This is a genomic window from Plantactinospora sp. B24E8, assembly GCF_039871735.1.
Taxonomy (GTDB): domain Bacteria; phylum Actinomycetota; class Actinomycetes; order Mycobacteriales; family Micromonosporaceae; genus Plantactinospora.
Genome location: NZ_JBDPMH010000045.1, coordinates 1 through 52,275 on the forward strand (window position 1 = coordinate 1; position 52,275 = coordinate 52,275).

At 71.7% G+C, this 52,275-nt stretch carries 46 protein-coding genes; 18 read left to right on the plus strand and 28 right to left on the minus strand.

Annotated features, from left to right (window positions below; translation table 11 throughout):
- Positions 1–648 (plus strand): Uma2 family endonuclease (locus ABGB21_RS33940; RefSeq protein ID WP_347681285.1); only part of this gene is annotated, 648 nt, incomplete at its 5' end.
- 140 nt (positions 649–788) lie between these two features.
- Here the strand turns inward: ABGB21_RS33940 and ABGB21_RS33945 are convergent.
- The 5 genes from ABGB21_RS33945 to ABGB21_RS33965 form a co-directional block, all read right to left on the minus strand.
- Positions 789–1,211, minus strand: a complete 423-nt coding sequence (locus ABGB21_RS33945) for a DUF5130 family protein (RefSeq protein ID WP_347658310.1) — start codon at positions 1,209–1,211, stop codon at positions 789–791.
- 4 nt (positions 1,212–1,215) lie between these two features.
- Positions 1,216–1,497 carry a hypothetical protein gene (locus tag ABGB21_RS33950; RefSeq protein WP_347658309.1) on the minus strand — a complete coding sequence of 94 codons (282 nt, stop codon included), beginning with the start codon at positions 1,495–1,497 and terminating at the stop codon, positions 1,216–1,218.
- A gap of 490 nt (positions 1,498–1,987) precedes the next feature.
- Positions 1,988–5,419 carry a S8 family serine peptidase gene (locus ABGB21_RS33955; RefSeq protein ID WP_347657905.1) on the minus strand — a complete coding sequence of 1,144 codons (3,432 nt, stop codon included), beginning with the start codon at positions 5,417–5,419 and terminating at the stop codon, positions 1,988–1,990.
- A 144-nt stretch (positions 5,420–5,563) separates the two neighbouring features.
- Positions 5,564–6,841 (minus strand): kynureninase, encoded by a 1,278-nt coding sequence (gene kynU, locus ABGB21_RS33960; protein WP_347657906.1) that lies wholly within the window; start codon positions 6,839–6,841, stop codon positions 5,564–5,566.
- Positions 6,842–6,958: 117 nt separating this feature from the next.
- Entirely contained in the window at positions 6,959–7,861 is a 903-nt protein-coding gene (locus ABGB21_RS33965) for a tryptophan 2,3-dioxygenase family protein (RefSeq protein ID WP_347657907.1), read from the minus strand.
- Positions 7,862–8,067: 206 nt separating this feature from the next.
- Here ABGB21_RS33965 and ABGB21_RS33970 point away from each other — a divergent pair, with 206 nt between their 5' ends.
- The 3 genes from ABGB21_RS33970 to ABGB21_RS33980 all read left to right on the plus strand — a co-directional run bounded on the left by ABGB21_RS33970 (position 8,068) and on the right by ABGB21_RS33980 (position 10,376).
- Positions 8,068–8,577, plus strand: a complete 510-nt coding sequence (locus tag ABGB21_RS33970) for an Lrp/AsnC family transcriptional regulator (protein ID WP_347657943.1) — start codon at positions 8,068–8,070, stop codon at positions 8,575–8,577.
- Positions 8,578–8,904: 327 nt separating this feature from the next.
- Positions 8,905–9,426, plus strand: a complete 522-nt coding sequence (locus ABGB21_RS33975; protein WP_347657908.1) for a hypothetical protein — start codon at positions 8,905–8,907, stop codon at positions 9,424–9,426.
- 107 nt (positions 9,427–9,533) lie between these two features.
- Positions 9,534–10,376, plus strand: a complete 843-nt coding sequence (locus ABGB21_RS33980; RefSeq protein ID WP_347681287.1) for a class F sortase — start codon at positions 9,534–9,536, stop codon at positions 10,374–10,376.
- Between the two features lie 44 nt (positions 10,377–10,420).
- On the opposite strand, the gene ABGB21_RS33985 is transcribed toward ABGB21_RS33980, so the two are convergent.
- Positions 10,421–10,954 carry an HNH endonuclease gene (locus ABGB21_RS33985; protein WP_347657910.1) on the minus strand — a complete coding sequence of 178 codons (534 nt, stop codon included), beginning with the start codon at positions 10,952–10,954 and terminating at the stop codon, positions 10,421–10,423.
- 399 nt (positions 10,955–11,353) lie between these two features.
- On the opposite strand from ABGB21_RS33985, the gene ABGB21_RS33990 reads away from it, so the two are divergent.
- The 3 genes from ABGB21_RS33990 to ABGB21_RS34000 all read left to right on the plus strand — a co-directional run bounded on the left by ABGB21_RS33990 (position 11,354) and on the right by ABGB21_RS34000 (position 14,712).
- Entirely contained in the window at positions 11,354–12,397 is a 1,044-nt protein-coding gene (locus tag ABGB21_RS33990) for a mechanosensitive ion channel domain-containing protein (protein ID WP_347657944.1), read from the plus strand.
- 370 nt (positions 12,398–12,767) lie between these two features.
- Positions 12,768–14,138, plus strand: coding sequence for an MFS transporter (locus tag ABGB21_RS33995; RefSeq protein WP_347681289.1), 1,371 nt, complete (start codon positions 12,768–12,770; stop codon positions 14,136–14,138).
- Between the two features lie 142 nt (positions 14,139–14,280).
- Positions 14,281–14,712: a globin gene (locus ABGB21_RS34000; RefSeq protein ID WP_347657912.1), complete on the plus strand. Its 432-nt coding sequence runs from the start codon at positions 14,281–14,283 to the stop codon at positions 14,710–14,712.
- 1 nt (position 14,713) lies between these two features.
- On the opposite strand, the gene ABGB21_RS34005 is transcribed toward ABGB21_RS34000, so the two are convergent.
- From ABGB21_RS34005 to ettA, 4 genes are all read right to left on the minus strand, one after another.
- Positions 14,714–15,298 carry a YbjN domain-containing protein gene (locus tag ABGB21_RS34005; RefSeq protein ID WP_347657913.1) on the minus strand — a complete coding sequence of 195 codons (585 nt, stop codon included), beginning with the start codon at positions 15,296–15,298 and terminating at the stop codon, positions 14,714–14,716.
- Between the two features lie 149 nt (positions 15,299–15,447).
- Positions 15,448–16,248, minus strand: coding sequence for a hypothetical protein (locus ABGB21_RS34010; RefSeq protein WP_347681291.1), 801 nt, complete (start codon positions 16,246–16,248; stop codon positions 15,448–15,450).
- Positions 16,245–16,748, minus strand: a complete 504-nt coding sequence (locus ABGB21_RS34015) for a thioesterase family protein (protein ID WP_347657915.1) — start codon at positions 16,746–16,748, stop codon at positions 16,245–16,247. The genes ABGB21_RS34010 and ABGB21_RS34015 overlap by 4 nt, the downstream gene beginning before the upstream one ends.
- Entirely contained in the window at positions 16,741–18,417 is a 1,677-nt protein-coding gene (gene ettA / locus ABGB21_RS34020) for an energy-dependent translational throttle protein EttA (protein ID WP_347657916.1), read from the minus strand. Before ettA ends, ABGB21_RS34015 begins: the two co-directional genes overlap by 8 nt.
- Before the next feature lie 399 nt (positions 18,418–18,816).
- Between ettA and ABGB21_RS34025 the strand changes: the two genes are divergently transcribed.
- Entirely contained in the window at positions 18,817–20,217 is a 1,401-nt protein-coding gene (locus ABGB21_RS34025; protein WP_347657917.1) for a trehalose-6-phosphate synthase, read from the plus strand.
- Between the two features lie 14 nt (positions 20,218–20,231).
- Positions 20,232–22,826: a trehalose-phosphatase gene (gene otsB, locus ABGB21_RS34030; protein WP_347681319.1), complete on the plus strand. Its 2,595-nt coding sequence runs from the start codon at positions 20,232–20,234 to the stop codon at positions 22,824–22,826.
- A gap of 55 nt (positions 22,827–22,881) precedes the next feature.
- Here the strand turns inward: otsB and ABGB21_RS34035 are convergent, their stop codons facing one another.
- From ABGB21_RS34035 to cobC, 4 genes are read right to left on the minus strand one after another with little or no spacing between them, the layout of a single operon-like run.
- Positions 22,882–24,153: a hypothetical protein gene (locus ABGB21_RS34035; protein ID WP_347657918.1), complete on the minus strand. Its 1,272-nt coding sequence runs from the start codon at positions 24,151–24,153 to the stop codon at positions 22,882–22,884.
- Between the two features lie 57 nt (positions 24,154–24,210).
- Complete coding sequence (gene cobA / locus ABGB21_RS34040) at positions 24,211–25,515, minus strand: uroporphyrinogen-III C-methyltransferase (RefSeq protein WP_347657919.1); 1,305 nt, start codon at positions 25,513–25,515, stop codon at positions 24,211–24,213.
- Positions 25,512–26,651 (minus strand): nicotinate-nucleotide--dimethylbenzimidazole phosphoribosyltransferase, encoded by a 1,140-nt coding sequence (locus ABGB21_RS34045; RefSeq protein WP_347657920.1) that lies wholly within the window; start codon positions 26,649–26,651, stop codon positions 25,512–25,514. Before ABGB21_RS34045 ends, cobA begins: the two co-directional genes overlap by 4 nt.
- Positions 26,651–27,796 carry an Rv2231c family pyridoxal phosphate-dependent protein CobC gene (gene cobC, locus ABGB21_RS34050; protein WP_347681293.1) on the minus strand — a complete coding sequence of 382 codons (1,146 nt, stop codon included), beginning with the start codon at positions 27,794–27,796 and terminating at the stop codon, positions 26,651–26,653. The genes ABGB21_RS34045 and cobC overlap by 1 nt, the downstream gene beginning before the upstream one ends.
- A gap of 144 nt (positions 27,797–27,940) precedes the next feature.
- Between cobC and ABGB21_RS34055 the strand changes: the two genes are divergently transcribed.
- Positions 27,941–30,103, plus strand: a complete 2,163-nt coding sequence (locus tag ABGB21_RS34055) for a transglycosylase domain-containing protein (protein ID WP_347657922.1) — start codon at positions 27,941–27,943, stop codon at positions 30,101–30,103.
- Between the two features lie 39 nt (positions 30,104–30,142).
- Here ABGB21_RS34055 and ABGB21_RS34060 read toward each other — a convergent pair whose 3' ends face one another.
- Both ABGB21_RS34060 and ABGB21_RS34065 read right to left on the minus strand, forming a co-directional pair.
- The gene (locus ABGB21_RS34060; RefSeq protein ID WP_347657923.1) at positions 30,143–30,715 is read right to left on the minus strand and encodes a GNAT family protein; all 573 of its coding nucleotides are present in this window, start codon (positions 30,713–30,715) and stop codon (positions 30,143–30,145) included.
- Positions 30,712–32,700, minus strand: coding sequence for a cobyrinate a,c-diamide synthase (locus tag ABGB21_RS34065; protein WP_347681295.1), 1,989 nt, complete (start codon positions 32,698–32,700; stop codon positions 30,712–30,714). Before ABGB21_RS34065 ends, ABGB21_RS34060 begins: the two co-directional genes overlap by 4 nt.
- Positions 32,701–32,980: 280 nt before the next feature.
- On the opposite strand from ABGB21_RS34065, the gene ABGB21_RS34070 reads away from it, so the two are divergent.
- The 3 genes from ABGB21_RS34070 to ABGB21_RS34080 all read left to right on the plus strand — a co-directional run bounded on the left by ABGB21_RS34070 (position 32,981) and on the right by ABGB21_RS34080 (position 34,976).
- Positions 32,981–33,850, plus strand: a complete 870-nt coding sequence (locus ABGB21_RS34070) for an SURF1 family protein (RefSeq protein WP_347657925.1) — start codon at positions 32,981–32,983, stop codon at positions 33,848–33,850.
- 107 nt (positions 33,851–33,957) lie between these two features.
- On the plus strand, positions 33,958–34,593 hold the full coding sequence (locus tag ABGB21_RS34075) for a hypothetical protein (protein WP_347657926.1): 636 nt from the start codon (positions 33,958–33,960) through the stop codon (positions 34,591–34,593).
- Between the two features lie 257 nt (positions 34,594–34,850).
- Entirely contained in the window at positions 34,851–34,976 is a 126-nt protein-coding gene (locus tag ABGB21_RS34080) for a hypothetical protein (protein WP_347657927.1), read from the plus strand.
- Between the two features lie 22 nt (positions 34,977–34,998).
- Here the strand turns inward: ABGB21_RS34080 and ABGB21_RS34085 are convergent, their stop codons facing one another.
- Positions 34,999–35,730 carry an SDR family NAD(P)-dependent oxidoreductase gene (locus tag ABGB21_RS34085; protein ID WP_347657928.1) on the minus strand — a complete coding sequence of 244 codons (732 nt, stop codon included), beginning with the start codon at positions 35,728–35,730 and terminating at the stop codon, positions 34,999–35,001.
- On the opposite strand from ABGB21_RS34085, the gene ABGB21_RS34090 reads away from it, so the two are divergent.
- Positions 35,615–35,893, plus strand: coding sequence for a CGNR zinc finger domain-containing protein (locus ABGB21_RS34090; RefSeq protein ID WP_347657929.1), 279 nt, complete (start codon positions 35,615–35,617; stop codon positions 35,891–35,893). The genes ABGB21_RS34085 and ABGB21_RS34090 overlap by 116 nt on opposite strands.
- A gap of 161 nt (positions 35,894–36,054) precedes the next feature.
- Here ABGB21_RS34090 and ABGB21_RS34095 read toward each other — a convergent pair whose 3' ends face one another.
- From ABGB21_RS34095 to ABGB21_RS34120, 6 genes are all read right to left on the minus strand, one after another.
- On the minus strand, positions 36,055–36,594 hold the full coding sequence (locus tag ABGB21_RS34095) for a CHAT domain-containing protein (protein ID WP_347657930.1): 540 nt from the start codon (positions 36,592–36,594) through the stop codon (positions 36,055–36,057).
- A gap of 33 nt (positions 36,595–36,627) precedes the next feature.
- Complete coding sequence (locus ABGB21_RS34100; RefSeq protein ID WP_347681297.1) at positions 36,628–39,624, minus strand: tetratricopeptide repeat protein; 2,997 nt, start codon at positions 39,622–39,624, stop codon at positions 36,628–36,630.
- A 123-nt stretch (positions 39,625–39,747) separates the two neighbouring features.
- Positions 39,748–40,341 carry a class I SAM-dependent methyltransferase gene (locus ABGB21_RS34105; protein WP_347681299.1) on the minus strand — a complete coding sequence of 198 codons (594 nt, stop codon included), beginning with the start codon at positions 40,339–40,341 and terminating at the stop codon, positions 39,748–39,750.
- A 101-nt stretch (positions 40,342–40,442) separates the two neighbouring features.
- Positions 40,443–41,648, minus strand: a complete 1,206-nt coding sequence (locus ABGB21_RS34110) for a DUF418 domain-containing protein (protein ID WP_347681301.1) — start codon at positions 41,646–41,648, stop codon at positions 40,443–40,445.
- A gap of 194 nt (positions 41,649–41,842) precedes the next feature.
- On the minus strand, positions 41,843–42,508 hold the full coding sequence (locus ABGB21_RS34115) for a uridylate kinase (RefSeq protein ID WP_347681303.1): 666 nt from the start codon (positions 42,506–42,508) through the stop codon (positions 41,843–41,845).
- A gap of 76 nt (positions 42,509–42,584) precedes the next feature.
- Complete coding sequence (locus tag ABGB21_RS34120) at positions 42,585–43,577, minus strand: aldo/keto reductase (RefSeq protein WP_347681305.1); 993 nt, start codon at positions 43,575–43,577, stop codon at positions 42,585–42,587.
- Between the two features lie 58 nt (positions 43,578–43,635).
- Between ABGB21_RS34120 and ABGB21_RS34125 the strand changes: the two genes are divergently transcribed.
- Entirely contained in the window at positions 43,636–43,998 is a 363-nt protein-coding gene (locus tag ABGB21_RS34125; RefSeq protein WP_347681307.1) for a MerR family transcriptional regulator, read from the plus strand.
- Positions 43,999–44,025: 27 nt separating this feature from the next.
- Here ABGB21_RS34125 and ABGB21_RS34130 read toward each other — a convergent pair whose 3' ends face one another.
- From ABGB21_RS34130 to ABGB21_RS34140, 3 genes are all read right to left on the minus strand, one after another.
- On the minus strand, positions 44,026–44,649 hold the full coding sequence (locus ABGB21_RS34130; RefSeq protein WP_347657937.1) for a DUF998 domain-containing protein: 624 nt from the start codon (positions 44,647–44,649) through the stop codon (positions 44,026–44,028).
- A gap of 111 nt (positions 44,650–44,760) precedes the next feature.
- Positions 44,761–45,126: a GntR family transcriptional regulator gene (locus ABGB21_RS34135; RefSeq protein WP_347681309.1), complete on the minus strand. Its 366-nt coding sequence runs from the start codon at positions 45,124–45,126 to the stop codon at positions 44,761–44,763.
- Entirely contained in the window at positions 45,123–45,917 is a 795-nt protein-coding gene (locus tag ABGB21_RS34140) for a hypothetical protein (protein WP_347681311.1), read from the minus strand. Before ABGB21_RS34140 ends, ABGB21_RS34135 begins: the two co-directional genes overlap by 4 nt.
- Positions 45,918–46,012: 95 nt before the next feature.
- Between ABGB21_RS34140 and ABGB21_RS34145 the strand changes: the two genes are divergently transcribed.
- On the plus strand, positions 46,013–47,164 hold the full coding sequence (locus ABGB21_RS34145; RefSeq protein ID WP_347681313.1) for a helix-turn-helix transcriptional regulator: 1,152 nt from the start codon (positions 46,013–46,015) through the stop codon (positions 47,162–47,164).
- On the opposite strand, the gene ABGB21_RS34150 is transcribed toward ABGB21_RS34145, so the two are convergent.
- Positions 47,158–48,027 (minus strand): glycoside hydrolase family protein, encoded by an 870-nt coding sequence (locus ABGB21_RS34150; protein WP_347681315.1) that lies wholly within the window; start codon positions 48,025–48,027, stop codon positions 47,158–47,160. The genes ABGB21_RS34145 and ABGB21_RS34150 overlap by 7 nt on opposite strands.
- Before the next feature lie 154 nt (positions 48,028–48,181).
- Here ABGB21_RS34150 and ABGB21_RS34155 point away from each other — a divergent pair, with 154 nt between their 5' ends.
- Both ABGB21_RS34155 and ABGB21_RS34160 read left to right on the plus strand, forming a co-directional pair.
- A complete protein-coding gene (locus ABGB21_RS34155; RefSeq protein WP_347657942.1) occupies positions 48,182–49,636 on the plus strand; it encodes a hypothetical protein in 1,455 nt (484 codons plus the stop codon).
- 556 nt (positions 49,637–50,192) lie between these two features.
- On the plus strand, positions 50,193–51,308 hold the full coding sequence (locus ABGB21_RS34160) for a type I restriction endonuclease (protein WP_347681317.1): 1,116 nt from the start codon (positions 50,193–50,195) through the stop codon (positions 51,306–51,308).
- A gap of 568 nt (positions 51,309–51,876) precedes the next feature.
- On the opposite strand, the gene ABGB21_RS34165 is transcribed toward ABGB21_RS34160, so the two are convergent.
- Entirely contained in the window at positions 51,877–52,113 is a 237-nt protein-coding gene (locus ABGB21_RS34165) for a GntR family transcriptional regulator (RefSeq protein ID WP_347655712.1), read from the minus strand.
- Between the last annotated feature and the right edge of the window lie 162 nt (positions 52,114–52,275).

Genomic DNA, 52,275 nt, shown 5'->3' on the forward strand with positions numbered 1-52,275 from the left:
CCGCCCGCCCGCCCCCGACTCGTGTTGGCACCGGACGGCACCGGCGCCGTCCGACGGCTAGGCTTCTCGACGGAGGTGGATCCGTTGGTTCAGCCGCACTACGAGTGGCGTCCGCCCGAGCAGGGCTGGACCGAGAAGGACCTGCTCAGCCTCCCCGCGGACGGCCACCGCTACGAAATCATCGACGGGAGCCTGCACGCGGCGCCACCGGCCGACTTCACGCATCACGAGTTGGCCGACGAGATCCGGGCCGCGCTCCGGTCGCAGCTGCCCGCCAGTTGGCGGGTGATCCGGGAGATCGGGGTCCGGATCCCGGCCGGCAACGCCATCCCGGACCTCACCGTGCTCCGGCCGACCGCGCCGAGCGACGCGATGTGGGCCGAGCCGGCCGACGTGCTGCTGGTGGTCGAGGTCGAGTCGCCGAGCAGCCGCCGGCACGACCGGTTCACCAAACTCGGCCTGTACGCCGAGGCGGAGATCGACTGGTACTGGCGGATCGAGCGGGCCAAGTCCGGCCCGGTCGCCCACCTCTACCAGCTCGCCGAGGCCGGGCACTACGAACTCCGTCACTCGGTTCCGGCCGGGGCGGTCGAGACGGCGCAGCTGCCCTTCCCGGTCCGGGTCGCGCCCGCCGACTGGTCCGCCTGACCGGTTCGACGGCGGCCGACAGACCCCCCGGAGGCACCGACACCGCCCAGGATTCACCCGACCCTGATCGGAACGCGCACCGGAGCACCAGATGCGAAACAGCCGGGCGACGTCCGTCGCCCGGCTGTTTCAGCAGTCGGTCAGGCGGCTCGGCCGGCCCGGGTGGCGAGCTGGTCGAGACCGGTGATGATGCCGCCGGCCAGGTCGCCGCCACCGAAGGCGGCCACCATGGAGAGCGCGGCGAGCCGGGCGTCCCGGTCCGGGATCCGCTTGCGCGCCTCCGAGCCGGTGACCACCTCCAGCACCCGCTGGTTCGGCGACAACGCGATCAGTACGGCCCGGGCCGGGTCGACCAGCCCGGCGTGCAGCCGCTGGGCGTGCTCGCGGATCGGCTCGTCCAGCGGACCGACGTACACCGTGAAGATCAGGCCGGTGGACTGGTCGGCGACCCGCAGCGCGTCGTCGATGCGCAGCAGCTGGCGGGTGGTGAACGGACCGTTGAGTACGTCCGGACGGCCCGCCGGATGCGCGGTCCGCGACTCCGGCAGGTCGGTCGTCGCCACACTCTTACCAGCGGTCACTTGCGCCCCCTGTCACGCCAGCGCGCGCCGGCGCGCTGATGGTCTCGATCTCGCCACTGGTCAGCTCCCGGGCGTCCGCACCCTCCGGCAGCGCCGTCCGGGCGGACTCGGTCAGGTGCTCGGGCGAGGAGAGGAACCAGACCGGGGTGAAATCGAACGGTCGTCCCGGGCGGTACCGCTTGGAGCCGGTGCCGCCGCTCCGACCGATCCGCGACAGTGCCGTGATGACCAGTACGGCGGCGAGCGGAATGGCGACGAAGATCAGCAACGTCTCGGAAACAGACAACCTGAACGCCCCCAGGCGACAATGGGATCATCGTGCCGGCCGGCGGAGCTGACGACCATGTCAACCGCCCGGTCCGGTCGTCGTTCACGGTATCGGAAAGCGAGGCCCGCCAGATCTCGGGGGGCCGGATCGGCGGTTTTGGGGTGCGCGCGGAGTTGCGGACCGGAACGCCGGTCCTCGCCCGCGACGCGGTGTCGCGTCCACCCGGCGGGGGCCGGGTCGGGGGCCGGACCGCCCGCGACGGGATCAAGCCTGACCGCCCGGAGCGGGTGGTCCGGCCCCCGACCCCCACCGCAACACGGCCCCCGGCCCCAGCACAACACGGCCCCCGAGCCGCACCACAAACACGCCCCCCGACCACCACCCTGACCGGCCGACCCAGCGGACCGGCCGGCCGGAGACGTCGCCCCGGAGCAGCCCCCGGTGGGACCGACACGCGCCGGCCCCACCGGTCCCACGGATGGGCTGCCCGTCAGCGGGTGATCGCGTACGCCCGGATCACCGTCTGCCGCACGGTGTTGCCCGCCCGGTCGGTGGCGTCCGCCCGGAGCGAGACAAAACCGGCCCGGTCCGGGTGTTGGACCAGAACCACCCCGCTGCCGCCGAACGCCAGCACGGTGGCCTTGCGCCAGGTACGACCATCGTCGTACGAGACGTCCACCTTGAGAGACCGGACACCGGCGGCTCCGGAGTCCGGCTGCCGCTCGACGGAGACCGGGATGCCGAACCACCGGCCGGTCGGGGCGGCGTTCGCCTGGTTCAGCGGTGGGCTGAACCGCACACTGGACAGCGGCAGTCGGGCCGGTTCCTCTCCGGTGACGTGCCCGGACCGGAAGGTCCACGTCCCCTCGACCCGAGTGGAGTGGGTGAACGGGGCGCCCCGCTCCGCCTTCACCTCGACCCGGTAGCCGGCCTCGGCGGCCGGGACCTCGAAGATGCCACCGGTCTCGGGGGACTCGCCGATCTTCACGTCGTCGCGGTACACCGTCACCGACGCCGAGTCGATACGGGAACCGCCGGGACGGCCGGCGCCGTCACCGAACATCGGCGGTGCCACCAGGATCTCGTCCCCGAGCCGGCTGACCCAGGCTTCCGGCCACCGTGGCTGGGCCAGGGACGGCCCGAAGACGCCCTGGTTCCACTGGGCGCGGGTGACCGTGCCGGGCCGGTAGCGCAGCCCGCTCTCCTCGTAGAAGGAGAAGGTCTCCTCCCAGCCGTCCTCGCCGCGGACCCACTCCTCGAACATCCGATCCCACTGGACGCCGCCGTCGGTGTTGAAGTAGTCGGTCCGTTCGAACGGGGTGGTGAACGGCATCAGTGCCGTCCAGCCGCTCTCGATGACACCCGGCAGGATCGCCGTGTCGCCGGTCCAGGCGCCGCTGTCGGGTGCGGTGACGTGCCGGGCGTACCGCGACCTGACGGTGGCGAGGTCCGCAGGACGGATCGTCCGGGTCAGGCCGGTGAACAGTCCGCCGTCGCGGAACCAGCCCAGTTGGTAGAGGTACGGGCTGCCGGCGGGCGAACCCTCCTCGTCGACCTCGGCCCAGACGCCGGAGACCCGGCTGGCGAACCCGTCCACCGGGGCGCTGTCGCCGAGTTGGCCGGCGTACAGGGTGTCGCCGACGAAGCCGAGCAGGCTGAAGCCGGCGATCGCCTCAGGTCGTTGCAGCTCGGCGCTGACCTCGGCGAAGTACCGCTCGGCGTCGGCCCGGGGCACGGTCACCGCGATCTCGCCGGCCTTGGCCGCGTCCACCGTCACCGTCGTCGCCCCGGCCACCTCCAGGGTGGGCTGGGCCAGCAGACTGGTCTGGTGGACGGGATGCTCCGGGTCCTGCTCCGCCGGCTCGTCCTCGCCGACGAAACTGAGCAGCGTGTAACGACCCTTCGGCAGCCGCACGGTCGCCGTACCGGTGTCGGAGAAGGCGTCGTACGCCCGGAGGCCGACGCCGTCGTCGGCGAAGAGCGCGGTCCGGTAGTTGGTGGTCTCGGCGCCGGCCCGGTTGCGGTGTGTCACCGTGACGTCGTAGCTCTCCACCTCACGGTCGATCGCCAACGGGGTCTGCACGGCCGGGGTCCCGCCGGCGCTGGCCACCAGCCGTCCGGTGTAGTGGCCGTCCGGACCGGTGATCCGGGTGTCGGCGGTGACGGTCACCTCGACGGTCCCACCGGCCGGCACGGTCACCGTCGACGTGCTCAGGGTGAACATTCCGGCCGGGGCCGGTGCGCCCTGCGGTCCGGTCGCCGTGACCGCGAGGTCGAGCGTCGTCGGGCTGGTCCCGCTGTTGGTGTAGGTGACGGTCTCGGTTGCCGGGCTGTCGTCGTCGTGCGGCCAGAGTTGCCGGTCGAAGCCGATGCTCGGCGGGTCGGTGACCAGGGTCTGGTTGACCGCCCGGGCCACGTCCACCCGTCCGGCGCCCTGCGCGTAGACGCTCAGGTCGGGGTGGGGCACCGCGGCGGCCATCAGGGTCGCCTTCAACGCCGGGCCCCGCAGCTGCGGGTACCGCTGCGCGACGATCGCCGCCGCGCCCGCGACGTGCGGCGCGGACATCGAGGTGCCGGAGGCGGCGACGTACGGCTCCGGGGTCTCGCCGGGGAAGGCGTCGGAGCTGCGGGCGGCGACGATCTCCACACCCGGGGCGGTGATCTCTGGTTTGAGGCCGCCGTCGCCGACCCGGGGTCCCCGGCTGGAGAAGTCGGCGAGGTTGTCGTCGCGGTCGACCGCGCCGACCGCGAGCGCCGCGTCCGCGCTGGCCGGCGAGCCGACGGTGCCCTCGGCTCCGGCGTTGCCGGCGCTGATCACGAAGAGCGTGCCGTGTTCGGCGGTGAGGGTGTTGACGGCCTCCTCGACCGGGTCGACCTCGGGGCCGTCCATGCCGCCCAGGCTGAGGTTGACCACCGTGGCGCCCTGCTCGGCGGCCCACTGCATGCCGGCGAGGATCCACGACTCGGCGCAGCCGAACTCGGCGCAGACCTTGCCGTCGAGCAGCTTCGCGCCGGGCGCGACGCCCCGGTTCCGTCCCTCGGAGGCGGCGCCGGTGCCGGCGATGGTCGAGGCGACGTGGGTGCCGTGTCCGTACCGGTCGAGGTCGTCCTCCTCGCCCTCGGTGAAGTTCGCCTGCCCGACCACCTGCCCGGCGAGGTCCGGGTGGTCGGCGTCGATTCCGCTGTCGAGTACCGCGACGGTGACGCCGGCGCCGTCCAGTCCGGCCTGCCAGGCGGCGGGTGCGCCGATCTGCGGCACGCTGTGTTCCAGGGTGGGTTTGCGCAGCCCGTCGAGCCAGACGGTGGAGAGTCCACGGCGCGCACCGGCGTCCCCCGCCCCGCCGGCGATGTCCCGCCAGAGGTCGGCCAGCCGTGGCTTGGCCGCCCGGACCGCGGCGCCGTCGACCGCCGACAGTTCCCGTACCACCTCGGCGCCGTGCCGCCGGGCCACCGCCGCACTCCGCGCCGCACCGCCTGCGCTGGCGACTCCAGAGGCTCCGGAGGCTCCAGAGGCTCCGGAGGTGAGGATCAGCGGCAGGTCGGTACGGCGGTCGTCGTAGCCGAACTCCAGCAGGGTGGTGACGTCGAAGAGCCGGGCGTCGACCTGGCCGGCCCGGACCAGGGGTACGGCGTCCGCCGGCACCACGTGCAGCCGCCCGTCGCGCCGGTACGCCTGGATCGGGATGCCGGTCCGACCGGGGCCGGGCCGGACCGACGGGTTGCCGTGCCGGTTCACGGTGATCCGGTCGCCGGTGAGCAGGGTGACCGTGCGGGCCGGCTGGACCGCCTGGTGAGTCGGTGTGCCCCGGGTCGGCTCGTCTGCGCCGGGTGCGGCGCCGGCCGGGCCGGCCAGCCCGCCGATCGATACGACAAGGGCGGCGGTCAGCAGACCGCCGCCCCACCTTGTCGATCTTGCTGTCATCTGTCCTCCTGTGCCGGGTTGTGACGTTTTCCGGAACATATAGAGGACAGTCTGTAGCCAGGGAAGGTTGCGTCGGATGTACGTCGATTCCTTCGGCGCGTCACTTCCCAGACCAGAGCCGAGATCGGCTCACCTTGGGACGGGTTACCCCTCCTCGACGAGGTGCGCCAGCGCGTCGGCCGCACGCCAGCAGTCGTGGTACGTCGAGTACAGCGGCACCGGCGCCAACCGGATGATGTCCGGCTCCCGGTCGTCGACGAGTACGCCGTACTCGTGGGAGAGCCGCTTGGTCAGCTCGGCCGCGCCACCCCGGCCGACCCGGACGGAGAGCTGGCAGCCGCGCCGCTCCGGGTTCCGGGGGGTGATCACCTCGATCGGCCGGGTCGGGGTGATCCGGTCGAGCAGGTCTTCGAGATAGCCGGTCAGCCGGAGGCTGCGGGCCCGCAGCGTGGTCATCCCGACCTCGTCGAAGATCGCCAACGAGGTACGCATCGGGGCCATCGCCAGCACCGGAGGGTTGGAGATCACCCAGGCGTCGGCGGTGGCCGGCGGGCGGGAGACCGGAGCCATCTCGAACCGGGTCGCCTCGTCCGTGCCCCACCAGCCCTCGAACCGGTTGACCGCCGGGTCGCCGAGGTGTCGTTCGTGGACGAACGCCCCGGCCAGCGAACCCGGCCCCGAGTTGAGGTACTTGTACGTGCACCAGGCGGCGAAGTCGACGTCCCAGTCGTGCAGGGCGAGCGGCACGTTCCCGACCGCGTGTGCGAGATCCCAGCCGATCAGCGCACCGGCCCGGTGGCCGGCGTCGGTGATCACCGGGATGTCCAGCACCTCTCCGGTGAGGTAGTTGACCCCGCCGAGCAGGACCAACGCCACCCGGTGCCCCTCCCGGTCGAGGTACCCGACCACGTCCTCGGTCCGCAGCGTCTCCTCGCCCGGGCGGGGACGCAGCCGTACCACCACCTCGTCCGGGTCGAGGCCGTGGTGCCGGGCCTGGCTGCGTACGGCGTAGCTGTCCGACGGGAAGGCGCCGTCCTCGATCAGGATCCGGTCCCGGCCCGGGGTCGGGCGGTAGAACGACACCATCAGCAGGTGCAGGTTGACGGTGAGCGAGTTCATCACCACGGTCTCGGCGGGCCGTGCCCCGACCAGCTTCGCGCTCGGCGCGGTGAGCAGCCTGTAGTACGGCACCCACGGCCGGGGGCCGGTGAAGTGGCCGGTCACCGCCCGGGTGGCCCAGGCGTCCAGCTCGGCCAGCAGGTCGGCCCGGGCTCCCTTGGGCTGCAACCCGAGGGAGTTGCCGACCAGGTACGCCGCCTCGGCGTACCGGCCCCCCTCGGCCGGCGGTACGTGGAACAGGTCCCGGTGGCCGCGGTCGTCCTCGTCGAGCCGACGCGCGGTCTCCTCACCCGGAATGGTCATGCTGTCTCGCTCCCGTTCTGTCCTCGCCCGGTCACCGCCGGTCGCCTCACCCTGCCACCCGCCGGTCACCGCCGGCGCCTCGCCCGGCCGCCCACCCTGCCGCCGGCGGTCGACCGGTCACATCTCGGTGCGCGCCGCCCACAGCTCCGGGAAGACCTCCCGGTCCATGCTGCGCCGCAGCCAGGCGGCACCGGCCGAGCCGCCCGTGCCGACCTTGGCGCCCATTGTCCGGCGTACCGCCCTGAGGTGGTGGTGACGCCAGTCGTCGAACTGGTCGGCGATCTCGGTCAACGCCTCGCCCAGCAGGCGGAGGTGGTTCTCCGGCCCGGTGTCGGCGTAGATCTCCACCCAGGCCGCGACCACCTCGGGGCTCGGCGCCACCTCGGCGGCGAAGTCCCGGTCCAGCAGGTCGGCCGGGATGTCCCGACCCTGCCGGGCCAGCAGCGCGGTCACCTCGTCCCAGACGCTGGGCGTGCGCAGCGCCTCGACCAGCTCGGCGTGGACCTTCGGCTGCCGGCGGAACGGCCGGACCAGCGACTCGGTCTTGAGGCCGAGCAGGAACTCCAGGTGGCGGTACATCGCGGACTGGAACCCCGAGCCCTCGCCGAGCAGGTTCCGGAACCGGTTGAAGTCGGCCGGGGTCATCCAGCGCAGTCCCCGCCAGGCCGCGTTCAGCCCCTCCAGGTGCAGCCCGGCCCGGCGCAGCGGCGCCAGGGCGCCCCAGACGTCGTCGGCACGTAGCCGCTCCCGCGCCTCCCGCAGCTCGAAGCAGGTCAGCCCGAAGTACAGCTCCATGATCTGACTGATCATCAGGAACGACATCTCGCCGGGGTCCCGGCTCAGCGTCTGCTGCAGGCTGTGCAGCGTGGTGGCGTGCACGTACGCGTCGTACGGCAGCGGTTCGGTGAACTCGAGGGTCGGCTCGCCGTGGTTGGCCACCGCCCGGGCGAGCCGTTGTTCGGCACTCGCCGGCCGGACCCGTGGCCGCTCGGCAAGCCGCTGTCGCGGGGTTGTTCTCATCGCCTCGCCTCTCTCGTACCCCGGGAGCTGGGGTGACCCGGCCCGGACAAGGTGATGATCTCTCCGTCGGGCCACGGAACGGAATGCCGGACCAACGGCGATTGACGCGCCAGGGTTACGGGTCGTTCGGTGATTCGGGCTGATCGCTTAACGTTCGTAAGGTGGTCAACGGATTGTTGGCCCACGGTACGGAGGGTGGTCGGATCGTGGACGAGATGGACTGGTCCCTGCTCAGGGAGTTGCAGGCCGATGCCCGGCTCTCCTACAGCGAGCTCTCCCGTCGGGTCCACCTCTCCCCGCCCGCGGTCGCCGAGCGGGTACGCCGACTCGAGGAGTCCGGGGTGATCACCGGATACCACGCGCACGTGGACCTGGCCCGGGCCGGGCGGAACGTGGTGGCGATGATCAGGATGTCCTGTTACGGACCGCGCTGCATCCTCCGCGACCCCGCCGTGCCCGGCTGGCCGGAGATCCTGGAGGTGCACCGGATCACCGGTGACGCGTGCAGTCTGCTGAAGGTCGCGACCGGCTCGATCGAGGCGTTCGAGCGGGTGATCGACCGACTCGCCCCGTACGGGCAGCCGTCCAGCACGATGGTGCTCTCCAGCCCGCTCGCCTGGGATCCGGTGGAGCCGATCCGCCCCGACCCACCGGCCCCGCCGGGCACAGCGGTCACCACCGACGCCCCGGCCGGCGCCGACACCTCGCCCGGCTGAGCCGCCGGCCACCGCCCCGCCCCACGCTCCGGACCCGCCGTGCCGCGCTGAACCGACCGGCTACCGCTCCGGACCCGCCGTGCCGCGCTGAACCGACCGGCTACCGCTCCGGACCCGCCGTGCCGCGCTGAACCGACCGGCTACCGCTCCGGACCCGCCGTGCCGCGCTGCGCCGCCGGTTGCCGCTCCTCGGCGGGCCCGGCGGCGTGTGTCCGCCGCACCGGTGGGAACACCGGTCAGGACGGACGGCCGCCGCCGACCTGCCGCAGACGGCGTGCGGCGGGCACCGGCGGCACGCCCGCCGGGAGGGCCGGAAGGGGAGGAGCCATGAACGCTGCCAGGATCGTCGGCCGCACGATCGCCGCCGGCGTGTTCGTCGCCGCCGCGCTGCCGGGGCCGTTCGGCGGTCACGCCGCACCGGCCTGGGCCGGACCGAACACCTTCGTGGAGGTCACCCCGAACACCGCCCAGGTGGGCACCCGGGTCAACCTCCGGGCGAGTTGCGACAACGCCAACAACCAGCAGGCGAACGTCCAGTCGGACGCGTTCGGCCGGGTCGTCGTCCGGCCCGACAACGGCTTCCTCACCGGTTCGGTGACGATTCCGGGCAACAAGGCTCCCGGCCCGTACGCGGTGAACCTGCACTGCCCGAACAACGACCGGGCCACCACCACGCTCACCGTGGTCAACATGAGCCAGGGCAGTCAGGGTCCGGCCACCGGTGGCGGCGGCACGGCCGGCGGTATGGCCGGTCCGCTGATCGTGGTCGGCGGGCTCGGCATCGTCGCGCTCGGGGTCGGCTTCGGGCTGTTCGGCCGGCAGCGTCGGCGTAGCGAACTGGGCGGCTGACCGGCGCCCGGCGATCCGCCCCTGGAATCCGGGTCGACCGGGAGCCGGACGATCGCGGTCCGGTGACCCGGTGTCGACCCGGAGCAGCTGACTGACTCGGAGCGAAGATGACCCGCTCTTCCACGGCCGACGGCACGTGGCGGGGCCGGGCCGCACGCTGGCGGAGCCGGGCCGACCGGTGGCGGCGGCGCGCCGGCCGGGTCGTGGCCCGTACCGCCCGCCAGGCCACCGCGGCGAGCGTCACCAGCCCGGATCCGCAGGACCGTACCCCGCCCGGCACGCTGGACGTCGTACCGGCGGTCCGGCCCGACCGGGGCGGATCGGTGCGGCGGCGGACGCGCCGGCCCGGCCCGGTGCCGATCGTCACGCTGTTGATCGGCCTGCTCGTCACCGCCTTCGGCGTCCAGCACGTCACCGGCATCACCCTGTTGCCGAGCGGCTTGATCTTCAGCGCCCAGGCGCCGCCCCGGAAGTTCCCGGTACTCGAGTCGAGTCCACCGGTGGAGATCGACATCCGGGCGCTGGGCCTGGCCGCACCGGTCCACCCGGTCGGAGTGGCGGCCGACGGCACCATCGAGGTGCCCGCGTCGGACCGCCGCGACGAGGCCGGCTGGTACGACCAGAGCCCGACCCCGGGCCAGTACGGGCCCTCGGTGATCGTCGGCCACGTCGACACGACGACCGGACCGGCCGTCTTCCACGGCCTCAGCGGACTACGCCCGGGTACGAAGATCGAGGTCGCCCGGGAGGACGGGTCCGTCGCGATCTTCGCGGTCAACTCGGTCAAGCGGTTCAACAAGTCGCAACTGCCGGTGGACCGGGTCTACGGCGACTTCAGTCGACCGGCGCTGCGTCTGATCACCTGCGGTGGGCGGTGGGTGGGCGGGTCCACCGGGTACGCCGACAACGTTGTCGTCTTCGCCTCCCTGGTCTCCGCCCGCCGACCGTGAACTGGTCTCCGCCCGTCGAACCGTCCGCCGGTCTCCCACGGCTCTCAGGCGGCCTCGGCCTCGCGCAGGTCCAGCCAGTCGGCCCAGCGCGGGTCCGGGGCACGGTGCCCGAGCACCCGCCAGGCCATCCCCTTCGGGGCGGTCGGCAGGGTGTGCAGCCGCCAACCCAGTTCGGCGGGGGTCTTGTCGCCCTTGGTGTGGTTGCACCTGGCGCAGGCCGCGACGACGTTCTCCCAGGCATGCCGGCCGCCCCGGCTGCGCGGGAAGACGTGGTCGATGGTCTCGGCCGGCCCGCGGCAGTAGACGCAGCGCCAGTTGTCGCGGGCGAAGACGGCCCGCCGGGAGAGCCCGACGTGGGTCCGGTAGGGTACCCGGACGAAGCGGGTCAGTCGTACCACCGACGGCACCGGGAGCGCGTTGCGGGCACTGTGCAGCACGCCCTCCCCGTCGGCCACACAGACCGCTTTCGCGGAGAGGACCAGGATCGCGGCTCGACGCACCGAAACGACACACAGCGGCTCGTAAGTGGCATTGAGCACCAAAGCTCCAGAGCCCACCGTGGGTCGTATGTCAGGCATCGTGCTCACCCTCTCGGCTGTGGTCTCGTCCGCTCCCTGTCGCCCGGCGATGCCGGCCGCGCTCCGGGTGCCCGTTTCCGGCCAGCATCGACCGACAGGCCACCGGAATCGCGGCCGACGCCGGCCGATCACCGGCGTCCGTGCGCCAATAGTCCCCGATAGGTGCCGCGAATGCACGTACTAATCGGGGGTCCCTGCGGAAAGCTCTCACGTCGCGTGGCAGGATGACCGGTTCCGTCCGATCAGCCGGGCCCGGATCCGGCCGGCGCGGGTGGGAGCCCGACCCCTTCGCCACCCGGCCGGCCCCCGGGATGAGCGGGACCTCCGCCACCGGTTGGCGGGTCGGGCGACAGCACCCGGCGGCCGTACGGTACTAAGGCATTCGTGAACCCCGCGACGATGACCGCCGCCGTCCTCGGCATGCCGGCTGCCGAGACGACGCCCGATCCCGAGCCGAGCTGCCTGGACGACTTCGCGTGCAAGCAGATCTGGAACTGGACGAAGTCCGAGTGGTTCGCCGAGGGCAGCAACTATCTGATCGTCAAGCCGCTCACCATCCTGCTCATCCTGCTGCTCGCGTTCCTGCTCCGGTACCTGCTGCACCGCACCATCAACCGGCTGGTACGGAGCACCTCCGAGAGCAAGATCCCGGCGGTGCTCAAGCCGCTGCGGGAGCGCATCCCCACCGCCGCGCCCGACCCGGAGGCGATCTATCCGGAACGACGCCGGCAGCGGGCCGAGGCGATCGGTTCGGTGCTGCGCAGCATGACCACCGCGGTGGTCTTCGCCATCGCCGTCCTGCAGGTCCTCAGCGAACTCAGCTTCAACCTCGCACCGCTGCTGGCCAGTGCCGGCATCGCCGGCGTGGCCCTCGGCTTCGGCGCCCAGACGCTGGTCAAGGATCTGATCGCCGGCCTGTTCATGCTGCTCGAGGACCAGTACGGCGTCGGTGACGTCGTCGACCTCGGGGAGGCGACCGGGGTGGTCGAGTCGGTGGGTCTGCGGATCACCACGGTCCGGGACGCGCGGGGTGTGGTCTGGTACATCCGCAACGGGGAGATCATCCGGGTCGGCAACAAGAGCCAGGGCTGGGCGATGGTCATCGTCGACATGCCGATCGGCTTCGCCCGGACCGAGGAGGCGACCGCGGTGCTGAAGACCGCCGCCGCGTCGGTCGCGGTGGACCCGGAACTCGCGCCCGAACTCGTCGAGCCGCCCGAGGTGGTCGGGGTCGAACAGATCACCGTGGACGGAGCGGTGATCCGTACGGTCGCCAAGACCACGGCCGAGGGTCAGCTTCCGGTCTCCCGGGAACTGCGCCGCCGGCTTGCCGAGGCGCTGGAGAACTCCGGCATCACCGCCGGCATCGCGGCCACCCGGATGTTCCCGCGTCCCGCCACGCCCCCGGAGGACGGCGGCACCGGACAGGGCGGCGCGACCTGAGCGGAAGCTCCGCACGCAGCAGGGCGGCACACCTGGCCGGACCCTGCCCGCACCGCCGCCTCCCGGCGCACCCTCCGTGCGTCGCCGGAACCGGCGCGCCCGTGGCAACGAGGTTCCGGCACCGAACGGCGCCGGGCATCCGCCGGTCGCACAGGGGTCGCGTACCTTGTCGATGGTCGGGTATCGTCCGTTCGACCAGTCGGAGATGCGACGATCTACCCGTTCGCCCTAGCCAGTTGTCATACGATCGGGCAGAATCCAGGACAAGCTCCCAGTCGGAGTGTAACGAAGACCTCGCTGATCCGAACGTTTGACGTTCCCGGCAGCCCCATCACATTGGTCAGCGGTCGAGAACGATGGAGGCCCATCGGTGTCCGAGGAGACACAGGTTCCTGAGCGGCCAGCTACCTTCCGCGAGGTGTTCACCGAGGGTGAGTTCCGCTCGGTCTACCTGGCCGTGGTGCTGACCTGGGCCGGTGACTACATCGCCAAGGCGGCGATCACCATGCTGGTCTTCCAGCAGACCAACTCGGTCGCCCTCTCCGCCGCCGCGTTCGCGACGAGTTACTTCCCCTGGCTGCTCGGTGGCCCACTGCTCACCACGCTCGCCGACCGGTACCCGTACCGGACGGTCATGGTGGTCTGTGACCTCGCCCGGATGCCGCTCTTCCTCGTCCTCGCGCTCGTCGACCTGCCGGTCGGCGTACTGCTCGGACTGCTCTTCGTGTCCACCCTGGCGGCCGCGCCGAGCCAGGCCTCCCGGTCGGCGATGGTGCCCCTGATCCTCCGGGGCGACCGGCTGGTGGTCGGGCTGTCGCTGTTCAGCAGCAGCAGCCAGGCGTCCCAGATCGGCGGGTACGTCGCCGGCTCGTCCATCGCGTTGTACAGCCCGAGGCTCGCCCTGCTGATCAACGCCGTCATGTTCGGGCTCTCCGCGTTGATCATCTGGACCGGGGTACGACACCGGCCGCCGGCTCCCCGGGAGACTCCGAACCACCTGCTCCGGGACACCGCGGCCGGGTTCCGCCTGGTGTTCGGGACCCCGACACTCCGGGCGATCGCGATCCTGATCTTCTCCTCGATGCTGTTCGCCATCGTTCCCGAGGGTCTCGCCGCCGCCTGGGCCAGCGATCTGGCCGAAAAGCAGGGCGACCATCCGGAGCTCATCCAGGCGCTGATCATGGCCTCCGTGCCGACCGGTTCCGTCATGGGCGCCCTGCTGGTCGGCCGGGTCATCCGACCGGCCCGGCGTCAGGCACTGATCCGTCCGTTCGCGGTCCTCGCCCCGCTGGCTCTGGTCCCGGCCCTGTTGAGCCCTTCGCCGGTGATCGTGGCACTGCTGGCGGCGGTCGCCGGGTTCGCGGTGACCGGCCTGATCCCGGTGACCAACGCCCTCTTCGTCCAGGCTCTCCCGGACGGTTACCGGGCCCGGGCATTCGGCGTGATGAACACCGGCATGCAGGCCATCCAGGGGACCGCTGTCCTGATCACCGGTGTGCTCGCGGAGCGGTTCCCGCTCCACCGGGTGGTCGGTCTCTGGAGTGTCGCCGGGGTGCTGCTCATGCTGCTGCTGGCCGCCCGGTGGCCACAACCGGACCGGTTCACCGCCGCGATCGCGCGGGCCCGGGAGGCACGACCCACCGGTACGGAGACGTCGGCGACGCCGACCGGGAAACACCCGTTGACCGGCCCCCCCGGACCCCGGCCGCCCTCCTCCGAGGCCGGGATCGGAGCGGTCTGACCAGCCGGGCCGTCGCACGGCCGGGGTAAGGTCCGTCGGGCCGTCGCACGGCCACGGCAAGGCAGCCCGGTGTGAGGCAGCCCGCACCCGGCGCGGGGTTCCGACACCACGGGATCGTCGGCTCGGGTGGCAGGATGGACCCGTGAACCCCGCAGGCGAGCGTGAACAGGTCGACCCGGCCCCCAGCTTCTACGAGGCGGTCGGCGGCGAGCCGACCTTCCGCCGTCTGGTCGACGAGTTCTACGCCGGCGTGGCGACCGATCCGGTGCTCCGGCCGATGTACCCGGAGGCCGACCTGGGTCCGGCCGCGGAGCGGCTGACCCTCTTCCTGGCCCAGTACTGGGGTGGCCCCAACACCTACTCGGCCCAGCGCGGCCACCCCCGGCTGCGGATGCGTCATGCCCCGTTCCGGGTCGGACCGGTGGAGCGGGACGCCTGGCTGCACCACATGCGTCGGGCCGTGGACAGTCTCGACCTCCCGGCCGAGCAGGCCGAGACCCTGTGGCAGTACCTGGAGCGGGCCGCCTACTTCATGGTCAACACGATGGACGAAACCCCGGGACCGGTGGGCTGACCTACAGCAGGGCACCCTCGTCGTGCAGCCAGTCGACGAAGGTCGTCGCCACCGCGGCACCGCAGTCCAGCATCTCCACCAGTAACGCGTCGTGGGCGCCGGCGCTGAGCGGCACCTGCAGCTCCGCGTAGATCGGCAACTGTCCCCGCTCGGTGGGGTCGCCGACGTACGCCTTGCAGAACCGCCGGGTGTGGTTCCACTCGTTGACCACCCGGAAGGCCCGGTCGGCCCAGTCCGGCGGAACCGTCGAGTGTGGACGGGCCCGCATCACCAGGATCTCGTCGTCCGGCCCCTCGATGGCGAAGAGCACCGCGTGCCGCTCCCACATCGCCAACAGGCTGCCGTCGCCGTCCGCGAGATAACGGATGTCGAGCAGGTCGAGTGCCTCCGCCACCCGGCGCAGCGTTACCGGTGCGATGACCGCGGGCCCCTCCGTCAACGTGGCCCGGTCCCTGGGCCGGGAATCATGCTCCGGCTCCCGTGGGGCCGGCGGGCCGACCCGGACGGCACCCTCCGACGGAATCCTGCTTCGCGTTTCCGGCTCAGCGCCACCGGCGTGGCCGGGACGCCATGACCACCACGGCATCGCTTGCGCACCTCGCTCCCCAGCGGATCCACGCGCCTACGTTGCGTGGGATCCGAGGCCCGACGGTACCCGGACAGCCGGCTTGAAGCATCCCCCCAACGACACGCCCAGGCTGAATGGACCATCGCCCCTCGGCTGTTCGGAGGACCTTACGCTGGCCGGATCGCGAACTGGCTGGCGTTCCGTGACCAAGCGACTCCGAATGGTGCCGCCAGTCCCACCCATCGGCCCACGGTTCGCACCTGTACGGCGTCCAAATCGGACGAACCGGGGGAACCGAGAAAACCCATCCGGACGATTCCCTGGACGAGTCGTTGCGACACCTCGATCCGCCCGGTGTCGGCGGTCGGCGCCGACCCGGCGGAACCGGCCGAACCGATCGGCGCAGACCCGGCCGAGGCCGATCCGGCCGCCGCAGACCCGGCCGAGGCCGGCCCGGTCACCACCACCGCGACGTGGTCGAGCAGCGCGTCCCGCAGCGCCCGCTGACCCACCGCCCGGCCGGCGACCCCCTCGGTCGCCGCCGTCCGCAGGGTCCCGGCCGCCGCCTCGGCGATCCGCCGCAACTCGGTTCCGGCGATCCGTTCCACCACCACACCCGGGCTCGGGGGCAGCGGCCAGCGCCAGTCGGTGTCCCGACGGCGCGGCAGCGTGGCGTCGTCGCGGCCCAGTACGGCGAGCAGTTCGGCCGCCGAGACCGTGGCGTCACCCGGTCCCGGCCCGGCCACCACCCGGCCGACCAGCACACCCCAGGGCAGCCACGCCCAGAGCTGGGTACGTTCGGCGGGGCCGGCCGCACCGGCACCGGCACCGGCACCGGTCGAGCGCAGCCGGACCAGGGCGGCCGGATCGAACCGGGCCACCCGGGCCAGGAACGCCCCGGCGTCGGCACGTCCGGAGAGCCGGTGCCGGTCGCTCACCGCCCCGACCCGCTCGTCACGGTCACTCACCGCGCCGCCCGGGCCCGCTCACCACCGCTTCCCTCCGGCTCGACCAGGTACGGCCGCAGGAACTCCTGCTCCGCCTCGGTCAACCGTCGGGGTCGCTGCTCCCGCAGGTCGAACGGTACGAGCACGGACTTCGCCCGGCTGGCCAGCACGTCGCCGTCGTACAGCTCGTAGCCGATGGTGAACCGGGACTGCCGCAGGTCCTCGACCCACATCTCGATCCGTACCGTCGGTGCCCGGTCCACACCGGCCCGTCGCAGGGCGTACCCGACCGGACGCAGGTAGTCGATCTCGTGTCGGGCGATCACCACACCCTCGGAGAACGACCCCACCCCGGCCGCCTGCCCGCCGGCGAAGACCAGTGCCACCCGCGCCTCCTCGTAGAGGGTGAGGAAGCGCGCGTTGTTGATGTGCCCGTACGCGTCCAGATCGGACCAGCGCAGCGTGCACTCGTAGGCGTACCGGGCCACCGACGGGCGTTCGGCCTCGACCTGACTAGTCACGGGTGAGCTTGCGGTAGGTGACCCGGTGTGGCCGGGCCGCGTCCGCGCCGAGCCGGTCGACCTTGTTCTTCTCGTACGCCTCGAAGTTGCCCTCGAACCAGAACCACTTCGCCGGGTTCTCGTCGTCGCCCTCCCAGGCCAGGATGTGGGTGGCGACCCGGTCCAGGAACATCCGGTCGTGCGAGATGACCACGGCGCAGCCGGGGAACTCCAGCAGCGCGTTCTCCAGCGAGCCGAGGGTTTCGACGTCCAGGTCGTTGGTCGGCTCGTCGAGCAGGATGACGTTCCCGCCGATCTTCAGGGTCAGCGCCAGGTTGAGCCGGTTCCGCTCGCCGCCGGAGAGGACCTTGGTCGGCTTCTGCTGGTCGGGGCCCTTGAAGCCGAAGGCGGCGACGTACGCCCGGGACGGCATCTCGACCTTGCCGACCATCAGGTGGTCGAGTCCGTCCGAGACGGTCTCCCAGAGCGTCTTGTCCGTGGCCAGGCCGGAACGGTTCTGGTCGACGTACGACAGGGAAACCGTCTCACCGATCTTGACGGTGCCGGCGGTCGGCTGCTCCAGCCCGACGATGGTCTTGAACAGGGTGGTCTTGCCGACGCCGTTCGGTCCGATGATGCCGACGATGCCGTTGCGGGGCAGCGAGAAGCTGAGGTTGTCGATCAGCACCCGGTCGCCGAACGCCTTGCGCAGGCCGTTCACCTCGATGACGGTGTTGCCCAGTCGCGGGCCCGGCGGGATCTGGATCTCCTCGAAGTCCAACTTGCGGGTCTTCTCCGCCTCGTTGGCCATCTCGTCGTAGCGGTCGAGCCGGGCCTTGGACTTGGTCTGCCGCGCCTTGGCGTTGGACCGGACCCACTCCAGTTCCTCGCTGAGCCGCTTCTTCAGCTTGGCGTCGCGGCGTCCCTCGATGGCCAGCCGGGCGGCCTTCTTCTCGAGGTAGGTGGAGTAGTTGCCCTCGTAGCCGACGGCCCGGCCACGGTCGAGTTCGAGGATCCAGCCGGCCACGTTGTCCAGGAAGTACCGGTCGTGGGTGATCGCCATGACCGTGCCGGCGTACTTGGCGAGGTGCTGCTCCAACCACTGCACGCTCTCCGCGTCCAGGTGGTTGGTGGGCTCGTCGAGCAGCAGCAGGTCGGGGGCCTCCAGCAACAGCTTGCATAGCGCCACCCGGCGCCGCTCACCACCGGAGAGCTGCGTGACGTCGGCGTCCGGCGGCGGGCAACGCAGCGCGTCCATCGCGAGTTCGAGCTTGGAGTCGATGTCCCAGGCGTCGGCGTGGTCGAGTTCCTCCTGGAGCCGGCCCATCTCCTCCATCAGCTCGTCGGAGTAGTCGGTCGCCATCTGCTCGGCGATCTTGTTGAACCGCTCCAGCTTCGCCTTCGTCTCGGCGACCGCCTCCTCGATGTTGCCGAGCACGGTCTTGGCGTCGTTCAGCGGCGGTTCCTGGGCGAGCAGCCCGACGGTGTAGCCGGGCATCAGCCGGGCCTCGCCGTTGCTCGGCCGGTCCAGCCCCGCCATGATCTTGAGCAGGCTGGACTTACCGGCGCCGTTCGGCCCGACCACACCGATCTTGGCACCGGGCAGGAAGCTCAGCGTCACGTTGTCCAGCACGACCTTGTCGCCGTGCGCCTTGCGCGCCTTCTCCAGGACGTAGATGTACTGGGCCACGGTGCGGCCTACCTCCCACGGATGTTGGATCCCTGATGACGTGTTTCGACCCGACCACAGCGTCGGGATTCCCCGCCGACCACGGTGCCGGTTCCGCCGACCACGGTGCCGGCCCCACCGCCGACCCCGCTGCCGGCTTCCGCCTACCGCGGGACGAGGCTGGGCGAAACGCCACCGTCAATCCTGACAGGTCCGCCGGGCTGCGCCCACATCACCCCGGGTACCGCGCCGCCCGTGCCGCGCGCGGGTCGGCCCGGGGCGCCCGTCGTGTTCAAGATCACCCGGGGGTTTCCCCGGGTCGTCCCGCAGGGCAGTAGTAGTGACCCGGGGACCATGGCGCCGCAGCTACGCTCAGTACGCTCAGCGGTGGGACCCGTCATCACCGGAGGTGCACTGATTGTGACCGTACGCAGCTCGTTCGTGGTCGTCGCCAATCGTCTACCGGTGGATGAGGTGACCACGCCCGAGGGGAAACAGTGGCGCCGGAGCCCAGGCGGCCTGGTCACCGCCCTGCACCCGGTACTCGCCCAGCACCAGGGCACCTGGGTCGGCTGGGCCGGCGGGGTGGGCGCCGCTCCGGAACCGTTCGACCTGGAGGGGATCCGGCTGCACCCGGTGCCGCTGAGCGCCGAGGAACTCGAACGCTACTACGAGGGCCAGTCCAACGCGACGATCTGGCCGCTCTACCACGACGCGGTGGAGACCCCCGCTTACAAGCGTCGCTGGCGCGAGGCGTACCGGCTGGTCAACGCCCGGTTCGCGGAGGCCGCGGCGGAGGTCGCGGCCGAGGGCGCCACGGTCTGGGTGCAGGACTACCAGCTGCAGCTGGTGCCGGCGATGCTCCGGGAGCTCCGACCCGACCTGCGGATCGGCTTCTTCCTGCACATCCCGTTCCCGCCGATCGAACTGTTCATGCAGATGCCGCTGCGCGCCGAGGTGCTGCGCGGGCTGCTCGGCGCCGACCTGGTCGGCTTCCAGCAGCGGCTGGCGGCGCAGAACTTCGTCCGGCTGGCCCGGCACCTGCTCGGGCTGCGCTACGAGGGCCAGATGATCCAGGTCGACGGCCGGCAGGTGAAGGCCGGCGCCTTCCCGATCTCGATCGACGTCGCCGAGATGGAACGGATGGCGCTCGACCCGAACGTGCAGGCCCGGGCCAAGCAGATCCGCACCGAGCTGGGCGACCCGAAGACCGTGATCCTCGGCGTCGACCGGCTCGACTACACCAAGGGCATCGAACTTCGGCTCAAGGCGTTCCGCGAGTTGCTGGCTGACGGAAAGTTGACAGTTCCCGAGGCGGTTATGGTGCAGGTTGCCACGCCAAGTCGGGAACGCGTAGAGCACTACCAGGCACTCCGGGTCAAGGTCGAACGCGAAGTTGGTCGGATTAACGGGGAATTCGGCCGAGTCGGTGTGCCGGCCGTCCATTACCTCCATCAGTCGTACAGTCGCAGTGAACTTGCCGCGCTCTACTGCGCGGCCGACGTCATGATGGTGACCCCGCTGCGAGACGGAATGAACTTGGTGGCCAAGGAGTACGTAGCAACGCGCGCCGACACGGGCGGCGCCCTCGTGCTCAGTGAGTTTGCCGGTGCGGCCACAGAGCTGCGCCAGGCATTCCTCTGTAACCCGCACGACCCGGACGGTGTCAAGGACGCGCTGCTGCGCGCGGTCCACGTCGACAAGGGCGAGGCCCGGCGCCGCATGCGCATCATGCAGCGCCACCTGCGCACCCACGACGTGGGCCACTGGGCCCGCTCCTTCCTCAACGAGTTGGGTGTCCCGGAAGCGGAGGACGAGTGAAGACATCCGCTCCCCTGGCCGACGGGGGTCCGCGCACCCTCGACGCGATCGACCCGCAGCTCCGGGCCGCGATCGGGCGGATCGCCCGGGTCCCGCAACTGCTGGTCGCCTGCGACTACGACGGCACCCTGGCACCGATCGTGGAGGACCCGACCCGGGCGGTCCCGCTGCCCGAGTCGGTCGCCGCGGTCCGGGCGCTGGCCGCGCTGCCGCAGACCACGGTCGCGGTCGTCTCCGGCCGCGCCCTGCGGGACCTGGCCACGCTGTCCCGGCTGCCCAGCGAGGTGCACCTGGTCGGCAGCCACGGTTCCGAGTTCGACGTCGGCTTCGTCGAACGGCTCTCCCCCGAACTGATCGAGGTCCGCACCCGGCTCCGCAACGAGCTGCGCCGGATCGTCGCCGGCAAGGACCGGGTACGGCTGGAGAGCAAGCCGGCGAGCGTCGCCGTACACACCCGGGGCGCGGACCCCGAGGTGGCCGCCGAGATCGTGGCAGCGGTCGAGGCCGGCCCGGCGAGCTGGGCCGACGTGACGGTGACCCGGGGCAAGGAGGTCATCGAGATCTCGGTGATCCCCACCAACAAGGGCACCGCGCTGGAGCAGCTGCGTACCCAACTGTCGGCGAGTGCCGCGCTCTTCATCGGCGACGACGTCACCGACGAGAACGCCTTCGCCAAGCTGCACGGGCCGGACGTCGGCATCAAGATCGGCCCCGGTGAGACCCGGGCGAACTTCCGGATCGCCGAGCCGGTCGACGCCGCCCGGGTCCTCGGGCTGCTGCTCGAGGTACGCCGTACCTGGCTCTTCGGCGAGCGCGCGGTGCCGATCGAACGGCACTCGATGCTGGCGAACGGGCGTACCGTCGCCCTGGTCACCCCGGAGGCCAGCATCACCTGGCTCTGCCACCCCAAGCCCGACTCGCCGGCGATCTTCGCCGACCTGGTCGGCGGCAACCCGGCCGGGCACTTCAGCATCTCCCCCGAACGGGGCGGCCTGCCGCTCGGCCAGCGCTACCGCACCGGCACGATGACCGTGGAGACCCGCTGGTCCGGGCTCACCGTCACCGACTGGCTGGACCGGCCGTCCAGTGTCGGCGTACCCAGCGGCCCCGCCGTGATCAGCGGCGACTCGACGCTGATCCGGGTGATCAGCGGCGCCGGCCGGGCCCGGCTGACCTTCGCCCCCCGGCCCGAGTTCGGCCAGGTCGCGGTGCAGCTGCAACCGCTCGGCGACGGGCTGCTGGTGCTCGGCTCCAACGAGCCGATCGCGCTCTACTCCCCCGGCATCGAATGGGAGATCGTCGACGACGGCGGCTACGAGACCGCCAAGGCGGTCGTCGACCTGACCGCCGCCGGCGGCTCGGTCACCTGTGAGCTGCGGTTCGGCTCGCACAGCCTGGCCCACCACCGGGTGCCGGTGCACGAGCGGCAGACCCGGGCCGAGCAGCCGTGGCGGGACTGGCTGACCGGGCTGCGGCTGCCGCACACCGCCCGCGACCTCGTCGCACGCAGCGCACTCACGCTGCGCGGGCTGGTCCACGAGGCGAGCGGTTCCATCCTCGCCGCCGCGACCACCTCGCTGCCGGAGGAACTCGGCGGGGTCCGCAACTGGGACTACCGGTACTGCTGGCTGCGTGACGCCGCGCTGACCGCGCGAGCGCTTGTCGACCTCGGCTCGCTGACCGAGGCCGAGGGCTTCCTGCGCTGGGTCGACGGCTGCGTCGAACGCACCGGTGGGCACCCGGAGCGGCTGCACCCGCTCTACACCGTGGACGGCTACGAACTCGGTGCCGAGGCGGTCATCGACACCCTGCCCGGGTACGCCGGCTCCCGGCCGGTCCGGGTCGGCAACCTCGCCAACCACCAGCTCCAACTCGACGTCTTCGGCCCGATCGCGGACCTGCTGGCGGCCGTCGCCGACCTGCGCGGCTCGGTACGCGACACCGAGTGGCGGGTGCTGGAGAACATGGTCGAGGCGGTGGCCCGACGCTGGCACGAGCCCGACCACGGGCTCTGGGAGGCCCGGCTGCCACCCCGGCACCACGTGTACTCCAAGGTCATGTGCTGGATGACCGTCGACCGGGCGCTGCACGTGGTCCGCCGGCACGGCGACGGGGACCGGCCGGAGTGGGTCGAACTGCGGGACCGGATCGGGCACAACGTGCTCGAGTACGGCTGGCACGACGGCGCCGGCGCGTACAGCGTCGCGTACGGGGACGAGGAGATGGACGCCTCGTCGCTCTGGGTCGGCCTCTCCGGGCTGCTGCCCAACGACGACCCCCGGTTCCTGGCCACCGTGCTGAAGATCGAGGCCGATCTGCGCAGCGGTCCGGTCGTCTACCGCTACCTGTGGGACGACGGCCTGCCGGGCCGGGAGGGCGGCTTCCACATCTGCACCTCTTGGCTGATCGAGGCGTACCTGCGGACCGGTCGACGGGCCGACGCCGAGGAGCTGTTCAACCAGATGGTGGACACCGCCGGCCCGACCGGCCTGCTCCCCGAGCAGTACGACCCGATCTCCGAGCGCGGGCTGGGCAACCACCCGCAGGCGTACTCGCACCTCGGGCTGATCCGTTGCGCCCTGCTGTTGGACGACATGCTCAAGGCGTGAGCTGCCCGGACGGGGCCCCTTCTCATCGCTTCGTGAGAGGGGGCCCATCCGGACGTCAGAGTCTGCGGACGACCAGACGACCGCAGTCGCCGCCCGCGGCCAGCAGTCGGCCGTCGGCGGAGTGGACCAGCCGGTGGATCCGTTGCCGGTCCGCACCCTGCGGTGCCACGTCCGCCGGTTCGCGGGTGGCGGCGGAGTAGAGACCGAGCCCCCGCGTCCGGTCGCCGCCGACCGCCAGCGTCTTGCCGTCCGGGGAGTAGGCCCAGCCGTAGCAGGTGGCCCAGCGGTCGGTCCGGCCGCCGGGATTCGTGAACGCCCACACCAGTTCGCCGGTCTCGATCGAGACAGCGCACGGCCCCTCGGCGTACCGGACCGCCGCGACGACCTGCTCCTCGGTCGGGTCGAAGCCGAGCGCCCGGGGCACGATCTCGTGCGGGAACGGGATGCTCCGGACCAGTTTCCGCTGGTCGACGTCCCAGACCTCCACGAGGTTGCTGGTGTCGTGGATCGCGTCGGCGTGCCGGTAGGTCACGCCCCGGCTGGGGCGGTACAGGGCCAGCAGACGCCCGGATCGCGAGAGCGCGCCGGCCCGGCACTGGGTCGTCGGCGAGGCCATGGAGAGTTCGAACAGCGTCCCACCGGCCGCGTCCAGCACCCGGGCCGTGTGGTCGGCGTCGAACAGCAGCAGGCGCCGCCGGGCGGCGTCCCAGGCCGGGTGTACGCAGAACGGGTTCATGGTCTCGTCGGCCGGGTGCCGGCGGGTGTAGTCCGCGAGCAGCCGCCTCTCCCCGGTGGCCAGGTCCAGCCGCCAGGTCTGCTCGTTGCGCGCGTACACCAGGTTTGTGCCGTCGGCGTCGAAGAGCACCGCGTGCAGGAAGGTCTGGCGTTTGCCGGGCGGCTCGCGGTGGACCAGCCGGGCCCGGCCGGTGGCGAGGTCGACGAGCCGGATCTCGGCGCCGTACGCCTGGTCCAGCATGGTGCCGACCGCCAGCGTGCCGCCGTCCGGATGCAGGTCGAAGGCGTCGCTGGTGGACGGGTACGGGCTCAGCCACTCCAGGACCACCTCACCGGGGGCGGCGGCGGACGGATCCCGGACGAGCACGAAGCCTTCCCGGAGCCGCCGGTCCTTCTCCTTCCGGAAGGCGTTCCAGGTCTGCCGCTCGTCACCGCCCTCGATGGTGGTGACCCGCGGCTTGCGCTGCCCGGTCCAGGTTTCCCGGACAACCCGGCCGTCGGCGACCCGTATCCGGCGGTACCTGCGGTTCGCGGGGTCGGACTCCGGGTCGACCAGGGTGATGTCGACCCGGGTGATGTCGTCGTGCGGCATCCGGCGATGGTATGCGGGCCGTACGACCGGCTCAGCCGTGGCGGGAGGCGACGGCGGTCAGTCGGTGCCGACCGGCTGCCCGGCCAGGATGCCGACCACCGGGCCGAAGACCACCACCGCCGGGGGCCGGACGCCGGCGGCGACGACGTCCGCCGCGACCGCGTCCAGCGTCGAGCGGAGCACCCGCTGGGCGCCGGTCGTCCCCTCCTGCACCACCGCCGCCGGAGTCCGCGGGTCCCGGCCGTACGCCCGCAGCGCGGCGGCGATCGCGGCGAGGTTGTTCAGCCCCATCAGCACCACCAGGGTGCCGCGCAGCCGGGCCAGCGCCGACCAGTCGACCAGCGAGTTCGGGTGGTCCGGCGGCAGGTGCCCGGAGACGACGGTGAACTCGTGCGCCACCCCCCGGTGGGTGACCGGGATGCCGGCCGCGGCCGGGGCGGCGATCGAACTCGTCACCCCCGGCACCACGGTGACCGGGATCCCCGCCGCCGTACAGGCCAGCAGTTCCTCGCCGCCCCGGCCGAAGACGTACGGGTCGCCGCCCTTGAGGCGTACCACGTCGGCGCCGGCCAGGGCCCGGTCGACCAGCACCCGGTTGATCTCCTCCTGGGTGGCGGCCGGCCCGTGCGGGATCTTGGTGGCGTCGACCAGTTCGACGTCGGGTCGCAACTCGTCGAGCAGCAGCCCGGGTACCAGTCGGTCCGCGACCACCACGTCCGCCTCGGCGAGCAGCCGCCGGCCGCGTACCGTGATCAGCTCCGGGTCGCCCGGCCCCGCCCCCACCAGCGCGACCCGGCCGACCGGTCGGGTCGGCGTGGCGTCCTCCACCTCGGCCGGCTTCGCCCCGGTCGCCTCCCCCACCGCGTCGGCCGGGGTGGCACCGTTCGCCGACGGTGCCGGGCCGCCGGGGAGCGTGCCGTCGACCAGGGCGGTCCGGATCGCGTCCCGGACCGCCATCGCCCGACGCGGGTCACCGCCGCCGAGCACCGCGACGGTGAGCGGACCGTACCGGGCCACCGCCGGGGTCCAGGCGGTCGCGGCGTCGCGGTCGTCGGCGCGTACGCAGAAGACGCGGCGCTCGAGCGCGGCGGCGCTGACCGCGTCGGCGGCGGCCGGATCGTCGACCGCGACGTGCACCAGCCAGGCGCCGTCGACGTCGGACGGCTCGAACCGGCGGGCGATCCAGGACAGGCGGCCGGCGTCGGCCCGGTCCCGCAACGCCGGGGTGAGTTCCGGTGACACCACGACCACCTCGGCGCCCGCGTCCAGCAGGGCGGGGACCCGGCGGGTCGCCACCGCGCCGCCCCCGACCACGAGCACCCGCCGGTCGGCGAGTCGAAGTGCCAACGGATACAGCGTCATTTCTCCGAGACTCCCGCCGAATCGAAGGTCGCCACCTCGTGCAGCACCCGGACGGCGCCAGCGACGACCGGGAAGGCGAGCAGGGCGCCGGTGCCCTCGCCGAGCCGTAGGCCCAGATCAAGTATCGGCGTCAGGCCCAGCCGCTCCAACCCCGTGGTCGCCCCGGGCTCGGCCGACCGGTGGCCGGCGACCAGCGCGTGCCCCGCGGCCGGCGCGAACGCCACCGCGGCCAGCGCCGCCGCGACCGCGCTCACCCCGTCGAGCAGGACCGGGGTACGACGTGCGGCGCCGCCGAGGACGAGGCCGGCGAGCGCGGCGTGCTCCAGGCCACCGACGGCGGCCAGTACGCCGAGCGGGTCGCCGGGATCCGGCCGGTGCCGGTCCAGCGCCGTGCGGATCACCTCGATCTTCCGGGCGTACGTCGGATCGTCGACCCCGGTGCCGCGACCGGTGACCGTGGCCGGGTCGGCGCCGGTGAAGGCGGCGATCAGCGCGGCGGCCGGGGTGGTGTTGCCGATCCCCATGTCCCCGGTGAGCAGGATGCCGGCGCCGGCGTCGAGCAGTTCGTCGGCGATCCGGATGCCGACCTCGACGGCGTCCCGGGCCTCCTGCCGGGTCAGCGCCGGCCCGATCGTCATGTCCCGGCTGCCGGGCCGGACGTTCGCCCGGACCAGCCTCGGCGCGCCGACGGATGCCGGCGCCGTGCCGGCGGACCCGGCCGCCGCTCCGGCGGCGGGGGTGTCGGGACGGGCCTCTTCCGCCGCGAAGTGCGACAGCAGGGGGCCGTTTCGTACCCCCACGTCGACGACGGTGACCGTGGCGCCGGTCTGGCGGGCGAAGGCGTTGACGACGGCGCCGCCGGTCAGGAAGTTCGCCACCATCTGGGCGGTCACCTCCTGCGGCCACGGGGTGACCCCCTGGGCGTGCACGCCGTGGTCGGCGGCGAAGATCGCGACGGCGGCGGGGGCGGGAACCGGCGGCGGACAGGCTCCGGCGAGGCCGGCCAGGCGGATGGAGAGTTCCTCCAGGGCGCCGAGGGAGCCGGCGGGTTTGGTCAGCCGGGCGTGCAGGGCACGGGCCGCCGCCATCGCCACCTCGTCGAGTGGGCGGATGGCGGCGACGGTCTGCTCCAACATCAGGCCTCCAGGGTCTCGGCGAGTGCGGTCACGAACAGGTTGGTCGTGGCAGTGTCCCGTACCGCGACGCGCAGCCAGTCGGGGCCCAGGCCGGGGAAGGTGTCGCCCCGCCGTACCGCGAATCCGCGCTCGCGCAGCGCGAGTCGTACCCGGTCGGCGCCGGGCAGGTGCAGCAGGACAAAGGCGCTGGCCGGGGTGCCGGCGACGCGTACCCGGGGAAGTTCGCCGAGCCGGCGGAGCAGGTGGGCGCGGTCGGCGGCGAGGCGTACCGCGATCTCGCGCTCGGCCGCGACGGCGGTCGGGGTGGCGCAGGCGGCCGCTGCGGCGAGCGCCGGGGTGGAGACGGCCCAGAGCGGCTGTACGGCCGCCAGGCGTGCGATCAGTTCGGCCGGGCCGAGCAGGTAGCCGATCCGGAGTCCGGCCAGTCCCCAGGTTTTGGTGAGGCTGCGGACGACGACCAGTCCGGGCAGGTCGCGTCGGCTGGCGAGGGATTCCGGTTCGGTACCGCCGGCGGCGGGCGTGGCGGCGGCTCCGGGCGCGGGGCCGAACGTGGCAGCGGGGCCGAGCGTGGTGTCGGCGAACGCCTCGTCGACGACCAGGGTCCGGCCGGGGCGGGCCAGCGCGGCCAGGGTGTCGGCGGGGTGCAGGACGGAGGTCGGGTTGGTGGGGTTGCCGACGAAGACGAGGTCGGCGTCGGCGGGTACCCGCGCCGGGTCCAGTCGGAAGTTGTCGTCCGGCGACAGGATGACCCGCTCGACCCGGTGCCCGGCCGCGCGCAGCGCCGCCTCGGGCTCGGTGAACTGGGGGTGCACGACCACCGGGCGGTGTGCCCCGCGCAGCGCCTGGGCCAGCAGGACAAAACCTTCGGCCGCGCCGGCGGTCAGCAGCACCTCCGGCGCGGGCCGGTGGTGCCGGGCGGCGACGGCGGCCCGGGCCGGTCCGGGGTCGGGGTAGGCCGCCAGGTTGTCCAGGGCAGCCATGATCGGCTCCCGCAGCCAGGTCGGCATCGGCTGGCGTTGGACGTTGACCGCCAGGTCGACGAGGCCGGGCGCCACCTCGGCGTCACCGTGGTGGCCGAGGTCGGGCGGGGTGACCGGCCCGTCCGGCGGCGGCGGGGTGGCGGCGTGGGATCCCGGTACGCGCATGGGCGTGATCCTGCCGAAGTCGCGCCGGCGGCAGCCAACGGAGGTATCGACGGGGGTGGCGGGTACCCGGATCCGCCGGAATCCGGACCGGCAGATTCGCGAATCTTTATCATGTTTTGCCGTGCAATATCATAACTTGAGGTCGTGACCAATCCCACCCGCTCTGCCCCTGGTCGTGCCGTACCCCTGCTCCGGGCCGGACTCATCGCCGGCGTTGTCGTGGCCGCCGCCCTGTTCCCGTTCGCCGCCGTCGGCGGGCTGGCCGCCAAGGCCGGCGCCGAACTGGTCGACAAGACCCCCGCCGACCTGCTCGCCTCCGCGCCCGCCCAGACCAGCTACGTCTACGCCGCCGACGGGACCACCCTGCTCACCACCTTCTACGAGGAACACCGGCGGTACGTGCCGCTCTCGGAGATCTCGCCGTACATGCAGCAGGCGATCGTGGCGGCGGAGGACACCCGGTTCTTCGAGCACGGCGGGGTCGACCCGAAGGGCATCATCCGCGCCTTCGTCGCCAACCAGCAGTCCGGCGGCGTCTCCCAGGGCGCCTCCACCCTGACCATGCAGTACGTCCGGATGGCCCTGCGGGACAGCGCGAAGAACGCGATCGAGGTACGGCAGGCGACCGAGCAGACCAGCCTGCGGAAACTACGGGAGATGCGGCTCGCCATCGATCTGGAGAAGGAGACGAGCAAGGAGCAGATCCTGGAGCGCTACCTCAACTCGGCCTACTTCGGCCACCGCGCGTACGGGATCTACTCGGCGTCGGAGATCTTCTTCTCGAAGCGGCCCGCCGACCTCACCCCGGTGGAGGCGGCCACCCTCGCCGGGCTGGTCAAGGCGCCGACGTCGTACGACCCGGCGAGCTCGGACCAGAAGGCGGCGACGGACCGGCGCAACTACGTACTGGACCGGATGCGCGAGATGGGCTTCCTCTCCCCGCAGGACACCGCGGCGGCCCAGGCCGAGCCGATCCGGCTGCGGCTGAGCAGCCCGCCCAACGACTGCATGTCGGTGCCGGAGGACCACAACGGGTGGGGTTTCTTCTGCGACTACCTGAAGGCCTGGTGGGCGGCGCAGCCCGCGTTCGGCGCCAATTCGCTGCAGCGCCTGGACAAGCTACGACGCGGCGGCTACACGATCATCACCACGTTGGATCCGAAGCTGCAGGAGATGGCCGAGCAGCAGGTGGTGGCCGACGAGTCCGCCGGCAGCCCGTTCGCGCACGGTCTGGTCGCGGTCGAACCGGGCACCGGACACGTCAAGTCGATGGCGGTCAACCGGGTCTACTCGCTCGACCAGAGCGAGAACGGCCCGCACTCCAACCCCAGCCTGCGCAGCCGGCTCAAGGGCAACTACCCGAACACGGTGGTGCCGCTGCTCGGCGGCGGCGATCTCCCCGGCTACCAGGCGGGTTCGACGTTCAAGATGTTCACCATGCTCGCCGCGCTCGATGCCGGGATGCCGCTGTCCACCGCGTTCAACTCCCCGCACCGGTTCGTCTCGAAGTACCCGGACGGCAGCGGCGGCCCGACCGACTGTGGCGGCTTCTACTGCCCGTCGAACGCCAGCGGCGCGATGAGCGGCCTGCAGACCATGTGGTCCGGCTTCGGCAAGTCGGTCAACACGTACTTCATCTGGTTGCAGCAGACGGTCGGCGCGGAGAACGTGGTCCGGCTCGCCGAACGGCTCGGCCTGCAGTGGCGTACCGACATCGACCGGCGGCAGGCCTCCCCCGACCACGCCAACCGCTGGGGCTCGTTCACCCTCGGCGTCTCCGACGTGACACCGCTGGAGATGGCGAACGCGTACGCCGCGATCGCCGCCGACGGCCGGTTCTGCGAGGCGATTCCGGTGATGTCGATCGCCGCCCCGGACGGGACGCCGGCGACGTACCGGTCCGGATCGGGCATGGATCTGGAGATCGCCCAGCCCCGGTGCAGTCAGGAGGTGAACCCGGACGCGGCCCGGGCCGCCACCGACGCCGCGCGCTGCCCGACCGGGGACACCCCGGCCCGGGGATCCTGTGGCGGCTGGTCGACCGCCGACCGGGTACGCGGCATGGTCGGCCGGCCGGTCGCCGGCAAGACCGGTACGACCGACAGCGACCGGGCGGCCTGGTTCGTCGGCTACACCCCGGAGCTGGCGGTGGCGAGTTTCCTCTCCGACCCGGACAGCCCGATGAACGCCGTCGGTGAGGGCCAGTCGAACAAACCGATCGACGCGGTCGGTGGTTTCCTCCGGGACGCGCTGAAGGACCAACCGGTCCGCCAGTTCACCCCACCGTCGGACGAGATGGTCGGGTGAGTTGACGGCACACCCGGCTGGCTGGCGCGACAGGTCGGATCAGTGGTGCAGGTCGGCCGCGACCAGGGACCAGACCTCCAGGTCGACCCGGCCGCTGTGCACGTACCCGGCGTTGCGCAGCAGCCCCTCGTAGGTGAAGCCGGCCTTCTCGGCGACCCGGCGGGACGCGATGTTGCCCGGTGCGACCCGGAGTTCGAGGCGCTGGAAGCCGTGTTCCAGGATCAACGCCACGGCGAGCGCGTCGACCGCCTCGGCGGCCATGCCGAATCCCCGCGCCTCCGGCGCGATCGCGTACGCCACCTCGGTGACCCGGCCGCCCCAGTCGGTCCGTTTCGTCCAGAGGCAGCCCACCAGCCGGTCGTCCTCCCGCCGGATCACGCCGTAGTGGTCACCGTTGCCGCTGTCCCGCCGTTCCTGCGCCATCTCGGTGCACCAGGCCAGTCCGTCGATCTGCCCGAGTTCCCGCTGGAACGGCAGCCACCGCTGGGTCTGCTTGTCCGCGAAGATCGCGGCGACCCCGCTGGCGTCGGCGGCGTGCAGTGGCCGTACGTGCATCCGGGGCGTCGACACGGTCAGACTCGGAAAGCGGCGTACCGCCACCTCTCCGCTCATTCCGCCGGCTCACCGTCCACTGGTGGGGCCGGTCGCCGGGGAGGCTGCGGCGACTGTCCGGCGGGTGGCACCGCCGCCGGTGGCTGGTCGGCCGGCGACACCGCAGCCGGTCGGGTGGCCGGTGGTACCGCGGACGGCACCCCGGGCGTTGCCGGTCCGGGCGGCACCGGGCCGGCCGACTGGTGGGGCACCGGGACGCCGGGCCGACCCGCTGACGGGCCGGACGACGGCCGGTCAGCGCGGTTCGGAGCGGCCGGCGGACCGGACGACGGCCGACCTCCTTGGGTCGGCGGGGCCGGCGGACCGGACGACGGACGGTCAGCGCGGCCCGGCGTGGCCGGCGACACCGGCGCCGCGCCGATCGGCGACGCCGGCACGACGGTCGCGACCGGCACGGTCCGGTCCGGCCCGGCCGGGGAGATCGGCACGACGCCGTCGGGACCGGCGGGCGAGATCGGCGCGGGACGATCCTGCCCGGGCCGATCCTGCCCGGGCCGGGTGGGGCCGGGCGGAGCAGCGGGAGCACCCGGAGCCGCAGCACCCGCCGGAGCGACAGGAGCGCCCGAAGAGCCGGGAGCGCCGGCCGGGGCGGCGGGACGGGCCGGCGGCACCGACAGCGCCGCCGCCACCAGACGCCGGGCGATTCCGGGGCTGCTGGCCCAGTGCACCATCAACTGTGAGGCGTGCACCCGACGCCAGACGAAACCCTCCGGAGGCCCGCCACCCCAACTCCAGGCCGGCGTCTGCCCGGCCCGCGGCGTCAACACGCCCCGGTGCTGCTTGTAGCCGACCACCCGGGCACCGGCCCGGGCGACCGGCGTGTCCGTCCGGGCAGTCGCCTCGCGGTAGCCGACCACGGCCCGCTCCAGGCTCGTACCGGCCGCGTCCAGCACCCCGCACATCGGGCGGCCGTCGAACTCGCGGGCCAGCCAGAGCAGGCCGGCTCCCTCGGCGATCACCGGACGGCCGGTACGGGCCAGTTCCGCGACCGCGATGCAGAGCCGTCGGTTCGCCGACAACTCCTCGGCGTACGTCTCGGGCAGCGCGCCGCCGATCACGAGCGCGTCGGTCCCCTTCGGCAGCGCCTCGTCCCGGAGCGGGTCGACGGTCACCACCTCGGCCCCGGCAGCCGCCAGGAGTTCCGCCGTCTCGGCGTACGAATATGACAGGGCCGGACCACCGGCGAGGGCGATCAACGGACGACGGCCCCGGGTCTCGGCGGCCGGCGCGGGCTGGGCCGGGTCGCCGACCGCCTCCGGCGCCGACCAGACGTCGACCGGCACCCGGGGGGCGGACCGGGCCAGTGCGAGCAGCCGGTCAAGGTCGACACCGCCGGTGACCGCCTCGCCGAGTCGGCGGATCCCCCGGTACGCCTCGACGCCGCGCTGCATCACCGGCACCACCCCGTGCTGCCGGGACGGCAGTACGGCGGGCAGGTCCCGCCGCCGCAGCGCCCCGAGGACCGGTACGCCGATGTCGTCGAGGGCGTCGCGAAGCAGTTGCTCGTGCCGGTCGGAGGCGACCCGGTTCAGGATCACGCCGCCGAGCCAGAGCATCTCGTCGTACGCCCGGAAGCCGTGCGCCAGCGCGGCGACCGACTGTCCCATCGCGCCGACGTCGACGATCAGTACGACCGGCGCGCGGAGCGAGGTGGCGATCGCCGCTGTCGACTCGGTTTCGGCCCGGCCGGCGAGACTGTCGAAGAGGCCCATGGTGCCCTCGACGACCGCGACGTCGGCGTCGGCGGTGCCGTGTGCGAAGAGCGGCGCGATCCGCTGTGCCCCGACGAGCCGGGGATCGAGGTTGCGGCCGAGTCGTCCGGCGGCCATCCCGAGGTAGGCGGCGTCGGTGTGGTCGGGGCCGACCTTGAAGCCGGTGGCCTTCAGGCCTCGGGCGGCGAACGCGGCGAGCAGGCCGACCGCGATCGCGGTCTTGCCATGGCCGGACGACGGTGCGCTCACCACTACGCGCGGCACGGCGATCATGGTCGGCTCCTCGGGGCGCGGACACCGGTCCCGGTCTCCGGGGTGGTGCGGACGGCGGCGGTACGGGGACGACGCGGGCGGACCCGTCGATCGGACCGACCGGCGTGAGGATACCCGGCGGGCGCCCACCCGCCGGCCCGCCGAGCCGACCCGCCGACAACCTGCTCCCGGACCGCCGAGCCGACCTGCCGGCAACCCGTCCCGCCCGGCCGAGCCTGAGCCGGGACCGGTGTGCCGCCCACCTGGCCGGTGGTCCGGGGCCGCCGGGTAGCCTCGGGTCGTGTACCGGTTCCTGCTCACGCCCCGCTGGCTGGGCATTCTCGCGCTGACCCTGGCCGCCGCCGCGGTGATGGTCCTGCTCGGCAACTGGCAGTTGCACCGGTACCAGGAGCGGGCGGCGACCAACGACCGGATCGACTCCACCGCGACGATACCGCCGGTGCCGCTGCACCAGGTCGTGCCGGCGCCGACCGGCCCGGCCGGGTCGGTGGGCCAGGCCCCGCCGGCCGACGCGGCCTGGACCCGGATCACCGTCACCGGCCGGTACGACAGCACGAAGCCGATCCTGATCCGGAACCGGACCGTGGAGAGCCGGGTCGGTTTTGAAGTCCTCACCCCGCTGGTGCTCGCCGACGGCAGCGCGGTCCTGGTCGACCGGGGCTGGCTCGCCCCGCCGCCGAGCAGCAACGCCCTGTCCCGGCCGACGGTGCCGGCGGCGCCGTCGGGCGAGGTGACGGTGGTCGGCCGGCTGCACCTGTCGGAGAGCAAGCCGGACACGATCGTCCGGCAGGACGGTCGGCTGGAGACCCGGCGGATTGCCGTACCGGAGCTGGCCAGGGAGTTGTCGTACCCGGTCTACCACGGTTACCTGCTGCTGGACGAGCAGACCCCGGCCGCCGATCCGGCCTTCCAGGCGGTGCCGATCGGTCACGAGAACGACTGGCAGAACGCCGGGTACGTCGTCCAGTGGTGGCTGTTCGCGCTGCTCACCCTGGTCGGGTTCGGCTGGGCGGCCCGCCGCGAGGCCCGGGGTGAGACCGGGGACGACAACAACGTCGACGGCGGCTCGCCGGATCTGGCGGCGTTGCCCGGTGAGCCGACCAAGCCGGCGAAGCCGCGCAAGCCGCTGGACCGCGCCGCCGAGGTCTGAGGACGGGGCACCTTCCGACTTCCGGGACGATACCTGACTCCCGGGACGACATCGGTTCCGGTTAGGGTCTGCGGGATCACACTTGGCCGTGTTGGGGAGGAGCCGGCATGAGCGTGGACCCGACCGGTGCGGGGGCGGATTCCGGTTCCCCGCCGAGCGACCCGTGGCAGCAGACCGGTTCGTCGTCGGACTGGTCGACGCCGCCACCGCCCGAGCCGCCGACGTACCCGTCCACACCGCCGCACCAGCCGGCGCCACCACGGCCGCCGTCGATCGGGTCGCCGGGGCCGGCGTACCCGCCGATGCAGGCGTACCCGGGTGGGATTCCGCCGGTGAGCGCACCGCCGACCAGCGTCGTTCCGGCCGGTGGCTGGCAGCCGCCGCCGGCACACGAGCCGGTGCTCGCCCAGATCGGCGAGATCGCGGTCACCCCGAGCACGGTACGGACACCGAGCGGCGACATCCCGCTGGCCGGCTCGCAGTGGCACGTCGCGGACTACTGGCAGAGCGAACAGAAGATCCCGACCTGGGCGATTGTCTGCGCGGTGGTCGGCTTCTGCTTCCTGACCGTGTTCAGCCTGCTCTTCCTGCTGGCGAAGGAGACCGTCCACCGGGGTGTGGTGCAGGTGACGGTGACCAACGGGGCCCGGCAGTACGTGGCCCGGGTGCCGGTGGTGAGCCCGGCCCAGGTGCAGGCGATCCACCAGCAGGTCAACTACGTGCGGTCGCTCGCCGCATCCTGAGGTCCGGGCCGGTGTGCCGTTCGGCCGTGCCGGCAGCTCCGGATGCGGCGACATGCCGGAGAGTCATGTTTATGACTCTCCGGCATGTCGAGCCGGCGGGTGGCACCGTACCGGGCCGTTCGGCCAGTCGCGCGACGATGATCCGCCAGTCACGCCCGCCGTGTCGTGGGTACCTTCATCGACGGGGTGCCCAGGTCCGCGACGCGTCGTTACGCTCGCCGTAGCACGACACCGCTCGATGTAGCAGGGAGATCGTCATGCGTCTGCGTACCGTGGTTCTGTCTGTCGCGGTTCTCCTGGTCGCCGCCGGGGTGATCGCGGCCGTCGGCCTGAGCCAGGCTCAGGGCGTACTGAACCTGGCCGGATACACCTGGTCCAACTGATCCACCGCCGGCGGTCCGGGGCTCAGTCGACCGGTGCCGCCGGGTGGTCGGTCGTCGCGGCCAGGTCCCGCCACTGTGCGAGCTCGGTCCGCAGCCCGTCGATGCTCTGCTCGATCAAGGCCACGGTGTCCGGACCCAGCGGCAGCCGGGCCGGCGTCCGCCCCGACTCGACCACGTCGACGAGCACCCTCGCGGCGCGCGTCGGGTCACCGGGCTGGTTGCCGTTGACCTGCTGGACCCCCTGCCACATCTGCCCGACCGGTCCGTCGGCGTACGCCGTCAGCCGGTCGCCGGCGATCCGCAGGCTGCGCTCGTCGGCGAAGTCGGTACGGAACAGGCCGAGTTCGACCGTGGTGACCGACACCCCGAACGGGGCGAGTTCGGCCCGCAGCGCGTCGCCGAGGCTGCTCATCGCCGCCTTCGTCGAGGCGTAGACGCCGAGGCCGGGCGGGGCGGTGACCGCGAACAGCGAGCTGATGTTGACGATCTGCCCGGTCCCCTGCTCGCGCAGCACCGGGGCGACCGCCCGGATGACCCGGAGCTGGCCGAAGACGTTCAGCTCGTACTGGGCCCGGATCCCGGCCACCGCAGAGGCCGTCGTCGAGCTGCTCAACTCACGGCCGCACGCGATCCCGGGGATGCCCGACGCGCTGGACGACCCGGACCGGGCCGCCGAACTGCTGCACCAGGTCACCGGCGACCCGGTGATCGGCGGGATCACCCTCGCGGTCGCCGAACTCGTCGCGGCGGGCACCTGGTCGCGGATCCGGACCTGCGCCAACGAGCAGTGCCAGCACGTCTTCTACGACACGACCCGCAGCCGGACCCAGCGCTGGCACTCGTACGAGATGGGCGGCAACCGGGCGAACGTCGCCGCGTACCGGGCCCGCAGCTCCCGGACCCGTACCGCCGGCTGACCCGGTCCCCTGGTCTCACACCAGGCTGGCCGTCACCACCTCCTGCGGGCCCGCCTGGCGCCCAGGTCGTACTTGGGCAGACGCCGGGGAACGCCCTGGCGGTCGACCGGAAATCCGATCTCTGTGAGCCTCTCGACGTTAGTCGACTTGTAATGGATATCTCACTCCCGCGGACACCAGATCTGCAGCCGGATCGGAGGCGTCTCGGCGACCAGCCGGTTCGGGGAGAAGAACCGGCACGTCAGGTCGAAGGCCGCGGACTTCTCCGCAGCGAAGACGATTGCGGCCCGGTCCCCGATCGCCGCGTTCATGCCGATCGCACACGGCACGACCTCGACCACCGCCTTCGCCTGCGGGTACGAGTAGCAGGCGTTGAGGACGACCAGCCGGATCCGCTCGCCGGCGGCGCGGAGTGTGGCGGTCAGGGCGCGTTCCGAGACGGGTTTCGGTCGTCCTCTCCCGTCCACGAAGGTCAGCTCGCCGTTCGGGTCGCCGTGGCCACTGAAGTGGAGCACGTCCGGTCGGAGTTCGTTGAGCGCCTGGAGCAGATCGTCCGGTCGGGCCGCCCAGAACGAACGGAGGTCGATCGCCTGCTGGTGAACTGACCCGCGCAGTTTGTCGCGGATCTCGCGGATCTCCTCGTCGAGGCCGAGCCTCGTGGTGGACCGCGGATTGGCGGCAAGGAACAGCACCGTCGTCATCGTGCGATAACCCCCTGCGCCGCGCCACCGGCTTCATCTGCGTCTATACGGTACCGGCTCGGTGCAGCCCCGATCCGGTTCCGAGTGGGCCAGTCCGGTCCGGGCCCGGGCCTGCTCGTGGCGGCTGCCGATCTCCTCGGCCAGCCGCAACGCGGCCAGGTGGCGCATCCGCGCCTCGGTGAACCGGCCGGTCGCGGCGGCGACCTCCCCGAGACTGTTGCCGACGCACGCCTCACCGGCCCGCTCCCCGATCCGCTGGAACAGCGCCAGCGCCTCCCGGAGCCGGTCGAGGGCCCGCCGATGTTCGCCGCGCAGCAGGTCGACCCGGGCCAGGCCGTCCAGGGCGTACGCCTCGCCGGCGGACTCGGTGGTGCTGCGGAACAGTGCCAGCGCCCGCTGGTGATGGTCGCCGGCCTGCTGGTGCCGGCCCAGGCCGGAGTCGACGTGCCCGAGCGACACCAGGGCGTACGCCTCGCCGATCTGGTCGCCGACCCGCCGGCAGATGGCGATCGACGCCTCGAGGTGGCGGGCCGCCTCGGCGTACCGTTGCTGGCGTAGTCGTACCTGGCCGAGGTTGCCCAGGGCGCGCGTCTCGCTGGCCTGGTCACCGTTGCGGCGGCACAGCGCGACCGCCTCGGTCAGGCTCGCCGCCGCCTCCGGATACCGGCCCTGCCACTGGTAGACGTGCCCGAGGTTGCCCAGCGCCCGGGCCTCGACGACGGTGTCCCCGACCTCGTGGGCCAGCTCGATCGCCCGGGTCAGTTCGGTGACCGCCTCCGGGTAGCGGCTCTGCTGGACCTGCATCACCCCGAGGTTGGTCCGCAGCTGCGCCTCGGCGCGCCGGTCGCCGGCGTCCCGGGCCGCCCGCAGCGCGTGCTCGTGCAGGATCACCGCGTCCGGGTAGTGGCCGCCGCTCTCCAGGTAACGCAGCAGGATGACGGTGAGCGGCACGACGTACCAGGGCTGCCGGTGGGCGGTGGCGTGCACGGCGGTGGCGACCAGGTTGGCCCGTTCCGCGTCGAGCCAGGCGACCGCGGCTGCCAGGTCCGGCAGCGCGGGCAGCGGTCCGGCCGGCGCCGGAACGGTCGGGCGGCGGTGCCGTTCCGCCGGGTACAGCACGTCGATCGCGGTCGCCGCGGTGTGCAGGTAGAGGTCCAGCAGGCGGCGGGGCGGCTCGGCCTCGCGATCGCGGGCGGCCAGGTCCCGCGCGTACGCCCGGAGCAGGTCGTGCATGCCGTACCGGTCCGGGCCCCGGCGCTGGACGAGGTGGCTGCGGCCCAGCAGCTCCAGGTGGGCCCGGGCGGTCGGCGCGTCGACGCCGGTCAGCGCGGTCACCGCGTACGCCTCGAACTCGGGGCCGGGGTGGGTGCCGAGCAGCCGGAAGGTGCGGGCGACGTCGGTCGGCAGGTCCCGGTACGACCAGGAGAAGACCGCCCCGATGTCGGAGTGCGAGTCGCCGGCGTCGGAGAGCAGGTCGAGCCGGCGGCGATGGTCGGCGAGCTCGTCGGCGATCGTGGCCAGTGGTGTCGGCGCCCGCCGGTGCACCAGTTCGGCGGCGATCCGCAGCGCGAGCGGCAGCCCGGCGCAGTGCGCGACGAGCGCGGCGGCGGCGTCGGGGGCGCCGCCGACCACGGTGTCGCCGAGCAGGAGCCGGAGCAGGGCCAGGGCGTTGTCGGGGGTGAGCACGTCCAGGTCGAGGCGTCGGGCGCCGTGCCGGACGACCAGGCCGGGCAGGCTGTCCCGGCTGGTCACCAGCACCACGCTGCCGGCCGAGGCGCCGGGCAGCAGCGGCCGTACCTGGTCGACCGAGGCGGCGTTGTCGAGCAGGATCAGCATCCGGCGGCCGTCCAGCAGGCTGCGGTATCGGGCGGCCCGTTCGCCGAGGTCGGTCGGCAGCTGCTCGCCGGGCAGGCCGAGGGAGCGCAGGAACCGGGCGAGGGCGTCGCCGGGCGTCACCGGCTGCTCGGGGTCGTAGCCGCGCAGGTCGAGGTAGAGCTGTCCGTCCGGGAACCGGTTCCGGGCCCGGTGCGCCCAGCGGGTGGCGAGCGCGGTCTTGCCGACGCCGGCCGTACCCGAGATGGTCAGGACCACGACGGTGGACGCCGGGTCGGTGTGGCCGGTGCTGCCGGCGGTGTCGGCGGTGTCGGCGGTGCCGGCGCCTCCGCCGCCGGCCAGCCGGTCGAGTGCGGCGAGCTCCGACCCGCGTCCGGTGAATCCGGCCACGTCGGCCGGCAGTTCCGCCGGCACCGGCCGGGGTACGGCGACTGCGGTCGGGGGTGGGGTGTCCAGCCCCGGCGGGCTGTCGTCGAGGAGTTCGGTGTACGCCGCCGCCAGCTCCGGTCCGGGGTCGACGCCGAGTTCGTCGGCGAGTCGGCGGCGGGCCGTGTGGAACGCGGCGAAGCCCTGGGCCCGCCGCCCGGCCGCCCCGTAGGCCCGGACGAGCAGTGCCTGTCCGGCCTCGTCGAGCGGGTCGGCGGCGACCGCCTCCTCCAGGGCGGTGATCGCCCGGTCGGCCGCACCGGCGGCGAGCATCATCCCGGCGTAGCGGGTCAGCGCGGTCCGGTGTTCCCGCAGGACGGCGGTGGTCCGGGGGTGCCGGGCGAGCAGCGGCAGGTCGGCGAAGGGTGGCCCCTGCCAGAGGGCGAGTGCCTCGACGAGCGGGTCGACGGTTTCCCGTTCGGCGGCGAGCCGGACCAGTCTGCGGAACCGGAGCAGGTCGATCTGGTCGGCGGGTACGCAGAGCCGGTAGCCCTCCCCCTGGTACGGCAGCAGTTCGCTGCGGGAATGTGGTGGCCGGTTCGGCTCCAACAGCCGGCGCAGGTGTTTCACGTGGGTCTGCAGGATGTTCACCGCGCTGGCCGGGGGTGTCTCACCCCAGATGGCGTCGACGAGAGAGGCGAGGGTGACCAGTTGTCCGCCGGCCAGCACGAGCAGCCCGAGTACGGCGCGCCGGCCCGGCGGCCCCAACTCGACCGGTTGGTCGTCGTACCAGGCCCGCATCGGCCCGAGCACCTGGATCCGCACCGTCATCCCGTGTTCAGCCGCCGTCCGACGTAATGGGCAACGCTACGCGAACCATAGATCCCGGTAACACCCGAGGACAACGGGACACGGGCACGTGGCACGGATCGGCCGGGTGTGTCGGGGTGGTGATCAGCGCTGGCTGACGAGCAGGTACCGCTCATCGATGATCTTTGCGCCCCACAGTTCCGGGTCGTCGAGCAGCTGGACGTCGACCTGCTGGCGGTGACGCGACACGAGTGACCGGCAGTGGTCGGCGGTCAGTCCGGCACCGGTTGACCAGTGCCCCTCGACGAATACGAGACGTCCGTGGGGCCGCAGCAGGCTGATCCATCGCGCCAGCACCACGTCGGGTTCGGTCAGGGCCCAGAGCACGTGGCGGGCCAGTACGACGTCGAACGATGACGGCGCGAACGGCGGGTGTGCGGCGTCTGCGTGTAGGAAGGTCACCGCGACGCCGGTGTTCGTCGCCTTCTGCCGGGCGAGGTCGAGCATTCGGGGAGCGTTGTCGACCGCGTGGACGTCGTGTCCGGCTTCGGCCAACAGCACCGAGAGGCTGCCCGTGCCGCAGCCGAAGTCGACGATCGTGGCCGGTGCGGCGGGCAGCACCGGCAGGAGCAGCTGCCGCCAGGCCCGGCGCACGGCAGGATCGGATAGACCGTGGTCGGCTTCGTCGTCGAAGCTGGCCGCGTGCGCGTCCCAGAACCGTGGTCCGTACTCGTCCACGCGGCGATCCTGCCAGCCGCCACCGACCCGTCGGCGGGCGGCGGGATCCGGTCGGCCCGCGTTCGGCGAGGTGGGTGACATGCCCACCCCAACGGAACCCGTCATACCGGGTCCGCAACCCGCAGCCGTGGCCACCGCTGCTCGGTCCAGGCCCGCAACAGCCACTCCAGCGGTCCGTACCGGAACCGGGCCATCCACGCCGCGCTGACGACGAGCTGCACACCGTAGATTCCGACCGCGACGAGCACGACGACCGGGGGTGCGACGGCGCCGGCGAGGCCCAGGCCGACGCCGGTGAAGACCAGCACGCAGAGCAGCGACTGACCCAGGTAGTTCGACAGGGACATCCGGCCGGCCGGCGCGAGGACGGCGACGACCCGCCGCCCCCGGTCGGTCTGGAAGAACTGGAGCAGGGTGGCGGCGTACGCGGCCGCGAGCAGCGGCGCGGTGAGTACGCCCGCCGTCAGCCCGGTCAGGTTGGCGGTGCCCCCACCCGATGCGAAGACCACCGCACCGGCCAGGCCGACCGGATAGCCCACCTGTTGCACCCGGCGCAGGAGCTGCCGGTTTCCGGCGACGTCGGTGAGCAGCCGGCGCCGTCCGGCCGCGTAGCCGAAGAGGAAGGCCGAGAGGGCGAGCGGCCCCTGTACGAGGAGCGTGCCGACCATCGCCGGCAGCTGACGTACGTGCTCGACGACGATGGAGCCGATCCCGCCCTGGAGTGCCTCGGTGGACCGCTGTCCGGCCGCGAGTGCCGACGCCGGATCGGTGACCAGCTGGATCCCATTGGTGGCGGCGAGGGCGAGGACAAAGCCGATCCCACCGGTCAGCAGGACGGCGACCCGCAGCGCGGTCCCGACCCGGACTCGGCGCATGGCGAGCAGGACCAGGCCGAGCAGTGCGTAGGCGGTCAGGATGTCGCCCTGGAACAGCAGCACCGCGTGCAGGATGCCGAGCCCGAAGAGCCCGGCCAGTCGTCGCCGGAACCGTGGGACGACGTCGACGCCGCGCCGGGCGGCGGAGTCGAGTTGGAGCGTGAAGCTGTAGCCGAACAGAAACGAGAAGAGCAGGTACGCCTTCATCGCGAGGAGCGCCTCGACCAGCCACCGGACCGCCTGGTCGCCCCACGAGTCGTACGCGGGATCCGGCACCAGCTGGAAGGAGTAGCCGGAGGCGAAGAAGGTGATGTTGACGATGAGGATGAGCAGCAGCGCCACGGCGCGCAACGCGTCGACCTCGACGATCCGGGAGAGCGTCCCGGACGACGCTCTGTTTCCGATTGGCGGGTCCTCGATGGAGTGGCTCACGTGGCTACCTCCGGTACGGACAGGAATCGTTGGTGATGACTGTCCTGCGACCCTATGAAGCGGGCTGTTCGGATGGCAGCCGGTGAGCGGGAAGGTTGTCGGTGGGGCAGGCCCCACCCCCGGTGGTCGGGTCTCCGGCCGCGCGGCGGTGTTCGGTCGCGGTCCCCGGTCGGACCGGGAACGATGGTGTCACGTCACCGGCGGACGACGACCGGCACGAGGGGGTCGTTCATGTCGAGCACGACGTCGGCGCGTTCCGCCGGGCGGGCGTCGTACCGGTACAGCCGCTGGCCCGGCAGATACCGGAGCCGGTAACGCCGCTCTACCTCGGTTACCGACCCGAACACCGCCAGGTCGCGCACCCGGGCCCGGGCCAGCGCCACCTCGGGATCGACGTGCAGGTACACCGAGACGTCCCAGAAGGCGGACAGCTCGGGCCGGAGCAGGAACACGCCGTCGAAGAGCAACAGGGCGTCGGCCGGGGCCCGCTCGGTCGCGGCGCGCGTGGCGCTGTCGGTCCGGTGGTCGAACGTGCCGGGCAGATAGTGGCCGTTCCCGCCGGGGCCGAGCGGGCGTAACACCTTGTCGATGACGGCGTCGTGGTCGAACGAGTCGTGGTAGTAGCCCGCCGGGGACAACACCCCCTGTCGGCGCCGTACCGCGGCGGGCCTGTGGAACTGGTCGATGCTGAGCCGGATCACCGGCCGGGTGGTGCCGATCCGGGCCGCGAGCTCGTCGGCGAGCGTCGTCTTGCCCGCCGCGTCCGGTCCGTCGACCGCCACCCGCAACGTGTACGGCACCGTGCGACCGAGCAGTTCGTCGGCCAGTTCGGCGACGATGCTCGCGCGAGTAGCGGACACCTGCCGGAGGCTACCGAACCGCCCTGGTCCTGCCCGGGTACGACGAGCCCACCCTCGGTTCGCCGCCCGGGCGTCCTCAGTCGCGGGAAAGCGGGGCCAGGATCTCGTCGATCCGGGTGATGTCGGCCGGGCTGAGCGGCCCGTGAGCGAGCGCGCCGGCGTTCTCCTCGATCTGGGCGACGGTGCGGAACCCGGGGATCGGCACGGTGACCGGGCTGCGCGCCCAGAGCCAGGCCAGCGCCCCCTGGGCGAGGGTACGGCCGCCGCTGGTGAGCACCTCCCGGATCGCGTCGATCGCGGCGAGCCACTCGGGTGCGCCGGCCCCGTCCCGGAAGTACCGCATCCACGGCAGGTCCTGGCTGCGTACGTCGTTGCCGGCCACCTGCCGCCCGTCGTGGTACTTGCCGGAGAGCAGGCCCATCGCCAACGGTCCCCGGTTGATGCTGGCCAGCTGGAACTTCTCGCAGACGGCCAGCACCTCGGCGGAACCGTTGAGCACCGACAGGTCCTGCTGGATCGCGGTGCAGCCGGCTCCGGCCTCGGCGAAGGCGGCGGCCCGGGCGGCGTCGTCGGTGCTCCAACCGTAGGACCGGATCTTGCCTTCGGTGACGAGGTCGTCGAGGACGCCGACCATCTCCAGGGCCTGTGGGATCGGCAGGTCGCCGAGGTGCAGTTGGTAGAGGTCGACGTAGTCGGTGCGCAGCCGGCGCAGCGAACCCTCCAGGCAGCTGCGGACGTACGCCAGGCTGTCGTCGGCGCCCAGGGCGACACCACGCTCCTCGTCGAAGGTGTAGCCCCACTTGCTGGCGATGACCACCTGGTCGCGTACGCCGTGGAAGGCGGAGCCGATCAGCGTCTCGCTGTGTCCGGCGCCGTAACTGCTGGCGGTGTCGAAGAACGTGATGCCGAGGTCCCGGGCCCGGTGCAGGGCCCGGATCGACTCGTCGTCGTCGCGCGAGCCGCCCCACCCGTACTGGTTCTCGGTGTCCCCGTACGCGCCGCCGATCGCCCAGCAGCCCGCACCCAGTGCGCTGATCTCGATGCCGCTACGGCCAAGAAGTCGCTTCATGCGCACTACTCTGCAACCTGGAGCGCGCTCCAGGTCAAGGCGACTTATGCTGCCGGATGTGAATACCTACCCACCGTCGGTGGCGGCCGAGCGCACCGGGTTCAGCCTGGACACCCTGCGGTACTACGAGCGGATCGGCCTGCTCAGCGAGATCAGCCGCACCTCAGGCGGCCGTCGGGTCTTCACCGAGGACGACCTGGGCTGGCTGGACGTGCTGCGCTGTCTGCGGGACACCGGGATGCCGATCGCCCAGGTGCGCCGGTACGCCGAACTCGCCCGGGATGGCGAGACCACCCTGGCGGAACGTCTCGCCCTGTTGGAGGAGCACTCCCGGGCGGTCGAGGAGCGGATGAACCTGCTGCGCCACCAGTACGCGCATCTGCAGGACAAAATCGCCTGGTATCGCGGACAGCTCGACTGACTGTTCGAGGTCGTCTCCGACACCGGTTCAGGTCACGGGCTGGGTCGAGGTCCGCGCGGTACGACCCGTCGTGGCCTCGGTGCGCGGCGCCCGCAGGCCGAGGACGGCCAGCCAGGTCCACCCGGTGACGATCGAGAGTCGTTGGAAGATCCCTGGCGTACCCGCGACCGGGTCGGCCCCGCCGGCCGCCACGAAGAACACGATGATCCCGATCCCGCTGAGCAGGCAGTACCAGCGCCAGAGCCGGGTCGGACGCCACCGGATCGCGGTGAAGGTCGCGGCGGCCAACGCGGCGAACACCACGACCGAGACGACGTTGTGCACGATGCCGGGTACGGTCGCGGCGTCGGCGGGAACCGGGTCGGAGACGAAGATCCCGGCCCCGACGAGGCAGAGCGCCATCGTCCGAACCAGCCAGGCCGTCCATCTCGGCGTGGTCCGCCGTAGGCCGAACGAGAAGGCGGTCAACAGGGTCCCGCTCGCCACGAAACCGGCGATCTGCAGCCAGCCACCCCGACCGATGGCGCCCTCGCTGACGAAGTCACGCGCCGGGTCGTACCCGGGTTTCACCACGCCGTTGACCAGCAGGACCGCGATGAACAGCAGGGCGCCGACGACCCCGCACCCGAGCAGAACCCGAGTCCTCGTCACCGCCCGACCGTAACAGCGGGCCGCAATCATGGTCCTGGTGGCCGTCTCCGTGGCACCCCGTCCACTTCGGACGACGTGGATACTGCTCGGCGTCACGGTCAGTCCGGCGGTTCAGGGTGTCGCCGGCCGGCCGAGTGCCGCCTCGACGATCCGGATCGCCTCGACGGGGTCGATGCCGATGCTGGTGATCACCGCCGCGTAGTCGTGGGCGGCACGGCGGGCCTGCTCCAGGGCCTGCTCGCCGGCGGCCGAGACGAACGAGCCGGCGCGCCCCCGGGTCTCGATCAGCCCGGCCTCCTCCAGTTCCCGGTACGCCCGCCCGACGGTGTTCACGGCGAGGCTGAGGTCGGCGGCGAGTCGACGGATCGTCGGCAGTCTCGTGCCGACGGCGAGCGTGCGGTCCTGGATCTGTTTCGCGAGCTGGGCCCGGAGCTGCTCGTACGGCGGCGTCGGCGAGGCCGCGTCGATGACGATCATCGGGTGACCATGGCACGGCGGGCGGTCGTCCCGACACCCGTGGTCCGGAAGTGGATCAGGCAGAAGACGATGGCACTCACCACCACGAGTCCGATCGAGGCGATGTTCCACCAGCCGAACGATTCGCCGTACAGGAAGATGGCCGGCAGCGTCCAGACCAGGCTGGGTGTGACGAGGGCACGGACGTCCTCGACCCGCATGATGACGTCGGCGGTGAGCGACGCCTCGTCCTCGGCCACGGCCGGGCTCGCCAGCACGTTACGCAGCTGCAGGATGACGCCGACGGCGGCGCCGGTGAGGCCGATCAGGACGACGGTCGCCCCACGTCGCAGGTCGGGATCCGGCACCGCCAGCACGCTCGCCGCGAGCAGCAGGGCGGCGGTGTAGGTGACGACGGTGAAGACGGCGTACGGCCGGCCTAGCACCGCCGACCAGCCGAGTTGGACCGGGTGGGCGACCCGCCGGGGCAGTCGCGCGCCGGCCCGTCGGTCGACGTGCCGCACCCACCAGCCGAGCAGCCACTGGGCCACCAGCAGCCCGACCACCAGCGCGACGAGCACCAGCGTCGGTAGCCAGGAGGTGGTGGCGTCACTGCCCAGCACCGACACGTGGGTGAGTGCCGCGCCGACGATGAACGCGGCCAGCAGCAGGCTGTCGGCGACCCTGACCCGCCGCCGCACCGCCAGCCGGGCCGCGAGCAGCGGGGTCGGCTCGACGTCGGCCAGGCCGTGCCGCTCCAGCCACACCCCGGCCAGCCACCGCTTCGGATCCGTCTGATCTGGCTGTCGCATGCCACCCACCTCCGACTGTCGCAAGCTTTGTCTCAATAGATTGAGTCATAGCATGCGACAAAGTCAACCCCGGGTCGGGCGCTACGCTGCCCGCCGTGCCGGATCGAGGGACAACGCAGCGGTGGCGTCGGACGCATCGACGGGTCCTGGCCGAGTTGACGCAGCTCAGCGCCGCCACGCTGCCCTCGACCGAGGTGTACGACCGCGCTGACGCGCTGCTGCGCCCGGTGCTCGGCTACGACGGCGTCTGCTGGCACGACAGTGACCCGGCCACCGGACTGGTCACCTCGGTGGTCAGTCCGGACCTACGGCTGTCGGACTTCCACGCGGCGGTCGAGCTGGAGGTGTGGGGCGACGACATCGCGACGTTTCCGGTGATCCGGCGCAGTGGCCGGGCGGCGGAGACCCTCAGCCGGGCCACCGGCGGACGGCCCGAGCAGAGTCTGCGGTACCGCGACCAGATCCGGCCGGCCGGGTACGGCGACGAGTTGCGGGCGGTCTTCGACAGCCGGGGCGGCCGGTGGGGCTGTGCGGCGTTCATGCGGGCGCCGGACCGGGGCCACTACCGGCCTGAGGAGTTGTCGTTGGCGAACGCGGCGGCGCCGCTGATCGGTGCCGCGCTCCGGCGCAGCACCGCCGGGTCGGGTACGGCTGGCCGGATCGCCTCGAACGGACCGGCCGCCCCCGCACCGGCGGTGCTCGTCGTCGGGCCGGACAACCGGGTGCTGCACGCCGACGAGCGGGCCGAGGAGCTGCTCGGCCGGCTGTCCGCCGACACCGCCGCGCTCTTCGGTGTGCCGCTGCCGTTTGTCATGGCGGCCGAGCACGCCCGCGCGGTCGCCGCCGGCCGGCCCGTTCCGGAGCCGCCGCTGCGGGTCCGGACCACGGACGGCGGGTGGCACGCGCTGCACGCCTCGCTGCTCGGCCGGTCGCCCCGGTCACCCGTCGCCGTGGTGGTCACCCCGGCCGGCCCGGCCGAACTGATCCCGGTGACCTTCGCCGCGTACGGCTTCACCGAGCGCGAGGCGCAGGTCGCGTTGTACGCTGCCCGGGGCCTGAACACCGCCGAGATCGCCGCCGCCCTGCTGGTCTCGCCGTACACGGTGCAGGACCACCTCAAGGCGGTGTTCGACAAAGCCGGGGTACGGAGCCGGCGCGAGTTCGTGGCAATGCTGCTGACCGCCAACCAGGCGGACGCCGCCGCGAGTGCTGCGGTCGTCCGCCCGGCTGTCAGTGGCGGTCAGTAACAGTCGACGACAACGATGTCGATCCAGCTGCCCTCGTAGTACACCTCGATGTGGTCGAGGCGGCAGGCGATGGGCGCGGGCGAGCCGCCGCCGATGGTGGCACCACTCGTGTCCGGCATGGCCCAGACGTTGCCGGGGTAGTTGACGTGGTTGCCGCCCGGCGGCGGCGCGGCCGGCGCGTCACCGGGCTGGCACAGCGCCCCCTGACGCATGAGCTTGATGTCCTGGGCGGCCCGGGTGCCGACCTGGGTGGCCCACAACGACTGGCTCATCGCCCGGGCCGCCGCCTCCCAGTTGCCGACGTTGACCGCGTTGATCATGTTGCGGAACCCCTTGAACCCGGCCGGTCCGAGGTTGAACGCCATGTCGATGAGCACGGCCTGCCTGGACGTGGTCAGCGAGTCGAAGTTGTAGATGTAGCGGGCCACGGTCGCCGACGCGGCGATGAAGTCGGCCTCGAACAGGGTCGCGATCTGGGCCGGGGTGAGATTCTGGGTGCCGGCGCGGACCGCATCGTAGTTCGCCCCGACCTTGGTGAGCAGGGCGCGGGCGTCGGCCCGGTCGAGGTTGAAGCCGACACCGACGGTCGGGTGCCCCATGGTGTCGATGTAGACGTGTGGGTCACCGGCGAGGCCGTTCGGGCTCTCGTGGCTGGCCACGAAGGCCCGCATCTCCTCCGGCGTCATCTGCTGTCCCTGCTGCTCGGGCTCCTCATCTCCCGGTAGCCCCGGCCGGGGCCCGGGACCACCGTTGGCCCCGCAGTCCACCTCGTAGGCCAGGGCCGGCGAGGGGGTCACCGCCACCGGTACCAGCACAGTCGCGCCGAACAGCAACGCCGCCAACAAAGATCGTTTGGTCTGCATGCGTGGATTCTTCGGTAGATCAACACGTCCCCGGTATCCCAGAGTTCTGGGAGACGCGTGACTCGGAACCGGACCGCCGGCCGGGCCGGACACCATCGGCTGGTGTAGCGGCCGGCTCGGCTGAGAGTGTTCTGGTATGTCTGACGCTGCACCGGTGCCGGTTCACCTCGCTGCGGCGCTGGAGGGTCTTGCCGAGAATCCGGCGTTGCCGGCGACGCTGATCCGCCGTCTGCTCGCCCACCGCCGGGGCTTCGGCGACGTGGCCAAGCGGGCGGATCTGACCGCCGACCTGATCGCCGAGATTCTCGCCACGGACTACCACTGGCTGCTGCACTCGCTGGCGCTCAATCGTCACCTTCCGAACGACGCCCGACTCCGGCTCGCCGAGCATCGGGATCCCGGCGTCCGTGCCGCCCTGGTCGTGGGCGCCGAGGACGCGCCCCGGGAGCTGTTCGCCCGGCTGATCGACGACCCGGACAAGCGGGTGCGTGAGTGCCTCGCGGAGAAGGATCACGTACCCCCGGATCTTCGTGCCCGGCTCGCGGGTGACCCCGATCCGGAGATACGTGCGACCCTCGCCGAGTGGTGGCCGCAGGCTCCGGAGGAGGTACGGCGGATCCTGCTGACCGATCCGGTCGACCGGGTCAGGGCAGCCGCCTGCGCCACCTACTACCGCCGGCTGCCCCACCCTGTCCCGCCCGCCGACCTGATGCCCGACCTGCTCGACGACCCGGTCACCCGGGCCGGTGTGGTGCGGCATCTGAGTCTCACCGCCGAAACGGCGCTGCGGTTGGCCGAGGACCCGGACGACCGGGTACGCCAGGAGGTGGCCGAACATCCGCAGCTTCCCCCGGACCTGCGGGACCGACTCGCCGAGGATCCCAGCCTGTTGGTACGGATCCGCGTCTTCGCCCGACCCGACACCCCCGAGCCACTACGCCAGCGGATCTACGCCGAGGTGCAGCAGGGTGGTACCGAGCTGCTGACGGCGCTGCAGACCGAGGACCTGGACGAGGCGACCTTCGTCCGCACGGTCCAGAACAGATTCGCCGTCACCGAACTGAGGTGCCTGCACCTGCCCTGGGTGACCGCCGATCCCCTGCCACACGTGTCCTCGCCCTATGTCTGTTTCCGCAACTCCGCGGCGTACAGTCAGCGACTTCCCCCGGACGCGGTGCTGCGGCTGCTCGACGACGAGGAGAGTCTCGTTCGCGCGACCGCGGCCCGGACCTTTTCCCACCTGGTCGACCTGGCGACCGCCGAACGGATAGAACGTGACCACCGGTCGGAGAAGAAGGACCGGTGGCGTCCCGCCGACGTCTTCACCTTCCCGCCGGAGATGCTCCGCCGATTCGCCACCGATCCCGACCCGAGGATGCGGGTCCTCGCCCCCCGCGACCCTGCCCTGCCCGCCGAGCTGGCCGAACGACTGGCGGCCGACCCCGAGCTCTCGGTACGCCGCGCCATCGCCCCGCACCCGAGCCTGCCGACACGTACGCTGATCGCCCTGCTGGCCGATGAGAGCGAATCAGTCACCCGGGCGGCCGCCGCCTCGCCATCCCTGCCGGTGTCGGAGATGGAACGTCTCCTCGTCCTCGCCGACCTCTGATCGTTCGAGGATTCCCCGACCGGTAATGACCAGGCGGTCGGATGCCTCGTCTCCTCGGATGCTCGTACGAGCGCAGCATCGGCCGATCGCCGTCTTTCGGCAACCTGTATGGATGATGGAATGCCGCTTCCCACGGGATTCGGCCCAATCTCCTGGGGCCAGTCGAGGATTCGATGGGCAGAGCGCGACGAGGCGTCCAGCGACGAATCGCTCCCGCGTCTCGCCGGTCCTGATGATGTCGATGACGAGCTGGTCGGCGGCGCCCTCGCCGCCCAGCTCAGCAGTGCGATATGCGTCGATCAACGCTGCAGCGAGTACAGCCGCCCGCGCCCCCCAGTCGGCAGCGCATCTTACTCACGGCCGAGACCCTGCAAACCTGCCCTTTCCGTCGTATCGAACCAGCGAAAGGAGGGATTAATCAATCTTTTTCGCGGCTTCGCGCTACACGGCCGCCCGGTAGCATCCGGTCGTTGCCCTGGATTTCCGACTCGCCAGCAGCAGAGCATACGAACAACATCTGGCGCATTTTGCCAATCCAGAAGAGGGAGTCCGCTTGATGGAATTCAGCGAACGGGTCGCCGCGCTCGCCACGAAGGTCCGGAATCAGCGGGACGCGATCCAGACGGAAGAAGCCGCCAAGAATGCTTTCGTCATGCCGTTCATCTCAATGATCCTCGGCTACGACGTCTTCGATCCACTGGAGGTCATACCGGAATTCACGGCCGACGTCGGCGTCAAGAGAGGCGAGAAGGTCGACTACGCGATCGTGCGGGGCGGCGAGGTACAAATCCTCATCGAATGCAAGCAGCCACGCGATTCCCTAAAAATTGAACACGCGTCTCAGCTCTATCGATACTTCTCCGTCACGAATGCGCGTATCGCCATCCTCACCAATGGGCAGACCTACCACTTCTACACCGACCTCGATGCCCCCAACAAGATGGACGCCAAGCCCTTCCTCGTACTGGACTTGGAGGATATTGACGACGCCCTACTGCCGGAACTGCGCAAGCTTACGAAAGAGGTATTCGATCTAGAGTCGATCATCAGCGCGGCCGAAGAGTTGAAGTATCTCGGCCAGATCAAGCGTTCGATGGCTGCGCAGTTTAAGGAGCCTGAGGATGAGTGGGTCAAGTTCTTCGCCACGAGAGTATACGACGGCTCATTTACCCAAAAGCGGCGCGAACAATTCAGGTCACTCGTCGCCAAGGCCGCGTCGCAGTTCATCAGAGATCAAGTGAACGAACGACTGAAGGGCGCACTCTACACAAGTCTCCCCACGCAGGCCACCGAATCTCCCGCCGAGGTGCTCGAAAGCGAAGAGGTCGCACTGAGCGATGTCGCCCGAGACACAGAGGTGGAAACCACACTAGAGGAATTGACCGGCTACCAAATCATCAAGGCGATCGCGTGCAGTGAAGTCAAGCCCCAACGTATTGTTGGCCGCGACGCCAAGTCATACTTCGCAGTGATTCTCGACGACAACAACCGCAAACCCATCGCTCGGCTGCATTTCAACGGGAAGGCGCGGAAGTACGTTGGCACGTTTGATGCCGACAAGACGGAGACTCGTCATCTAATCAGCTCTATTGACGACATCTATCTTCATGCTGACGCAATTCGCGACGCAGTAAGAGCTTTCATGGGCGACGGGAACCACAAAAAGCTTTGAGCAGTACGCCGCTCCCTTTGATGTCTGAACATCCAACGAAGCCAGGCGACCTGGAGTATTAACCTCGATCCTTCTTGGGGGCCGTCCAGAGGAGCCACTACAGGCGAGCGGTTGACACCCGGAAGGTTGTCATGTGGTACGGGAATGGTCGACGTGGAGGATCACAAGTTCTTCCGCGACGGCCTCCCCGTCCGCCACAGGTCCAGGCCGACGTTACGTAGCGCCTTGAACCCTCGAAAAGAGCGCCTAGATGCTCCGGCATCGATCTTGACCTAATTTCGCCGCCGGACCGTTGGAGCGCTGGTTACTCCTCGTCCTCGCCTTGGCCGGCAAGCTGCGGTCGGTACTTCACGATCCACTTCTCGACATCCGACGCCACACCTTGCCCTGTTGCACCTCGGCGATCGGCGCCAGGAACGACCGGTGCGATGTGATCGCGTAGACGCGCTGCCGGCTAATCCCACCCAGTCGCACCAGAATCTTGTGGGCACCCATGAGCCGCATGATCGCGACGGTAGGCGCCCGCACGAGAGACCGGAGCATCGCCGGCCGACCGCCACCGAGGTCCCTACGAGGGCTCCTGGTCGATCTCAGCCACGAAGACGCCGAGACCTTGCCGGCCGATAAGTTCGCCAGCCTCGATCATCGAGTCGATGGCTCGCCGGACGGTCGCTGAGGTGGTCGAGTACTGGGCCATCAGCTCGCGTGTCGTCGGGAGCTTCTGCCGTGGTTGGAGCAGGCCGGCCTTGACCTGGGCACGGAGGTCGTCCCGGATCGATCTCCACAACGGCACGACGTACGGCATGGTCTGCTGATCCCTCACACGTGAGTCGTCGAGCGCTAGTGCTCTGTTTCGTAAATAGCTATCCGTTTAGTAGGCTGTGCGTGTGACGCGTGCTGCCGCACCGCTGGTGCTCGAAACCGGTCAACGGGAACTGCTGGAGTCTCTTGCCAAGTCGCGTACGGT

What these genes read in the sequence shown, in the direction of transcription:
- ABGB21_RS34140 (WP_347681311.1), bottom strand. Translation starts at nt 45,917, where the DNA reads ATGCGACAGCCAGATCAGACGGATCCGAAGCGGTGGCTGGCCGGGGTG.
- ABGB21_RS34035 (WP_347657918.1), bottom strand. Translation starts at nt 24,153, where the DNA reads ATGCCGCACGACGACATCACCCGGGTCGACATCACCCTGGTCGACCCG.
- kynU (WP_347657906.1), bottom strand. Translation starts at nt 6,841, where the DNA reads ATGACCATTCCGGGTGAGGAGACCGCGCGTCGGCTCGACGAGGACGAC.
- ABGB21_RS34080 (WP_347657927.1), top strand. Translation starts at nt 34,851, where the DNA reads ATGCGTCTGCGTACCGTGGTTCTGTCTGTCGCGGTTCTCCTGGTCGCC.
- ABGB21_RS34060 (WP_347657923.1), bottom strand. Translation starts at nt 30,715, where the DNA reads ATGAGCGGAGAGGTGGCGGTACGCCGCTTTCCGAGTCTGACCGTGTCG.
- ABGB21_RS34165 (WP_347655712.1), bottom strand. Translation starts at nt 52,113, where the DNA reads ATGCCGTACGTCGTGCCGTTGTGGAGATCGATCCGGGACGACCTCCGT.
- cobC (WP_347681293.1), bottom strand. Translation starts at nt 27,796, where the DNA reads ATGCGCGTACCGGGATCCCACGCCGCCACCCCGCCGCCGCCGGACGGG.
- ABGB21_RS33990 (WP_347657944.1), top strand. Translation starts at nt 11,354, where the DNA reads ATGACCGCCGCCGTCCTCGGCATGCCGGCTGCCGAGACGACGCCCGAT.
- cobA (WP_347657919.1), bottom strand. Translation starts at nt 25,515, where the DNA reads ATGACGCTGTATCCGTTGGCACTTCGACTCGCCGACCGGCGGGTGCTC.
- ABGB21_RS33975 (WP_347657908.1), top strand. Translation starts at nt 8,905, where the DNA reads ATGAACGCTGCCAGGATCGTCGGCCGCACGATCGCCGCCGGCGTGTTC.
- ABGB21_RS34090 (WP_347657929.1), top strand. Translation starts at nt 35,615, where the DNA reads ATGCCCGACGCGCTGGACGACCCGGACCGGGCCGCCGAACTGCTGCAC.
- ABGB21_RS34045 (WP_347657920.1), bottom strand. Translation starts at nt 26,651, where the DNA reads ATGTTGGAGCAGACCGTCGCCGCCATCCGCCCACTCGACGAGGTGGCG.
- ABGB21_RS34160 (WP_347681317.1), top strand. Translation starts at nt 50,193, where the DNA reads ATGGAATTCAGCGAACGGGTCGCCGCGCTCGCCACGAAGGTCCGGAAT.
- ABGB21_RS34005 (WP_347657913.1), bottom strand. Translation starts at nt 15,298, where the DNA reads ATGCCGTGGTGGTCATGGCGTCCCGGCCACGCCGGTGGCGCTGAGCCG.
- ABGB21_RS33980 (WP_347681287.1), top strand. Translation starts at nt 9,534, where the DNA reads ATGACCCGCTCTTCCACGGCCGACGGCACGTGGCGGGGCCGGGCCGCA.
- ABGB21_RS33985 (WP_347657910.1), bottom strand. Translation starts at nt 10,954, where the DNA reads ATGCCTGACATACGACCCACGGTGGGCTCTGGAGCTTTGGTGCTCAAT.
- ABGB21_RS34095 (WP_347657930.1), bottom strand. Translation starts at nt 36,594, where the DNA reads ATGACGACGGTGCTGTTCCTTGCCGCCAATCCGCGGTCCACCACGAGG.
- ABGB21_RS33965 (WP_347657907.1), bottom strand. Translation starts at nt 7,861, where the DNA reads ATGAGAACAACCCCGCGACAGCGGCTTGCCGAGCGGCCACGGGTCCGG.
- ABGB21_RS34150 (WP_347681315.1), bottom strand. Translation starts at nt 48,027, where the DNA reads ATGCAGACCAAACGATCTTTGTTGGCGGCGTTGCTGTTCGGCGCGACT.
- ABGB21_RS33955 (WP_347657905.1), bottom strand. Translation starts at nt 5,419, where the DNA reads ATGACAGCAAGATCGACAAGGTGGGGCGGCGGTCTGCTGACCGCCGCC.
- ABGB21_RS34075 (WP_347657926.1), top strand. Translation starts at nt 33,958, where the DNA reads ATGAGCGTGGACCCGACCGGTGCGGGGGCGGATTCCGGTTCCCCGCCG.
- ABGB21_RS34120 (WP_347681305.1), bottom strand. Translation starts at nt 43,577, where the DNA reads ATGAAGCGACTTCTTGGCCGTAGCGGCATCGAGATCAGCGCACTGGGT.
- ABGB21_RS34100 (WP_347681297.1), bottom strand. Translation starts at nt 39,624, where the DNA reads ATGACGGTGCGGATCCAGGTGCTCGGGCCGATGCGGGCCTGGTACGAC.
- ABGB21_RS34065 (WP_347681295.1), bottom strand. Translation starts at nt 32,700, where the DNA reads ATGATCGCCGTGCCGCGCGTAGTGGTGAGCGCACCGTCGTCCGGCCAT.
- ABGB21_RS34135 (WP_347681309.1), bottom strand. Translation starts at nt 45,126, where the DNA reads ATGATCGTCATCGACGCGGCCTCGCCGACGCCGCCGTACGAGCAGCTC.